A 57,671-nucleotide genomic window follows, 5' to 3' on the forward strand; every position below is an offset into this window, starting at 1 on the left:
ATGGCAGCCGAGTACGAATCCGACGAAGCCGCCGCCGAGGAGATCTCGCAACTCCTGTACCACCTGCAGGTCCTGATGCTGGCCAAGGGACTCAGCCTGGAAGACGTCTACAAGCATCTCTAGCCGCCTCTGCGTGGCCCCGCTTGCCTGACACAACCTTCCAAACCAGAAAGACCTCCTAATGCTGCGTGTAGCCGTACCCAACAAGGGATCCCTGTCCGAAGCCGCCTCCGCGATGCTGTCCGAGGCGGGCTACCGCCAGCGCCGGGACAGCCGTGAGCTGGTCATGGTGGACCCCGACAACGACATCGAGTTCTTCTTCCTCCGCCCCCGGGACATCGCCGTTTACGTCGGGCAGGGAACGCTCGACGTCGGGATCACCGGCCGTGACCTCCTGCTGGACGCGCAGGTGGAGGCTGAGGAACTGCTTCCTCTCGGCTTCGCCGCCTCAACGTTCCGCTTCGCCGGGCCGATCGGCGACTTCCGCACGGTAGATGAGCTCGAGGGCAAGCGCCTTGCCACGAGCTACGACGGGCTGCTGCGCGATTACCTGGCGGAGCGCGGCATCAAGGCGAAGGTGGTCCGGCTGGATGGCGCCGTGGAATCCTCCGTGCGTCTCGGCGTCGCGGATGCCATTGCCGACGTCGTGGAAACGGGCAACACCCTCAAGGCCGCCGGCATGGAAATCTTCGGGGATCCGATCCTGAAATCCGAGGCCGTCCTCATCCGCCGCGCCGGCGAAGGCGGGGCCGCCAACGGCACGGCCAAGGAGATCGAGGTCCTGATCCGCCGCCTGCAGGGTGTGCTGGTGGCGCGGCAGTACGTGCTCATGGACTACGACATCCGCAAGGAGCTCGTGGAGCAGGCCGCCGGCCTTACGCCCGGCCTGGAATCACCCACCGTCTCGCCGCTGCGCGATTCCGAGTGGGTGGCCGTCCGCTCCATGGTGCCCAAGAAGGAAACCAACCGGATCATGGACGAGCTGTACGACCTCGGGGCCCGCGCCATCCTGGTCAGCAGCATCCACGCCTGCCGGATCTGACCCGGTTTCCCCCAGACAGCACACCCCAGCAGCACAACAGGAGAAGTCATGGCTGTAGCCGTCCGCGTTATCCCCTGCCTGGATGTTGATGCCGGCCGCGTGGTCAAGGGCATCAATTTCGAAGGCCTTCGAGACGCAGGGGACCCCGTGGAACTGGCGCACCGTTACGACAACGCCGGCGCCGACGAGCTCACGTTCCTCGATGTGACCGCGTCCTCCGGCAACCGGGAGACCACGTTCGACGTCGTCCGCCGCACCGCGGAGGAAGTGTTCATCCCGCTCACCGTCGGCGGCGGCGTCCGCGGCGTTGCCGAGGTGGACAAGCTGCTGCGCTTCGGAGCCGACAAGGCCTCCATCAACACCGCCGCCGTGGCCCGCCCCGACGTCATCGACGAAATCACCCGGCACTTTGGTTCCCAGGTGCTGGTGCTGTCCGTGGACGCCCGGCGGGTCCGCGCCGGATCCCAGCCCACGCCGTCGGGCTTTGAAGTGACCACCCACGGTGGCCGGCAGGGCACAGGAATTGACGCCATTGCCTGGGCCAAGGAAGCGGCGGACCGCGGGGTCGGTGAGATCCTGTTGAACTCGATCGACGCCGACGGCACCAAGGACGGCTTTGACCTTGAGCTCATCCGGCTGGTCCGGTCCGCGGTCAAGGTTCCGATCATCGCCTCCGGCGGCGCCGGGGAACCTGCGCACTTTCCGCCCGCCGTCCAGGCCGGAGCGGACGCCGTCCTGGCCGCCTCGATCTTCCACTGGGGCCCGGACGACATGATGTCCCAGGTCAAGACCGCAATCCGCGACGCCGGCTTCGAGGTCCGCTAAGCGTTAAAGCCCTACTTCGGCTGACTGGAGGAGGGCGACAGCGTCCGGCTGGCCTTCGAAAGTCACCAGCGCATGGCGGGTGCGGCCGTGGGCGTGCATCAGCAGCTCACCGGGTTCCCCCACGATAGCCACGGACACAGGCGCGCGCTTGGCGACGTGCCTGGGGCCCGAGGGGCTGACCAGGACGATGCCGAGGTCCACGCCGCGATAGAGGATAGCTGCCCGCTTGACGAGCTCATCCCACAGTGCGTCCGAATATTCCTCGTCGAGGGCACGGGGGGCCCAGCGGTCAACCGCCCGCCGGATGTCCTCGGTGTGGACGAAGTATTCGATGAGGTTGGAGCTCTCATCCAGCGCCTTGATCTTCATGGGCGAGAATGCGGGCGGTCCGGCGCGGAAGGAGTTCACGAGCTTGGCATACTCGTCGGCGGTCCGGAGCTTTCCGGCGAGGCGGGCGGTTGCCTTATCCGAGGCCTTGGACAGGCTCTTGATGATCAGGCCCAGCCCGACGGCGGCTTTCCGCTCCCGCAGGTACAGGTGCGCTGCGAGGTCCCTGGTTTGCCAGCCCTTGCAGAGCGTGGGGGAGTCAGGGCCGGCCGCCAGCAGGGTCTCGGCCAGGACTTCTCGGGACGGATCGACGAAATGCATCACTTGGAAAACTAGCACGTCCCCGGGAGAGTTGCGCAGTCTGTTGATCCAGGTGAATTTGTGCCGTTCTACACAGGGGCGGGCAGGTGACAGGGGCCCTCGTGCCAGCGTCCCGGTGGGGGCACTAGACTTGACGTGATGTCTGAGCAGCCTGCCCCCAGCCCCGCCCCCGCCCCAACGGCCGGTGCCCCTTCGTCCAACGCCGGCGAAAGCCTCCTGCCCGGAAGCCCCCTTCCGGCCGGGATTGCCTCGGCACTGAAGCGCGATGGCGCCGGACTTGTGGCTGCCATCGTGCAGCAGTTCGATACCAATGAGGTCCTCATGCTGGGCTGGATGGACGACGAAGCCCTGAACCGGACCATGACCACCGGCCGCGTGACTTTCTACTCGCGCTCCCGCCAGGAGTATTGGCGCAAGGGTGACACGTCCGGCCACGTGCAGTGGGTCAAGTCGGTGGCCCTGGACTGCGACGGCGATGCCCTCCTCGTGCGGGTGGACCAGGTGGGCGCAGCATGCCACACCGGTACCCGGACCTGCTTCGACGGCCGGGCCTTCGACGTTGTGGCAGGTCCGGCCAGCTAGCGGCCGAAGCTCTTTCCCCAACGGCCCAACACTCAACAGGCACTATCCAAGAACAGACGGAGAACCAATAGCAATGCAGGACCTCGGAATCATCAGCCCTGGCCTCGAAGAATTCCGGGAACTCGCCGCCCACAGCCGCGTCATCCCTGTCCGGCTGAAGGTGCTGGCGGATGCCGAAACGCCGATCGGGCTGTACCGGAAACTTGCGCAGGGCCAGCCGGGCACGTTCCTTATGGAGTCGGCGGCTGTCGGCGGTGCCTGGTCCCGTTATTCCTTCATTGGTTCCCGGTCCCGCGCCACGCTGACCACCAAGGACGGGCAGGCGCACTGGCTGGGCGAGCCGCCGGCCGGGGTGCCCGTGGACGGAAATCCCGTTGATGCCATCCGCGACACCATCGAGGCGCTGCGCACTGACCGGTTCGAAGGGCTTCCTCCGTTCACCTCCGGGCTGGTGGGCTTCCTGGGCTGGGAGACGGTCCGCCACTGGGAAAAGCTGACGAGCCCGCCCGAGGACGACCTGCAGCTTCCGGAGCTGGCCCTGAACCTCGTCACCGACATGGCTGTCCACGACAACATGGACGGCACTGTGCTGCTGATCGCCAACGCCATCAACTTCGACAACAGCTCCGAGCGCGTGGACGAGGCATGGCATGACGCTGTCGCCCGGGTGAAGGAACTGCTGGCAGGCATCAGCACCCCGGTGGTCCAGCCGGTGTCCGTGCTGGAGCCGGCGGCCCTCGATTTTGCCGCGAGCGTCCAGGAGCGCTGGCACGAGCCCGACTACCTCGCCGCCCTCGACCGCGGCAAGGAGGCGATCGTGGACGGCGAAGTCTTCCAGGTGGTCATTTCCCGCCGCTTCGAGATGGAGTGCGGGGCGTCGCCGCTGGACGTCTACCGGGTGCTGCGCAACACCAACCCGAGCCCGTACATGTACATCTTCAGCCTCGAGGACGCCGCCGGCCGCCAGTATTCGATCGTCGGCTCGTCGCCGGAGGCGCTGGTGACCGTCACCGGCGAGGACGTCATCACCCACCCGATTGCGGGGTCCCGCCCGCGCGGCAAGACCGTGGACGCGGACAAGGCGATGGCGGAGGAACTCCTCGCGGACCAGAAGGAGCGGGCGGAGCACCTCATGCTGGTGGACCTGTCCCGGAACGACCTGTCGAAGGTCTGCGTGGCGGGTTCCGTGGACGTCACCCAGTTCATGGAGGTGGAGCGTTTCAGCCACATCATGCACCTGGTCTCCACCGTCGTCGGACGCCTGGCTCCCACCGCCAAGGCCTATGACGTCCTGAAGGCCACCTTCCCGGCCGGAACCCTCTCCGGCGCCCCGAAGCCCCGCGCCCTGCGCCTCCTGGACGAACTCGAGCCCCACCGGCGCGGCATCTACGGGGGAGTCGTGGGCTACCTGGACTTTGCCGGCGACATGGACATGGCCATCGCCATCCGCTCCGCGCTTCTGCGCGAGGGACGCGCCTACGTCCAGGCCGGCGGCGGCATCGTGGCGGATTCGAGCAACCCGGCCGAGGCGCAGGAAACCGTCAACAAGGCGGCGGCCCCGCTGCGGGCTGTGCACACGGCGGGTTCGCTGCACAACATCACTTCGGATTCCGTCACCGAGGCAAACTCCTGATGGCGGTACCCGCAGGATCCGCCACCCCGGCCATAGCGCGCGGCGCGGTGCCGGGCTGGGCCCGCAAGTCCACGGTGGTGCTGCTGATCGCGGCCCTGGCGCTGGCGGTCTTCGGCACCACCACGCAGACCTGGCTGACGGTCCATCTCGACCCCCAGCAGCTGGGCCAGGCCGCCGGAAGCGAAGGCGGCCTCCAGGTCCAGGGCAGCAAAGCCGCCACCACGGTCACGGCCCTGGCCCTCGTCGCACTGGCGGGCGGACTGGCGGCTTCCATCGCCGGGAAAATCGCACGCTGGGTCACCACGGCCATCATCGTGCTGGCGGCCGCCGGCATCATCGCCGCTGCCGCCACGGTCCTCGCTGATCCCCTCGCCGCAGCCCAGGGATCCATCGCCGCGGCCACCGGCGTTTCGGGTGGCAGCGCGGACGTGAGCGTCAGTGCCTTCCCGGTGCTGGCCGTCGTCGCAGGTTCCCTGCTGGCCGCCGCCGGCCTGCTGGTGGTTCCGGCGGGGCGGTACTGGAAGTCCCGCACCAAGTACGACGCCGCCGCGGCGGGTCCCGCAGCCAGCCAGAGCGGGCCGGTGGACGAGATCGACAGCTGGGACAGGCTCTCCCGGGGCGACGACCCCACCTGAGCGGCGGGTCACGCAGCCACGCGCCCCGGCCGCGATGCCGAAGGCCGCGGCAAAAAATGGCAGAATGTAAGCAGTATTGATCCTGAGGAGATTCACATGAGCAAAGCCACTGTTTCCGGTACCAAGCCCGCTGCCCCCAAGGAGCACCACGGCATCGACCACAGCATCGACCTGGGCCACGGCAACAGCCCGGCCGCCTGGACCTGCGTGATCGTCATGCTCATCGGCGCCCTCATCGCCTCCATCGCGTTCGTCATTGCCAGCAGCCCGATCTTCTGGGCCGGCATCGCCGTCATGATTCTCGGCCTGCTGGCCGGCTTCATCATGCGCAAGGCCGGCTACGGCGTCGGCGGCAGCAAGATCAAGAACAGCCACTAACGGTGACGGTTCTCGACGACATCAACGCCGGTGTCAGGGAGGACATGGAGGATCGGAAGCGCCTCGTGTCCCTCGCGGAGCTGAAGGACCGCGCCCTGGCGGCGGCTCCTGCCCGGGACGCCTGGGCTGCCCTCGGCGGCACGTCCGCGGACCGCGGCGAGCTCAAGGTCATCGCCGAGATCAAGCGCCGCAGCCCTTCCAAGGGCGACCTCGCCAGCATCGCGGACCCCGCGTCGCTGGCCGTACAGTACGCCGACGGCGGAGCCGCGGTGATCAGCGTGCTCACCGAGCAGCGACGTTTCAACGGTTCGTTGGCTGACCTGGATGCCGTGCGCGCCCGGGTGGACGTCCCGCTGCTGCGCAAGGACTTCACCCTGGACGAGTACCAGATCTGGGAAGCCCGTGCCCACGGCGCGGACCTCATCCTCCTGATCGTGGCAGCCCTGTCCGACCAGCAGCTGCGTGAATTCAGCGCCCTGAGCCGTGAGCTCGGCATGAACGTGCTGGTGGAAACGCACACGCCGGAGGAAGTCGAGCGCGCCGTGGCTGCCGACGCCCGGATCATCGGCGTCAACGTGCGCAACCTCAAGACGCTCGACGTCGACCGCTCCCTTTTCGCCTCGCTCGCCGGCAGCATTCCGGTCGGTGCCGTGGTGGTGGCGGAGTCGGGCGTTCGGAACGCCGACGACGTCGCGCACTACGCGGCGCACGGCGCCAACGCCATCCTCGTGGGGGAGGCGCTCGTCAGCGACGCCACCCCGCGTGAACGCATCGCGGAGTTCACGGCGGCCGGGGCCGCGGCCATCGCCGCCCGGGCCTGAGCTCCCACCCAACCGTGGCGCCATCCGTCCGCACGACATGCGGGCAGATGGCGCCTGACATCAATAAGAAAAAGTGAACAGGATGGTGAGACTGATGGCCGACGCGCCAACAGCCGGCTCTGACGAGGGCACGGTGGATGCATTCCTGCAGGGAGGCACCTCGCTGCGCCACGCCCCGGGACCCTACTTCGGCGCCTACGGCGGCCGCTGGATGCCTGAGTCACTGATCGCCGCCCTGGACGAGCTCGAGGACACGTTCGAGAAGGCCAAGGCCGATCCCGAGTTCATCGCGCAGATCGCGGACCTGAACAAGAACTACTCCGGCCGTCCCTCACTGCTGACCGAGGCCAAGCGCTTTGCGGAGCACGCCGGCGGCGTCCGGATCTTCCTCAAGCGCGAGGACCTGAACCACACCGGCTCGCACAAGATCAACAACGTGCTGGGCCAGGCGCTCCTTGCCAAGCGGATGGGCAAGACCCGCGTCATCGCCGAAACCGGCGCCGGCCAGCACGGCGTGGCCAGCGCCACCGCCGCCGCCCTCCTGGGCCTGGAATGCGTCGTCTACATGGGCGCCGAAGACTGCCGCCGGCAGGCGCTGAACGTGGCCCGGATGGAACTCCTGGGCGCCACGGTCATCCCCGTCACCAACGGTTCGCAGACCCTCAAGGACGCCATCAACGAAGCCCTCCGGGACTGGGTAGCCAACGTCGGCAACACCCACTACCTGCTGGGCACGGCAGCGGGCGCCCACCCGTTCCCGGCCCTGGTCCGCTACTTCCACGAAGTCATCGGCGAAGAGGCCCGCGCCCAGATCCTCGAGCAGGCCGGCCGCCTGCCGGACGCCGTCTGCGCCTGCATCGGCGGCGGCTCCAACGCCATCGGCATCTTCCACGGTTTCCTCGATGACCCGTCGGTGAAGATCTACGGCTTCGAGGCCGGCGGCGACGGTGTCGAGACCGGCCGCCACGCGGCCACCATCACGCTCGGCCGGCCCGGCGTGCTCCACGGCGCCCGGTCCTACCTCATGCAGGACGACGACGGCCAGACTATCGAGTCGCACTCCATTTCGGCCGGTCTGGACTACCCCGGCGTTGGACCGGAGCACTCCTACCTCGCCGACATCGGACGCGTCAGCTACGAGCCGATTACGGACAGTGAAGCTATGGAAGCCTTCAAGCTCCTGTGCCGCACCGAGGGCATCATCCCCGCGATCGAGTCCTCCCACGCCCTCGCCGGCGCCATCAAGGTGGGGCAGCGGCTGGCAGCCGAGGGCGGCGCCGCCGGCGCGTCAGACAAGATCGTGGTGGTGAACCTGTCCGGCAGGGGAGACAAGGACGTGGCCACCGCCGCGGAGTGGTTCGACCTCCTGGACAAGGACTCGGCCGAAGCAGTCATCGGCAAGGAAGGGGAGCAGCTGTGACCACGGAGCGAAACACCGGTAAGCCGGCCACCAGCAAGTCGGCCATCGCCATCGACAAGGCCCGCGCGGAAGGCCGCGCGGCCCTGATCGGCTACCTGCCCGCCGGGTACCCCAGCGTCGAGGAAACCATCGCCGCCGGCATCGCCCTGGCGCGCAACGGCGCCGACCTGATCGAAATCGGCATTCCGTACTCCGACCCGGTCATGGACGGCCCGGTCATCCAGGCGGCCACCACCGAGGCCCTGGCGAAGGGGTTCTCCGTCCGCCAGGTCTTTGACGTCGTCGCCGGCATCACCAGCCAGACGGACGCCGCGGTCCTGGTCATGACGTACTGGAACCCTGTGGTCCGAATGGGCGTGGACGAGTTCTCGCGCCGCCTGGCCGAGGCCGGGGGAGCGGGGCTCATCACCCCGGACCTGATCCCGGATGAGGCAGCCGAGTGGATGGACGCGTCGGAGAAGTACGGCCTGGACCGTGTCTTCCTGGTGGCGCCCTCCTCCACGCCCGAGCGCATGCGCCGGACCGTCGACGCGAGCCGCGGCTTCGTCTACGCCGTCTCCATCATGGGCGTCACCGGCGCCCGCTCGTCCGTTAGCTCGGCGGCCGAGGACGTTGTGGCCGCGGCCAGGGCCGCCGGCGCTGAACGCGTGTGCGTGGGTCTCGGCGTCTCCACCGCTGAGCAGGTCTCGGAAATCGCGGCCTACGCGGACGGTGTGATCGTCGGCTCGGCGCTCGTTGCGGCCGTGCGCGACGGCGGCGTGGACGCCGTTGCGCAGCTCACCAAAGACCTCAGTACCGGACTGACCAGGAAGTAACGCAACCATGCAGACGCTCCTCACCGCAGCCGCGCTGGTTCCAGCCGGCCTGGTGCCCGCAAGCATCCCGAGCCCGGACTGGTCCGGGTTCGATATTCCGCTGCCGTGGGGATCGCTCCGCATCCATGCCTACGCCCTGTGCATCCTGGCGGGCATCGTCGTCGGCCTCTGGCTGACATCCGTCCGCTGGGCCAGGCGCGGAGCGCCTGAAGGCAGTGTCTGGGACATCGCCATCTGGGCCATCCCCTTCGGCATCATCGGCGGCCGGCTCTACCACGTGTTCTCGTCCCCGGACGCGTACTTCGGTCCGGGCTTCGACGGCACCGGCGACCTGTCCCTGATCCCGCAGATCCAGCGCGGCGGCCTTGGAATCTGGGGCGCCGTGGTGCTGGGTGCCTTCGGCGCCTGGATCGGCTGCCGCCGTGCAGGGGTCAAGCTCACGGCGTTCCTCGATGCCGCGGCTCCGGGGCTTCTGCTGGCGCAGGCCCTGGGCCGGTGGGGAAACTACTTCAACCAGGAGCTGTTCGGCGGCCCCACCACGCTGCCGTGGGGACTCCAGGTGGACGCGGACAACGCCAATTTCCCGGCCGGCTACCCGGCGGACACCCTGTTCCACCCCACGTTCCTCTATGAATCGCTCTGGAACATCGCGGGCGTGCTGATCCTGCTGGCTTTGGACCGCCGGTTCCACTTCCGCCGCGGCAGGCTCTTCTGGCTGTATGCCATGTACTACACGCTGGGCCGCGTCTGGATCGAGGCCATGCGCATCGACGACGCCGAGCAGATCAGCCTGTTCGGCATCACTACCCGGCTGAACGTCTGGACCAGCATCTTCGTGTTCCTCGCCGCCCTGGCCGTGTTCATCTGGCTGGGCCGGCACAAGGACGGCGACGCGGACAGTGTTTACCTGCCGGGGCGGGAGCCAGCCCCCGCTGCGGCTGCCACGGCCGACGGCGGGACGCCGGCCGGTGCTGGAACCGCCGGTTCGTGGGTGCACGGGGAAGGTTCAAAGGACTCCGCTTCCGCTCCGAATGTGACCGGCAATCCAGTCCGTGATACGGACCGTGTTGTCTCAGATAGTGAATCGCGTGGTAATCTCCCTGATAACCAAAACGGTTCCGGGCTAACTTCTGCCCAAACGGAAGCAGTCCCGGCATCCACCGGCGGAACCCCAACCGCCGCGGAGTCGCGGAACACCGGAAAGTCCGGTGGCACAGACACCGGAACCGCGCCGGAGGCCGACAGCTCACGCTAGAAGGCACCGGCACCCAGGGCAGCAGAGAGTTACCGCTCGGAGCGCCCGACACCCACAGCGTCGTGGCAGAGGCCAACTCCGGTCAGCATAGAGCTGCTGGCCGGTCAAGCCCCGGGGCAGAAGCCTGCGTAACTGTTAGTTCAGCACGCATGCCTGCCCTACAATTTCCAGTAAGCAGTAACACTTTGTTGTGCCCATCACAGAGGCGCTCTGAGTGGGGCCAACGTTGTCCCTTCCATACGCACGATCAGGAGGAAGGACGTCTCCCATGACCCAAACTCTTTCAAGCCCCAGCTGGTCCGAACCGAACCAGCCGGACGCCGCCATGTCGCCGTTCAAGCGGTTCGCGGCGCTCCCCGAGGCAGCCGGGCTCTACAACCCGGAGCAGGAGAAGGACGCCTGCGGTCTTGCGATTATCGCCACCCTGCGCGGCGAGCCCGGCTACGACATCGTCGATGCCGCCCTTACTGCCCTGCGCAACCTCGAGCACCGCGGTGCCGTCGGCGCAGATGAGGGCACGGGGGACGGCGCCGGTCTCCTGATGCAGGTGCCGGACGAGTTCTTCCGTGCCGTCACAGAATTCGAACTTCCGGCCCCCGGCCAGTACGTGGTGGGCACCGCCTTCCTGCCTGCTGAGCAGCGCGAGGCCGACGCCGCCAAGGCCGGCATCGAGGGCCTGGCCGCCGACGAGGGACTCACTGTCCTGGGCTGGCGCGAGGTTCCCGTCGTCGCCGATCTTGTCGGTGCCATGGCGCGTGCCTGCATGCCGTACTTCTCCCAGCCTTTCTTCGCCTCGGCAACCGGCGAGCAGCTGGACCGCAACGACCTGGACGGCCGCGCCTGGCGTATCCGCAAGCGCGCCCAGAACAAGTTCGGCGTCTACTTCCCGTCGCTGTCCTCGCGGACCATCGTCTACAAGGGCATGCTGACCACGGCCCAGCTGGAGCCGTTCTACCCGGACCTTTCGGACAAGCGCTTCAAGACCAAGCTGGCGATCGTCCACTCGCGCTTCTCCACCAACACCTTCCCGTCCTGGCCGCTGGCCCAGCCGTTCCGCACCATCGCCCACAACGGTGAAATCAACACCGTCAAGGGCAACCGGAACTGGATGCGCGCCCGCCAGTCCCAGCTCGCCAACCCGCTGCTGGGCGACTCGCCGGAAGAGCTGTTCCCGATCTGCACCCCGGGCGCCTCCGATTCCGCGTCCTTCGATGAAGTGGCCGAACTGTTGTGGCTGTCCGGCCGCCCCATCACCCACGCGATCATGATGATGATCCCCGAGGCGTGGGAAAACCACGCCACGATGGATCCGGCGCGCAAGGCGTTCTACGAGTACCACTCCCTCCTGATGGAGCCGTGGGACGGCCCCGCCGCTGTCTCGTTCACCGACGGCGCCCTCGTGGGAGCCACCCTGGACCGCAACGGCCTGCGCCCCGGCCGCTACTGGATCACCGAGGACGGCCTGGTGGTCTTCGCCTCCGAGGTGGGTGTGATCGACGTCGAACCCTCCAAGGTGGTCAAGAAGGGCCGCGTCTCGCCCGGCAAGATGTTCCTGGTGGACACCGAGGCCGGCCGGATCATCGGCGATGACGAGGTCAAGGCCGAGGTCGCCGCCGCGAACCCCTGGGCTGAGTGGGTCAAGGACAACCTGATCGACCTCAACGAGCTGCCGGAACGCGAGCACGTGGTGCACACCGCGGCTTCCGTGAACATCCGCCAGCGGACCTTCGGCTACACCACCGAAGAGCTCAAGATCCTGCTGGGCCCGATGGCCCGCACCGGCGCCGAACCGCTGGGCGCCATGGGCTCCGACACCCCGGTGGCTGTACTGTCAAAGCGCCCCCGCCTGCTCTTCGACTACTTCGTGCAGTCCTTTGCGCAGGTCACGAATCCCCCGCTGGACGCCATCCGTGAGGAACTGGTCACCTCCCTGACCTGCGCCATCGGCCCCAACGGCAACCTCCTGGACACCAAGCAGGTGCGCCAGCCGCAGGTCTCCCTGCCGTTCCCGGTGATCAACAACGACCAGCTCGCCAAGATCGCCAACATCGAGGACGCCGAGGGCAACCGCGTCGCCATGAAGGTCCGCGGCCTCTACCGCCCCGAGGGCGGCGAGAACGCGCTGCGGGCCCGGCTCACCGAAATCTGCGAGCAGGTGTCCGGCGCCATCAACCGCGGCGTGCAGTACGTGGTCCTCTCGGACCGCGACTCGAACGCGCAGTGGGCCCCGATCCCGTCCCTGCTGCTGGTCAGCGCCGTGCACCACCACCTGCTGCGCAGTGCCAACCGCACCAAGACCGCCCTGGTGGTCGAGGCCGGCGACGTCCGCGAGACCCACCACGTGGCAGTCCTCGTGGGCTACGGCGCGTCCGCCGTGAACCCGTATCTGGCCATGGAATCCGTTGAGCAGCTCATTGCTGCCGGCGACGTGGTGGGTGTGACCCCGCAGGACGGCGTTTACAACCTGATCAAGGGCCTCGGCAAGGGTGTCCTGAAGATCATGTCCAAGATGGGCATTTCCACTGTGGCGTCCTACACCGGCGCCCAGACGTTCGAGGCGCTAGGCCTCGGCCAGGAACTGGTGGACGAATTCTTCGCCGGCACGCATTCCCAGCTGGGCGGCGTGGGCCTGGACGTCATCGCGGCCGAGGTTTCCGCGCGGCACCAGATGGCCTACCCGGAGGGTGGCATCGAACAGCCGCACCGGCCCCTGCTGGGCGGCGGCGAGTACCAGTGGCGCCGCGACGGCGAACCGCACCTCTTCAACCCGGAGACGGTCTTCCGGCTGCAGCACGCCACGCGTGAGCGCCGCTACGACATCTTCAAGGCCTACACCAAGGGCGTGGATGACCAGTCCGAGAACCTGATGACCCTCCGCGGTCTGCTCAAGTTCAAGGACGGCGCGCGCCCCGCTGTGCCGCTCGAGGAAGTCGAGCCGGTCTCCAGCATCGTCAAGCGCTTCTCCACGGGTGCCATGAGCTACGGCTCCATCTCCAAGGAAGCCCACGAGACCCTCGCGATTGCCATGAACCGGCTGGGCGGCAAGTCCAACACCGGTGAAGGCGGCGAGGACGTGGATCGCCTGCTCGATCCCGAGCGCCGTTCCGCCGTCAAGCAGATTGCCTCGGGCCGCTTCGGTGTCACGAGCCTCTACCTGACCAACGCGGACGACATCCAGATCAAGATGGCCCAGGGCGCCAAGCCCGGCGAAGGCGGCCAGCTGATGGCCCAGAAGGTCTACCCCTGGGTTGCCCGGACGCGCCACTCGACGCCCGGCGTCGGACTCATCTCCCCGCCCCCGCACCACGACATCTACTCGATCGAGGACCTCGCGCAGCTCATCTACGATGCCAAGCGCGCGAACCCCTCCGCCCGGGTGCACGTCAAGCTCGTCTCCGAGGTGGGAATCGGCACAGTTGCCGCCGGTGTCACCAAGGCGAAGGCCGACGTCGTGCTTGTTTCCGGGCACGACGGCGGTACCGGCGCCTCGCCGCTGAACTCGCTCAAGCATGCTGGCGTGCCGTGGGAACTGGGTCTCGCAGAGACCCAGCAGACCCTCATGCTCAACGGCCTGCGCGACCGCGTGGTGGTGCAGGTGGACGGCCAGCTCAAGACCGGCCGCGACGTCGTTATCGCCGCGCTGCTCGGCGGCGAGGAATTCGGCTTCGCCACGGCACCGCTGGTGGTTGAGGGCTGCATCATGATGCGCGTCTGCCACCTGGACACCTGCCCGGTGGGCGTTGCCACGCAGAACCCCGAGCTGCGCGCCCGCTTCAGCGGCAAGCCGGAGTTCGTGGTCAATTTCTTCGAATTCCTCGCCGAGGAAGTCCGCGAGATCCTCGCGGAGCTCGGTTTCCGGAGCATCGAGGAAGCGATCGGCCACGCGGAAATGCTGGACACCCAGGACGCCATCAGCCACTGGAAGGCCGAGGGCCTGGACCTGGATCCGATCCTGCACGGCCTCGAGTTCGACGACGACGCCCCGCTGCGGAACCTGACCGGCCAGAACCACGAGCTGGACAAGCACTTCGACCAGCGGCTCATCACCATGGCCGCCGAGGCGCTGACCGACCGTGCCCCGGTGAAGATCACGGTGGACGTCATCAACACCGACCGTTCGGTGGGCACCATGCTGGGCCACGTCGTGACCAAGACGTTCGGCACGGACGTGCTGGCCACGGACACGATTGACATCACGCTGAACGGCACCGCCGGGCAGTCGCTGGGCGCCTTCCTGCCTGCCGGCATCACGCTGCGCATGTACGGCGACTCCAACGACTACGTGGGCAAGGGACTCTCCGGCGGCCGGATCATCGTCCGCCCGGACCGCACCAACGTGTTCCAGGCTGAACGCAACGTTGTTGCCGGCAACGTGATCGGCTACGGCGCCACGAGCGGCGAGCTGTTCCTGCGCGGCCAGGTGGGAGAACGCTTCCTGGTCCGCAACTCGGGCGCCACCGCGGTTGTCGAAGGCATCGGCGACCACGGCTGCGAGTACATGACCGGCGGCCAGACGCTGATCATCGGCCGCACCGGCCGCAACTTCGGCGCCGGCATGTCCGGCGGTACGGCCTACGTGCTGGACCTGCGGACCGAACGCGTCAACAAGCAGGCCCTCGAGTCCGGCGAACTCCAGCTCCTTGAACTGGACGCCGAGGACCGCGACATCGTCCACGGCCTGCTGGTCAAGCACGTGGAGGAAACCGAATCCCAGCTGGCCGCGCGTCTGCTCGACAACTTCGACGACACCGCTGCCCGCATAACCAAGGTGCTGCCGCGCGACTACGCCGCAGTGCTGCAAACCCGTCTCGACGCCATCGAAGAGGGCCTTGACCCCGATGGCGAAGAAGTTTGGTCTCGAATCCTGGAGGTGACCGGTGGCTGATCCACGCGGATTTCTGAAAGTACGTCAGCGTGAAACCCAGCCGCGCCGTCCCGTTCCCGTCCGCATCATGGACTGGAAGGAAGTTTACGAGGCCCAGGAAAAGGGTGTCCTGAAGAGCCAGGCCGGCCGCTGCATGGACTGCGGCGTGCCGTTCTGCCACCAGGGCTGCCCCCTGGGGAACCTGATTCCCGAGTGGAACGACCTCATGTGGCGGGACAAGGGCGAGGAAGCGATTGAGCGGCTGCACGCCACCAACAACTTCCCCGAATGGACCGGCCGGCTCTGCCCCGCCCCGTGCGAGGCGTCCTGCGTGCTGGGCATCAACCAGCCCGCGGTGACCATCAAGCAGGTCGAGGTGTCCATCATCGATGAGGCCTTCGACAACGGCTGGGTCAACCCGCTGCCGCCGCACCGCCTCACCGGCAAGACGGTCGCCGTCGTCGGTTCCGGACCTGCCGGCCTGGCGGCTGCACAGCAGCTGACCCGTGTGGGCCACACCGTGGCCGTCTACGAACGGGACGACAAGATCGGCGGCCTGCTGCGCTACGGCATCCCCGACTTCAAGATGGAAAAAGAGCAGGTGGACCGCCGGCTCGAGCAGATGAAGGCCGAAGGCACCCGTTTCCGCACCGGCGTCGCCGTGGGTACTGACGTCACTTGGGAGCAGCTGCGCCGCCGCTACGACGCCGTGGTGATCGCCACCGGCGCCACCGTGCCGCGGGACCTTCCCATCCCGGGCCGTGACCTCGACGGCGTGCACTTCGCCATGGATTACCTCGTCCCCTCAAACCGCAAGGTGGCAGGGGAGTCCCCGGAGAACCACATCGACGCCCGCGGCAAGCACGTGGTCATCCTCGGCGGCGGCGACACCGGTGCGGACTGCATCGGCACGGCACACCGCCACCAGGCAGCGTCGGTGACCACGCTGGCCATCGGCAAGCAGCCGCCGCTGGAACGCGCCGGCCACCAGCCGTGGCCGACGTTCCCCACCCTCTTCGAGGTGGCCAGCGCCCACGAGGAAGGCGGTGACCGCACGTACCTCGCCTCCACCGTGGAGTTCGTGGGCGAAAACGGCCAGCTGACCGGCGTCAAGGTCGCAGAGACCGAATTCGTGGACGGCAAGCGCCTCCCCAAGGCCGGCACCGAACGGATCATTCCTGCCGACCTGGTGTTCCTTTCCCTAGGCTTCACCGGAGCGGAGCCGGCCGGCATCACCGAGCAGGTCAGTGCCGAGTTCGACGGCCGCGGCAACGTGGCCCGCGACGGCTACTACATGACCAACACCGAGGGTGTCTTCGTGGCAGGCGATGCCGGCCGCGGACAGTCCCTGATCGTGTGGGCCATCGCCGAAGGCCGTGCCGCCGCGGCGGCGGTGGACAAATACCTGATGGGAAGCACCATCCTTCCTGCGCCTGTGGCTCCGACGGACCGCGCCATAGCCGTCCTGTAGCGCCGACCCGGGGAATTCATCTCCGCGACAACTTAACCAATGCAAGTGACAAATAGGGTAGGTATATGAGACGCGCAAAAATTGTGGCCACCTTCGGACCGGCCATTGCCAGCTATGAAAACACCCTCGCGGTGCTGGAAGCCGGCGTTGATGTAGCCCGTATGAACATGAGCCACGGCGACTACTCCGTGCATGACAACACCTATGAAAACGTCCGCAAGGCCGCGTCCGATCTGGGCAAGGCCGTGGCCATCATGGCCGACCTGCAGGGCCCGAAGATCCGCCTGGGCCGCTTCGTCGACGGTCCCCACGAGCTGGCCGTGGGGGACATCTTCACGATCACCACTGAGGACGTTCCCGGCACCAAGGACATCTGCTCCACCACACTCAAGAGCCTCACCGAGGACGTCAACCCGGGCGATGCCCTGCTGATCGACGACGGCAAGGTTGCCCTGCGCGCCATCGAGGTCGACGACGTCAAGGTTGTGGCCAAGGTGACCGTGGGCGGCTTCGTGTCCAACAACAAGGGCATCAACCTCCCTGGCGTTGCCGTCAACGTCCCCGCACTGAGCGAAAAGGACGAGGACGATCTCCGCTGGGCCATGCGCCGCGGCGTGGACCTCGTTGCCCTGTCCTTCGTCCGTGACGCCTCGGACATCAAGCGCGTGCACGAGATCATGGACGAAGAAGGCCGCCGCGTGCCGGTGATCGCCAAGATCGAAAAGCCCCAGGCCGTGGACCAGCTCCACGAGATCATTGACGCGTTCGACGCGATCATGGTGGCCCGTGGCGACCTCGGCGTGGAGCTTCCGCTGGAGGAAGTGCCGATCGTGCAGAAGCGCGCCATCGAACTGGCACGCCGCTGGGCCAAGCCGGTCATCGTGGCCACCCAAGTGCTGGAGTCCATGATCGACAACCCGCGCCCGACCCGTGCGGAGGCCTCCGACTGCGCCAACGCCGTGCTCGACGGCGCCGACGCGGTCATGCTGTCCGGCGAGACCAGCGTGGGCAAGTACCCGATCGAGACGGTCAAGACCATGGCCCGGATCATCGAGTCCACCGAGGAGCACGGCCTGGAGCGCGTCCCCCCGCTGGGCACCAAGCCCAAGACCCGTGGTGGCGCCATCACCCGTGCCGCCGTCGAAATCGCGGACCAGCTGGACGCCAAATACATCTGTACGTTCACGCAGTCCGGTGACTCGGCACGCCGCCTGTCCCGCCTCCGCCCGATCAAGCCGGTCTTCGCGTTTACTCCGGTGGAGCACGTGTGGAACCAGCTGGCGCTGACCTGGGGCATCCAGCCGCAGCTGGTTGCCATGGTGGGCCACACGGATGAGATGACCGCACAGGTGGACCGCAGCCTGCTGGACATGGGACTGGTGGAAGACGGCGACCTCGTGGTCATCGCTGCCGGTTCCCCTCCCGGAAAGGCCGGTTCCACCAACTCCCTGAAGGTCCACAAGGTGGGCGACCTCGCCGACACCCCGCGCCTCGGCGAAGCAGCCGAGAAGAAGGAAAAGCTCGGTCCGTGGCCGGAAAAGAAGAAGAAGAACAGGGCTGCAGCCGCTCCGGCCGAGTAGCTAGCTCTTGAAGGGGAGGGTCCCCGCCACCAGTTCATTGGTGGCGGGGTCCTCCCTTTTTGTTTTCCCGGGCTCCGTCCCTGGTTGCGGGGAAAGCAGAAAGACCCCGGCGCATTGCCGGGGTCCTTCCGCTTTGGTGTGGCTTGCTGTCTAGTTGACCTGGTTGATGATAGTCTCGGCCACTTCGCGCATGCTGAGGCGGCGGTCCATGGAGGTCTTCTGGATCCAGCGGAACGCTTCCGGCTCCGTCAGGCCCATCTTGGTGGTCAGCAGGCTCTTGGCGCGTTCCACGAGCTTGCGGGTGGCGAACTGCTCCTGCAGGTCGGTGACCTCGGATTCCAGCGCCTTGATCTCCTCGTGGCGGGAGAGCGCGATCTCCAGGGCGGGGATCAGGTCGGCAGGGGTGAACGGCTTCACCACGTAGGCCATGGCGCCAGCGTCGCGGGCGCGCTCCACGAGTTCCTTCTGGCTGAAGGCAGTCAGGAGGACCACAGGGGCGATGCGTGCCTTGACGATCTTCTCCGCTGCGGAGATGCCGTCCATGACGGGCATCTTGACGTCCATGAGGACCAGGTCCGGCTTGAGCTCCTCGGCCAGCTGCACGGCCTTCTCACCGTTGTCGGCCTCGCCGATGACGTCGTAGCCTTCGCCCCGCAGGATTTCGATGATGTCCAGGCGGATGAGGGTTTCGTCTTCGGCCACAATTACGCGGCGCGCCGGCTGGGACGTTTTGTTTGACTCCGTCGGTTCTGACACGGGATCTCCTTGAAAAGGTACGGCGGGACTATGACTATCTTAGTTGGGCCCCGCAGTTGTACTTGGATCGGCATGGCTTGTTGCGACGGCGGTGGCGCGATTCTGGGTTTTAGCCTATCTGCATGTAGAGTAAATCCGCGCACTGGTAGTGGCTGCGTTGATCACACTTCGCTGTGAGCCTACGATTGTTACTCCGTGTACTCCGCGCCCGAGTGGCGGAATTGGCAGACGCGCCGCACTCAAAATGCGGTATCGAAAGGTGTGTGGGTTCGAGTCCCACCTCGGGCACAGTGTTTCCGCAGGTCAAGGGCCTGTTTCCTCTTTGGGTGTTGACAAAACCGCCCAAGGTGTTGACAGCGGCGTACCGTTTTTGGTGTGGCAAGCATTCGGAAACGCACCAAAAAGGACGGCTCGTCGTCCTACATGGTCTTGTGGCGGGACCCGAAGAGCCGCGAGCAGCAGGGCCTGACAGTTGCCACGATCGTCGAAGCTGAAACCCTGAAGAGGCTTCTCGACGCCAACGGCCAGTCGTTCGAAATCGCGCAGCATGCCATGCTCTCCAACGAGAAGCGCACACCTACCGTTGCTGAAGTCATTCAGGAGCACATCGACCTGCTGATCCGCCCGTCGAGCGGAACCACGAAGACGTACCAGACGATGCTGGACCTGCATATCCGGAACGTCATCGGCCACGTGCCCGTGGACAAACTCGATTACCGGCTGATCGCGCACTGGGTGAAGTCGATGATGGCGAAGGGCAAGGCCCCGAAGACTATTCACAACGTGCATGGCCTGATCTCGGCAGCCATGAATACGGCGGAGATGCTCGGCTACATCACGCGGAACCCCTGCCGTGGGGTGCAGCTACCGGGCGTTGAGAAGGCCGAGGACGAGGCGATGTTCCTTACCCATGCGGAGTTCAGCCTCATCATGGAGGGGATGGGGGAGCGGTACAAGGCCTTCACCAACTTCCTGGTCATGACCGGTACCCGTTTCGGGGAGGCCACCGCCCTATCTGTCGCTGACGTCGACCTGCTCTCGAAACCGCCTACGGCCCGGATCAACAAGGCCTGGAAACGGGACGGCCAGAACCAGTTTTACATTGGGGCGACGAAGACAGGTGCCGGTAAACGGACCATCGGGCTGAACCCCGCGCTTGTGGAATTGCTGATCCCGTTGGTGGCGAGCAGGCCCGGGAAGGAACTTGTGTTCACGACGCCCAAGGGCGAGCGCATCATCCACAAGCTCTACTGGCACCACTACTGGGTGCCTGCCGTTCGCACCGCCCAAGCAATTGGCCTGACCAAGAACCCCCGCATCCACGACCTCCGCCACACCCACGCGTCCTGGCTGATCCAGGACGGGGTGCCCTTGTTCACTATCTCGCGCCGACTCGGGCATGCCTCCACTCGGACTACAGAGCAGGTGTACGGGCACTTGATGCCGGAGGCCCTGCAGGCTGGTGCTGACGCGACTGAGCGGTCGATAACGGCCTTTCTCCGCTGACTGCGTCTACAGTGCGTCGGCCTGGATGCACGGGCAAAAATGCGAGGGTTTGCTCCAGCACGTCTTCGGTCATGTCGCTAAATCCCCCGGAGTGCATGAATCTGAGAAACATGCACCATTCCTTGGGAGTTGTCGTGGACATCGAATTCTTTGAGCCCGCAGAAGCCGCGGCGCTGATGCGCTGCACAGAGTCCTGGTTGCGTGATGGCGCAACTAGTGGACGCTTCCCTCACGCTTGCTGGGGAAAGGGCAAGATCATCTTCACCTCGGAACACATCCTGGAAATCGCCAAGTTGAGTGAGATCCTCCCCGGCAGCACGGGTTCCTCGCTCTCCGGCACTGGGCCCGTGACGAAGGAAAGGCTCATCGGTACTCGGTCCAGAGTCAGACTGGCTACGGCGCGTTGAGCAAACGTGACGTTTCCCGTGAGGGCGATGGTTCGAACAGTTGAGGCAACCAATGGCACCCGTAGCGGACCCCGGAGAGTACTAATGGCGCGGACGTGTGGCAGGCGCCACGGACCCGGTTACCTGCGGCAGGTGGTGGTCAAAGCTAGCGTGGAACAACGCCCTGTAACCAAAAGGACCATTAAGACCACCTGTTCTCCCGCCGAAGCCCTGGCCGCTGTCATCGCAATGATGCTGGCTGGGTCATTAGTAGGTTGTGACGCCGCAGCCAACGCTTACGAAATCATCGAGGCTGCTCCAGGCGCCGCCGCCGCTGCGCCGGCCGCTGTAAGTGACGCCGTCAAGGCCCTTGTACAACTGGAGAGCATGCGGGTGAAGGGGCGCGCTCCGAAGACCGGCTACACCCGCGATGAGTTTGGGCCGGCGTGGGCTGACGTTGACCGCAACGGCTGCGATACCCGCAATGACATTCTCGCCCGCGACATGACGAACGAGACGTTCAAGTCAGGCACCAACAACTGCGTGGTCGTGACAGGAAGGCTGGCGGACAAGTACACCGGCACCACCATTAACTTCACCCGCGGACAAGACACCAGCTCCGATGTCCAGATCGACCACATCGTCGCTCTCAGCGACGCCTGGCAGAAGGGCGCACAGCAGCTCAATGAGGTCCGGCGCAAGGAACTTGCCAATGATCCGCTGAACCTTATGGCCGTCGACGGTCCAACCAACAGCGCCAAAGGCGACAAAGACGCTGCCACGTGGCTGCCTCCGAACGAGGCTTTCCGGTGCGAGTACGTCACCCGCCAAACTGCTATCAAAGCGAAATACAGTCTTTGGCTCACGCAGGCCGAGTGGGACGCAATCGTGAGGACACTGAAAGGCTGCATTGGATGAGGGCACGAAGCGCCACCTAGTTGATGACTACGTTCATAGGCCGTTAAGGAGATCTACGGCGTACAGCATGAGCTCAGCCGCATTGGTTTCGTTGAAGAGGTGCTCCTCGACACCTTCGTGTCTCGGACGACAGCACATAGGCACACCCGCGTCACATAGGCATGGTCTCCGATCCTGGTTGTAATCTTCGACTAGACATCTAATTGGGGGAATCATGCAGTTCAAACCTGCCGCCGGGATCTTCGTAGGCGGCGTCACAATGTCTATCTGTGCGCCGCTCCTCAGCAGCGCATCGGGTTTCTTCGCGACCATGGCATTCGCTCCGGGCGATCAGTCCCTGGCAAGCATCTTTACCGCCATTGCCGTGCTCGGTGGCATCCTGGCCCTGATCGGGTTCATCATGGTCGTAGTTGCTACCTACCGAGCCTTGGTGAAGATCGACGCACTCCCGATTGCCCCCACAGCACGTCCCCGAGAGCCCTGGCCAACAGATCGTTAGCCCTGGCGAACGGGCTTGAGGTCAGCTCGTATAGTCACGAGCTCCACGAACCATGTGCACGTTGTTCGGCGATAAAGGCTCCGAGGGTCGGTTCGTAGGGCTGCTGCATCGAAGGCCGCACATTCCTTGCTCATACGCTCCTAAACTTCCCCAGCGAGCGTCCCAGCCAGGCAGATAGCCGCTTTGTTCGTGGCTTGATCCCGGCCGGCAATTTCCGGTTCAGGTCCCAGGACTTCACTTCTTCAGCCTCCCAAATTTCGAACTGATCGTCGGCACGGTTGCCGTGCCTGTACTCTGCTTCCTCCCAGAAGACGGGCAGCGCGTCCAGGAACACCACGTGCCGGCCATCGGGCAGGTCCAGTTGAGGAATCAGGTCATCGGGGCGCTCGGTCAGGACCCAGCCGGTGAAGTCCCGGCCCTTGATGACCTTCCAGCCACCGGCAACGAACACGCCATGCCGCGGCACTGTTCCGCTTTTCAAGACGCTGAGGGCCATGTCGGCGAAGCCTTCCAGGACAGCTTCGTCTCCGGCCTCCACACCCACGAAAAGTTCGACGGCGTGGTGGCGGGCGTCCGGGCCGTACGGGCTGGCGCCCGCGGAGGCGTAGAAGTGGACGCCCCGGCGGCTGGTGCCGGCGGGCCATTCGAAGACTCCCAGCTGCTGACGATGAAAGAGTGCAGCAGCCGGTCCGGGTTTTCGTCGAGGAACATACCTTGACATCGGGCTACTAGTTCGTGGATATGGGTCACTTGAACCCTCGCGGACGCAATGACGGAAAGGCTTCACCTTCACCGGCCCGTGTTTCTGACGTTCAGTCTTGACGGAACGTCGACGTCTGCTGGTTCGAGCTCGGGACGGACCCTGCGGAACCTCAGGGAATGCCGGAACGATTGGCCGGACCAAGCCGCGTCGGCAAGGACCTCAACGACGACGGGATCAACGAGCGTCAGCTCGGTCGGTGACGCGTCACGATTGAAGCGGTCCAGGGTTGTGCCCTTCACCACCGATGGCCAGGGGTGGATTCCCGCGGGCGGCCGCAACCAGGGGGCAAGTGCCCTGCTGTCAGCAGGTTTCAACGTGGAGCTGCGGCCGACGATTCGCAGCTCGCCATCGATAGGCAGCCCGGCCACGATCTCGGTCGGTCGCTCCATGGGTCCGATGACGGCAGCGCAAATGACGTCCACCTCTGAGACGTGCTTGGCCTTAAGCCAGATTCGTTTCCCGCCCATGTAGGCCTGACGGCTGCTCTTGGCCATCAGTCCTTCCATGCCAGCCCCGGCAAGACCTTCGAACCACTGGTGTGCGAGGTCCCGTTCAGTCGTTTGAGGGGATAGCGAGAGCGGGGGAGCCCAGACCGTTGCCAGCTCCTCCAGCAGGGTGCGACGATCCGCCAGCGTCAGGTCCCTGGCGTCGTGTCCGGCTACACCGAGAATGTCGAAGCAGACAAAATGGACCGGGCTCTCTGCAGCCATAGATTGCAGTCTCTCCCTTCCTGCGGACAACCTGCGCTGGAGGGCTTCAAAGTTCAACCTCCCCTCTGACCACACCACAGCTTCGCCATCGACTACGCAACCAGGCAGAACCATGGACGCTGCCGCCTCTGCCAGGTCCGGAAAATACCGTGTCAGCTCTTTGCCCTGGCGCGACCATATGCCCACCCGGTCGCGGTCCCGAAAAATTAGGACCCGGTAGCCGTCGAACTTCGGCTCGAAAAGCATCTGACCAGGCAACGCTGCAGGCGGAGGAACGCCCTTCACAGCCTTCGCCAACACCACCTCCAGCGGCGGGTGAAGCGACGGAGGAATTACCTGACCAGGCTCTGCCATGCCCTCAGAATAGGCCTTTCTGTGAGGATGCAATATTTAAAAGGGTGCGCTGATGAATCTGAGCGCTGGTCGATTTGTCGCTACCCGTATTTGCACGACGTGTGAAGGGCGAATGGTCTTCGGAACTCAATATGCCCCTGCGGAGCGTGACATACAACGTGGTGGCTCAAGTGGATGGCGGCCTGCAGAACGCAATCAACTTGATAAGGGACAACAACTGACACTTGGCCGCAGTGAAGGGCCACACCACGTCCACGCTCGCTGGAGCGCGCCGGGCTTTTTCCGCAGAACGAGTGGCAGAACCGGTACAGGGGAACGGATAAGAAGCGACTCAAGAACCGATAGAAAGACCCCCGTGAAGCAGAGTATATTCACCCGCGTGCCCCAGCTCGCCAAGGCCAACCTGAACGCCCTCGTGGACTCCGCGGAAGACCCGCAGAAGATGCTGGACCAGATGGTCCGCGAATACTCGAACAACATCCGCGAGGCCGAGGCCCCCGTCGGCCAGACCATCGGCAACCTCCAGATGGCCGAGGACGACCACGCCCGGGCCGTGAACGACGCCAACACCTGGGGCAACAAGGCGATCGCGCCTCCCGGAAGGCCGACGAGTTCCGCGCCGCCGGGAAAAGTGTCGACGCCCACAAGTTCGATGCCCTCGCCAAGGTCGCCCTCGGCCAGTAGATGACCGCCGAATCCACCGCCAAGGCCCAGGAGCCGAACCTGGCAGCGCAGAATCAGGTCCTCGACAAGCTCAAGGGGGCACGACCAGATGCGGGACAAGCTGCCGAGCTGACCGCAAAGCGCAACCAACTGGTCAACTCGCTCGCTCCCGCGTCGCCGCCCCACAGTCCCAGGTCCACGATGCGCTCAAAGCCCTGGACGCCGGATGCCCGACCTCTGCCGTCGGCCGGTACGAGGAGAACATCCGCCGCCAGAAAGGCACCTCCTGGGCCAGCAGGAACTCGCCACCTCATCCCTGGAGGCGCAGTTGGCCTCCCTGGAAGACCTCGGCGAGCAGACCGAAGTGGAAGCACGGCTCGCAGCTCTCAAGTCCATCGACCGGAAGGCCATCGACTACTAGGACGCACCGCCTTCTTCTGATTTTGTTGTGCTGCTTGGTGCCTTAGGCATCTTCACGTTCCGGATTTTCCAGTCGGAAAAAGTTGGACTGGTTTCCGTCGCTTCGCTGCTCTTGATAGATGAAATTGAGTCGGCGGGCATCAAATGTGTTGAACCATTCCTCCCAGCTGACGCGGCGCAGGTTCTTGTCCTCGCCGCCAAAATCGATGCGCAGAACGCCCAGGTGGTCACCATGCTCCGTGCCCTCAACGGTTGCCGGAGTGCCACCGCGTTCTTCAGCCCACTGCCTGATGACCTCGCGATGAGTGGTCGCTAAGCTGCGGCCTTCGCGTTCAGCCTCATCCTCCGTCGAAGTAATTTCCTGCGAATACTTCAGTGACTTGGAGGAGGCTTCGCCATGCCGGATCTTGCCGCCTTCCGGACCGGCGCCCAAGTCCTCCGGATCAGTATCCTCACCTTTGCCTCTGCTGGCTCCGCCTGCCTTCGATCGGGCGTTGACCACTTCCTTCACCAGGTCTTCCTTGCGCATCCCGGATGCGCCGGCAATGTTTTCCTCCCTGGCCTCCTGGCGGAGTTCGTCCACCTTCATCTTGCGCAGCTCGGTTTCGCTCACATCCGGGGTGTTCGGAGTATCGTTGCCCGGTGTATCAGCGCCATGCTGCTTGCTGCCGCCTTTCCGACCGGTGCTCACGTCGTCCGTATCCGAACCGTCACCTTGGTCTTCGTCCCCATTGCCCTTCGATCGGGCGTTGGCGACTTTCTTCACCAGCTCTTCCTTGCGCATCCCGGATGCGCCGGCAATATTTTCGTCCCTGGCCTCCTGGCGGAGTTCGTCCACCTTCATCTTGCGCAGTTCTGTTTCGCTCACATCCGGGGTGTTGGGCGTCTGATTACCAGGCTTGTCGCTCATAGCATTCCTCCTCTGACGGGACCAGCAAAATAATAAGGCTGCTTACTGTCTAGTCCGTGTCGGGAACGCCGTCAAGCTTGCATCTAGTGTGAAAGCCGTCGACCATACTGATGTAGCTCTGGACATGTCCAGAGCGGAGGCGTTCAATTGAAGCTGGGGCGTCTGCGGTGCTCCGGTGGCAGCTGTCGATGGCAGCCACGCTTGCTGTCCGCTGCGAGGAGGGGGCGGTATGGACCAGCAAAAATCGGATGAACAGGGGCCAGCGCAGGTTGCGGCTGCGGCGTTCGTATCACTGCGGCTACCCAGCCACCTGACGCTGGAGAGGCTCATCGTAATCGTGGCTGTCCGACGACGGCGTCGAATCGAGATCGAAGCCACGACGATCCTCAACGGCACGTCCGTCTGCGGTCTCTGGTTGTCGACGGATACTCGGGAAATCATTTTGCACGCCGTCACGGACTCAGCGCTCCATAGGCAGCAGTTCATCCTTCATGAACTTGGACACATGATCCTGCGCCACGATGAGCTGGGAATTTCCTCCGACTATGCAGCCAGCCTCTTTCCCAATCTTGACGGAGAGATGGTGTCGCGAGCTTTGGCACGGAGCAGCTTCGTCGACGATCTGGAGGCCGCAGCTGAGACTCTCGCTGATCTTCTTGCCGGCGCTATCCGCGACAGCACCATGGAGCCAAGGTCATTTGAACAGGTCTTCGGGTGATCCAGGCAGTCGCGGCCACGGTCATCTGGGGCCTCGTCCTGTGCTTGCTGCCCGGCGCGCGCACGAGGAAAGACCACAGCATCCTCGTTGCCGCCCTCGCGATCGCAACCGCGCTCACCCTGAACGTCGATCCAATCTATCTCGCGGGTGATCGAGCCCTCGGCGGCCACAACCTCCTGGATCTCCTCGCGAACATTTTGATGGTCGTGGGAATCTACTTCCTTTCCCAGGCGATCCTCCGGGCCGCAGAGCTTAATGATGCACCTGTGTGCAGAGACCGTCGCGGCCTCCTAATTTTGGGTTTAGTCTCCGTGGGGCTGGTCCTTGCATTCCTCTGCATTGAAGCACCGGCGTCCTCAACAAAATTCATGTTGGATTACGGGGACCAGCCTGCTGCCGCCCTCTATTCGGCGATCCAGTTTGTCTACATCGGGGTGGTCGTCGGCGTGACCGGATACGTGTGCTTCAGATTCCGACGGCGGATGGCCGCTTCCTACTTTCGCGTCGCCTTCACCCTCATTGGCATTGGCTGCTTCCTCGCTCTCGTCGTAGTGTTCTCAGTCTTGGGAATGGACCTAGCCCATCTTCTCGGAGACCACTCGACCATGCAGCAGTTGGCTGCCATCTACGACACCAGTTTTGTCGGGGCGATGTTGTTCCTGTGTGCTGGACTGGCCCTGCCGCCAGTAGCACGCCGGATCGTCCAGCGAACGCAACAGAGGACTCAAGCTGACTTACTCGAAGACCTCTCATCCACTTGGGAGAAAGCAACAGCTACCCGCAAAGATGGACGCTTGGTGACGCCCGTTGGAGTCATTGAGCGGGGGGACCCAGAGACGCGGCGGCTTCATCGGATGCTCGTCGAGATCGAGGATGCTCTCCTGATGGATCCCGCGGCTGCTAAGTTGCTGGATGAAGCTGATTTTCAAACATTAACTCGCACAGAGAATTACCTCGCTTCCCATAGGGACACGCAGGGTGGTCGATTGGACACGACGCGACGGGGGAGGGGAAAGAACCCAAGTGGCAGATGATGCCGTAGAACCCCTGGAGCCGCCGCAGGCCAGGCTCGCTCGCAAGATCAATCTCTTGCTGGATTTGTATGAGTCCCGAGGAGCAGGGCCCTTGTCCTACAGGGAAGTCAGCGAAGCTATGTCCCAACATGGCACGCCGTTGTCGCGGTCAAGATGGGCCTACATGCGGAGCGGTGACAGCTCCCTGGCTATGGACAAGGGTCTGCTGCAGAACCTTGCGGCATTCTTCGGCGTGGATCGCCGATACCTTCTTGATGACTCAACAGAGATACCGGAACTCGTGGAAGCCCAACTCAACCTCCTTAGGTCGATGCGGGAGGCTCGCGTGAAAAATTTCGCAGCAAGGCAATTGCAGGATTTGTCTCCCGAGACGCTGGCGCGACTTAGGGAGGTCATTGACAAGCATGTCAGGAGCGCAGATGAAGACTCCTAAGATGCTGCGCCTTCTCACCATTGCAGCCGTATGCGCATCTTCAGTGACGTTCTTGGGAGCTGCCTACTTTGCGCGCAGGGTGGTCGTGCCGAGCACTTCACGACGGGAGGATCTTTCCATCAGGAAAGTCTTCTCCGGCGAGGATGGATCCCTGAGGATTGAACTGCCAGCGACCCCATTAACCAGAGCACCAGGCCGCTACAGCTTGTGGTTCGGCAACGGCAAGGGCCATGCCTGCATTGGTGCTGTCGTAGACGAAGGCACGAATGCGGGAACAGTGACTCGGCTCGTGGAGCGAGTCGACTCCGGTGACATACACGCTGCTACCGCCGGCATTTGGAGCGGGTACGCATACTCCAAACCAGAGCAACTGGGCCTGCCTTTTGAGGACGTGGAGATTCCGGTCGACGGCGGTATGGCACCAGCATGGAAATTCGCGCCCACGGTCGCCGGTCCAGTGTCTTCGACGTGGGCCATCCACGCGCATGGAATGGGTGGAAAACGAGCCGGCGCCCTTCGCGGTGTTCCTGTTGCGAGCAGACTCGGCATCACATCGCTGGTCGTGTCGTTCCGGAACGACGGCGAAGCGCCGCCGTCGAAAGATTCCCGGTACTCCTTGGGCCAGAACGAGTGGTTGGATGTCGAAGCGGCTATTAGGTACGCCGTGGACCACGGCGCAGAGCGGCTCGTATTCTTTGGATGGTCTCTTGGCGGTTCCATGGCTCTGCGTGCAGCAAACCTCTCAGCCCATTCTGATCGGATCATCGGCCTGGTGCTGGTGGCTCCCGTCCTGGATTGGACTGAGACCCTAACGTCTAACGGGAGCGCCAGTGGATTGCCGAAAGTTATTGCCAAGGCTGGGCTGAGCATGTTGGGTTCGAAAGCAGGCCGCTGGGTCACGGGCCTCAAGCAATCCATTGACCTCTCCGCGCTGAACTGGGTAACCCGCGCCGGTGACCTCAAGACGCCGACCCTCATATTGCATGGGATCGACGATAAATCGACACCGGTCACAGTCTCTGAGCGATTCGCTGAGCTACGACCCGACCTCGTTCAGTTGGTTCGGTTCAAGGTTCCGGGACATTCACTCGAGTGGAATGCCGACACCGAGAGGTGGGAGTCATCCGTTACGCGGTTCCTGAAGTCGCTGCCCGCGGATTGAAACGAAGCCGCAAGGTCTGCAAGTTCCCTTTCGACCTCATCCGGCCGCGCTGTGTACGTTCCCGACCCGAGGATGACTACGCCTGCTTCGCATAAAAGACTCAGATGCTTGCGTATGGAGGAAACAGACACGTCGAGGGCTGCAGCGACTTCGCGGCAGGTCGCCGGGCCATGGGTGAGCAAATAGCGAATGAGGCGGCTTCGCGTCCGGTTCATCAGGATGTTCGCCATGAAGACCACAATCAAGTGACGAGGGAATCGCTTGTAGCCCGCTGTAGACGGGTCTACAGCAAAACGATACGCTCATGCACATACGGATGGAAGGACGAAGCCCCGCTTATTGCATGTGGGGTTGGCCAAGGCAATACTGGGCACAATTAGTGACTCACTGACGATAGTCATGTCTGGTCTGGGAGGTGAAGCGTGTCTGGAGACGACAAAGGTCTCAAAGGCGCGGAACTGTCTCCCCAAGCCGAACTTGCACGCCGCCTAAACTTGCTGCTCGACGTCGTCGTTGCAGAGCGAGGACAACCCGTCACATTCCGCGAAGTCCAGCAAAAGCTGGCGGAGAAGGGCATCAAGCTTTCCAGGGCCCGCTGGTTCTACATGAAGGACGGCACAGGCAGGCTGGTGAGCGACCCGGCGCTACTGGGCGCCTTGTGCGACATCTTCAATGTGGATCCGGCATATCTGATGGGCAGCGACGCCGCAGATCTTCCCGAGCGCATCGATTCCCAGCTTGAGTTTGTGAAATCTCTCCGCGCTGCGAGAGTGAAGACGTTCGCGGCCCGCACCCTTGGCGACGTATCACCAGAGACACTTCGGGCGATCACGGAGTATCTGAACAAGGACATCAGCCGCCGGCCAGAAGGGGAGAGGGCCGAGGCCGGTCCGCGGTTAGACGCGGACGAGGCGCCGGAGCGCGCCGACTAAACGTCGGGCTCATCTTTCCAGCCCACTGCGGCTACTTTTCCATCAAGTACTTGAGGTGGGCGTCGAGGAGTTCCTTGATCCGGATAGGGTTCGCCGAATACCGCGGTGACCGTCCCTGCCTACGCCCAGGCTCGACGTCGACCATGACCACACCGGCCTCTTCGAGTGCGGTCAGATGCTTGGCCACGCTGGGATCGCCCGCGCTGACAGCAGCGACGATGTCTCCGCGCGTCGCCGGCCCGCTGGCCGTGAGGAATCGAAGAATTTCGTTTCGCGCCCGGTTGCCGAAGGTTGCGACGGCAGCTTCGACGTCGGCCGACCAGGCGGCATCGTGAGGCTGCGTAATTCTCGGCATAAAGTCATTCTTCCCGAAGGCAGCGCAAAAAGTAAGAACAGCACTCTTGACGATACTTTAGCTATCGTCGACAATAATTCTTGTAGCTTCTTCTGATCGTTGTTGGATCTTCGCATCCACTAACTGGGGTGGCCGTTTGCGCGACTCTGCGAACTACTCGATCTGAACAGTCAAAGCGGTGAAGCCATGGAGATTGAGGCCAAGGCGTATCAATCTACAGAAGGACCAGAGACGGTCGCTGACGTTGATGTCTCATTGCGAAGCGCACCTCCGCCGGGAGAACCCGTCATCCAGATCGACCAGATCATGGTCGCGGTCGATGGGGTGCACCGTTACGTCACTTCTCGGCTCGCGCGTATCGGGCGATCCTGCGATGTGGACGATGTCATGCAGGACATCCGGGTCGCCGTTTGGGACGGGGTTGCGCGTGGACGCTACCGGGAGCTGCCCGGTATCCCGTTTGAAGCGTGGGTCCAAGGTGTCTGCAATAAGATCTGCGCTGCCCACATCCGGCGCGAGCTTAGCCATCAAACGTTGCCCTTGCTTGTTGACTTCACGACGACGGAAAGCTCTCCGGAGCTTCTTGCTGTCGTCCATGCCGGTGCAGCAGGAAACGACGTCGAGAACTATGTTGATCAGGCCTGGGCACACGCCATGCTCGGCCTGGTCCAGCGCAGCGTAAGCGAGGAAACCTGGAGGCTTGCCGTATCCAGCCTCACAGGGCCGAGACATTACGGACCTCCGTCTCCCAAGGACCGGCGTCGCTGGCATGCCGTAACCGTCGTTCGTCAGACCGCTAAGACAATCAACACGGCATTGAACTGCCACCCCGAACCCGGACTAGGCGTCGACGATCTCTGCCGGTGCGCTGCCAACTGCCTTCCCACAAACATTCTTCGAAGCGTCGCGGAGACTATCGTCCGTCCGGGCCTGCGGGGACTGGATAGGTCCGTTCAGATGGCCGCTCTGGCTTGTGAACTCGGCGTCACTGAGAGGTACATCGCGGTGAATATCGGATTTGCCCGGCAGCTGTACCAGGCAGCTTGGCGCGTGCTTCAGCACGAAGTTCATAGACCGGCTCTGTAGGTCGTGGGTTCGGACATCGGTTTGGACGATGAATTGGTTCCGTAGAGTTAGCCGCCGGGAGTGGCTGGCGGCAGGGCTGGTTGCCCTGCTCATGATTAGTGCGGTCTTCCTACTTTGGCCTGCCAATAGCCCCAGCGAACCGGTCCCTCCGACCACGTCCGCAACCGCGCCTTCAGGGGCTAAGCCATCAGGCACTGCCACTGCACCAGGCGATACGTCCGGTGTTCCTAACGAGGCGCTCGCTACGGCGGAGGCAACGCCGGATGCTTTGCCACGTACCCGCGATTACCGGGCGCTCGCTGTAGCGGCAGCAAAGGGAGTCTATAGCTGGGACAGCCGTTCGTCGTCGTACTCGGATATATATGCCAGGGTGCGGTCCTGGTGGGAGTTGCTGCCTGATGGATCCAATCCCTTATCTGTGCTGGTTCGAGAGTTTGAAGGGACAGGCGTGACAGCGGGGACGTTCACCACCCTGGCAGACCGGTCCGCTCGCCGAAGCGGCACCGCTGAATTCCTGCGCTGCGATCTCGAGTTGGCCAAAGTTCAGGAGTATCCGGCCCCGTGGGAGGGCCTTCACGTGTGCACGGTGACGGTGCAAGTTGTGGACGAGTCCAGCAACGGCAAAAGTGCCTATGCGGCACCCGTTACGGTGATGGTCAACTGTCCTCCTGCCACCACCGCTCCATCTGGACGCTGCGCCATGGTTGCCTTCTACGCAACCGCAGAGAGAATCGTTTACTAGTGGCTGGACTGGTGGCCGTCGCAGGCTTCATGCGGCGCCGGGCATTGGTGAAGGCCGTATCGGCTGCCGCTTTCCTCGCTCTGATAGTTGGCGCCATGGCATTTGCCGGAGGCGTGGCGGCGCTAACGGGTATGGCGCGCCAATCCGCAGTCGCCTGTACACCAGTGGGATCCGAGGTGGCCACTGCCCCTAACGTCACTGGTGCCGGTTTGGAAGTTCGGAACGCCGGACGCTTGCTCTACGAGCTGACGCCTCGTCAGGAGAGCGTTGCACGGACATACATCGCGGTCGGCAAGCAGCTTGGAATACCGCGCTCCGGGCAGATCATCGCCATCATGATGGCGCTGCAGGAGTCAAGCCTGCGTATGCTCGCGAACCCCAGCGTGCCAGCTTCCCTACATTTCCCCAATGACGGCCTCGGACGTGACCACGACTCGATCGGTTCGGCCCAACAACGTCCGGCGGCAGGCTGGGGGACCGTTGAGCAACTGATGGATGCCTCCTATAACGCGCGTGCCTTCTTCGGCGGGCCGTCGGGACCGAATCAGGGCAGTCCTCGAGGACTGCTGGATATTCCCGGTTGGCAGACAATGGACAAAGGTCTGGCGGCCCAAGCCGTCCAGGTGTCTGCTTTTCCTGAACTGTATGCACGTTGGGAGCCGGCGGCCACGGCAATCGTGGCTGCGCTTGAGGGCGGCACTGCTCCTGCCTCTTGTGCAGATTCCTCGCCAGCGCCTCGGCCTACGGGATCTTCAGGTAACTTGAGCCAGCTACGGCAGGACATTCTGAAGTTCACCAAAGAAGGTTTGGGCGGAAGATATGTGTGGGGAGGGACTGCCTTCAAAGCCTGGGATTGCTCCGGCTATGTGCAGTGGATATACAGGCAAGCCGGAATCGAGCTGCCCCGAGTAGAACAGTGGCGCGTTGGTGTCCGAACAGAGGATCCCCAACCAGGGGACCTCGTGGTTCAAAACCCGCAGGGGCCGGATAACTGGGGTCACGTCGGCATCTACGCGGGTGACGGCCTGATGTGGAGTGCCCTCAACCCGGCGGTAGGGACACTGCTGCACCCCGTCAATTGGAATCCTGGCGCGGCCTACTTCGACCTGCTAAGGCGCTGAGTACATCTAGCCTGAACGTTCGGCCACAGGTAGCCCTTGTGCTGACCCTCTCACGGGAGTCTTGCTTGCGACCGCCGGAAGGCTAGCTAGCCTTTCGGAGCTACTAATTCACCACCTGCAGCGCATGAACGATGATGGCACTTGCTTCGCCAACTGCTGGAGGGCAACCGGCGCCCGCATCGCTGCAGCGGGTGCACAGGAAGCGTCTCGAGCTCGGGCGGCGGTGCAAGGGCACGACCTGGTGTATCTGCTCGACGCGAATAAGAAGCTCAGTAAGCATGCGGCACGCTAAAGAATCCTCTTGCCGGCCAAGGGCGCCCCAATGCCGTTATTTATGTCTGATAGTCCTGGGCCAGGACAATCCCTAGGAGCACATTCGAGCGGCATGTTGCTACGTTGAATATGAAACCTACAATCGTATTCACCCGCTAGGAGTCTGTTCGCCTGAGTCTTCTTGCGCTTCTTTTCGAAGTGCTTCAATCAGTTCTTCGATTTCGTCCACTGGAATGTCGCCGACCCCCAAGAAGTTGAACAGCAATTGCCCACCGTTGCCCAGTTCGAAGTCCGCTAGATCCATATTGAACAGCCCGAGTCCCAGCCGGGGTGTCTTCTTTGCCGGTGCACCCATGATGCTGAGTCCGAACGGCCCCATTGCCCTAAGCTCCTCGTGGACGGCCCATCCTTTCCACGAATTGATACCTTGACCGACTTCGATGCCGCCGAGGTCGAATTCTTCCTTCCGCCCAATCATGGAAATTAGGCTGTACTGCGTCCACGTAAGTCGCTCAGCGGTGTTGATCATCCAAACGGCCGTTTCCAGAGGGATCTCGTCGTGATAAGCAATCTGCGCGAGAAGACAGCCCAAATACTCAAGTTTCCTCTCCTGCGGCTCACGTTGGGCGGCGATGAGGACTGCCTCCACGACTTCTTCTCCTGGGCTTGGAAACCCCTTGCTACTTGACCAAAAGCCATCGTTTCGCACTCGGCCGCCATCATCTTGAATCTGCTTCATAGATTCCATGGCGAAGATCATCACAGCCCCAAGCCGATGCTCTTCCTTGCGACTCATTATTCGATTCGCGAGATCGTGCGCGACGCCAGCGACTACAGGGCCGGCGGCAGCACCGATATACGCAGCTTCCGGTCCGGCGGCACTAAGCAACATACCGATGCCTACTGCACTGACATCCCCAAGCGAGTCGGTCGCGCGAGCGATTATTTTTTCAAGTCTTCCATCCGGCATATCCAAGATATACATCACGTGTTCGGAAATCGCCGGGAGACGTAGTGGGCAAGTGTCATCTCCACTTCACACACCTGAGAACCCATCGCTACTAGAATCGAGCGACTAAAACTTCTGCGGCAAGAAAGTGAGACGAAAGGTTTAGTCGAACTGTTCTGGCGACGGAATGAAAGTCATGTCGCTCCGCACCGCGGCCTCCATGAACCCGTGAGCTCATCTGCTCACTCCATGGAATACAACGGACGGAGCACCAATGTTTTTCGCAGCGGTGGACCCGGGGATCACCCCGAACGCGAGCTTTCCCTTTCTGGAATCGCTCAAACAGATAGGCGGCGGCATCCTCGTCGGCGCCTTCATCATCATTGCCATCGTGGCGATCATCGGTGCCGCGATGCTGCTGGCCGGCAAGCTTAGCCAGTCGTCGCGCCTTGCCTCCGGTGGGGGAGTGATCCTCCTGTGGACAGGTCCGGTGGCTGCCATTCTCGGCGGCATCAACGGCTACATCCTCTGGTCGCAGACCGCCTTCCCACTCGGGTTCTAAGTCATGCCCGTTGAGTGCGACCTCAATGGATGGTGGCCGCCCGGCTGCGGTTTGGTCTCACAAACGAACGACAACGCCATGGGCGCAGTCACGTCCCTCTTCGCCAACATCCTCCAAAACATGGCCTCCTGGCTTTGGGCCTTTATTACCGGCGCCTTCTCTGTATCGAACGTCGACGACTCCCAGTGGCTCTCCATCGAGGGTCTGACGAGCTGGTGGGTCGTCGTCATGATGACGCCCCTCGTCGTCGTGATGATCCTCCAGGTCCTGTCGGGCCTGATCAGCCAGCAGCCGAGACGGATCGGCCGCGCGATGCTCGGCGGCGCAGCCGCCATTCCACTCGTCGGGGCTGCCGTCTATCTTGTTCGGCAACTCACGCGGGCGAGTGACTTAGCCTCAGCCGCCTTGCTCGAATCGATTGGCTCGGACCCATACCTCGTGTTCATGAGGCTTTTTGGATTCGAACGGGCACCAGAAGGAAGTGGTCGAGAATGGAACTTGGTCTCGCTGGCACCTGGGACGACAGGGGGCCCAGTCGGAGCCGTCGTCGTCACAGTGATGGCAGTTATTGTCGTGTGGATCCTTGCCTTCATCCTGATGTGCTCAATGATCTTCCGTTCCTTTGCGCTCGTCGTGTTAGCGGCCGTCGCGCCGGTGGCCCTGATGCTGCTGCCCTGGGACAAGACAAAATCCTGGGCACGCCGCTGGTGCGAGGTGGTCATTGCCCTGGTGTTGGCGAAACCCTTAGCAGGAACGGTCTTGGCCGTTGCGGTGAAGCTCTTTGCAGAGTCCAAGTCCTTTGCCGGATTGGCAGCCGGAACGGTGGGTATGGCGCTTGCCTGCGGCGCCCCTTTGATGGCCCTGCGCTTGGTTAGCTTCGCGGGCGGGGAACTCGCGGCAGCGGCCCAAACGGCCGGCGGGGGCCATGTTCTGTCCCGCAGCAGTAGTGTGGCGGCTCGGCAGATCAGTAGGCAGACAGGGGGCCGCCTTACACTCGCGAGCCTGGTAAGTCGTTCTGCAATGACTCGCCCCATCAGCTCAAGCCGCAGTATTTTCCCGACTCAAGCGCTGGCACCCGCTGTCCGGTCCGGGATGCCGTCGAACCAAGGCGACGGGGGCCAATTGTCCCTGAGAAGCGGGCCCTCGACAGGAGCTCCGAACACCCTGCACTCACCAGGGTCGCAGCAGGGGTTGGTGCGCGTAGATCCTCACGAAAAAGGCGGGACTGCCCCAGCAAACGCGCGGCAGGCCTCAGTCGGAGGCGCCGAACCGCGAGCGCATCCCAACGAAAGCGCACCGGACCCTTCGAGGGCGCGGCCTCCGAAACCCCAATCACCAAGAATCAACCCTCCGAACGGAGGTACCCCACATGTCTGAGGACGCGCGTGCCCTTGAGGCCGTCAAATTCCCGAGGTACGAGCGCCGCGGCTTCTTCCTTGGCCTCAAGTGGTATCAGTTGCTGATCGTCGCAGGGGGAGGGGCGGTTGCCATCGTGGCTTCTGCGAGCAGTGGGCCGGTCGGTCTGTTCTCCTCCGGGCCCCTATGGCTTGGGCTTATGCTGCTCGGGCTCCTCCAGTATTCCCGAATCCCTTATCCGGTATGGGCGAAACAGCTCGCTTTGTTCTTCTACAGGGCCGCGGTGGGACAAACCCGGTTCCTTGCAAGACCCACGGCTCCACAGCTTGCTGGTCGGCTCGCTCTGCCCGGCGGCCTCGGCAACCTGGAGATCAGAACAACGGCCGGTGGAGAATGCTTCGTGGTCGATCGCCACGGCAGGGAGGCTATCGCGGTGCTGCGCTGCAGCACGCGGTCCTTTGCACTCCTGGATGCGGATGACAAAGCCTGGGCGGTCCAGGCCTGGTCGCGTGTGCAAGCGGGCATGGCCCAGCGGCCAGGCGTAGCAAGAATCGCGGTCCAGGATTACACGTTGCCCTACCCGTCGTCGGCGCTCTGGGAGTTCTACAAAGACAACGCCCCGCCGGCACAAGCCGACGAGAAGGCTGCGTGGGGACAACGCGCGTATGAGGACTTGCTCGGTGCAGCCGGATCAACCATGAGCCACGAACTCCTCGTGGCGGTAGTCCTGGACACAAGCAAGGCTCGACGGCGGATCAAGGAGTCCGGCGGAGGGCTGGTAGGCCTGGAACGCGTCCTGCGGCTGGAAGTCGAGGCGATGAAAACGTCGCTGGGTACCCACAGCGTGAAGGTGGACGAGTGGATTGGCGAACCCGGACTGCTAACCATCATCGGTGCCGCATTCGATCCCGCTGCTTTGCCGGCTGCTAAAGCGCCGGCGGCGGAAGCCCCGCCGTCGGACGAGCCGGCAAGTAAGGCGATGGATACCCTCCACCGCCACGGCCCGATGGCAGTTGAGGAACACTGGACCTACCTGCGGACCGACACCGGGTTCCACCAGACTTTCTGGATCGCTGAATGGCCGCGCCAGAAGGTCTTCCCGGGCTTCCTGCACCCCTTGATCTATGTGGGAGAATTCCGCCACACGTTCACGGAAGTTATACGGGCAGTGCCTACCGCGGAAGCCCTCCGTGACATCCGCTCCGCCCAGGAGGCGCATGAAACCCGTCGCCGTATTAATGCCCGCTTCGATAGGCCTCTCACCCGTGAGCAAAAGGCCGAGGAAGAAGAAGTGATCCAGAGGGAGGAAGAGATCGTCGCCGGCCATGGTGACGTCCGCCCGGCTGCCTACATTACGGTTACCGCGACTTCGCTCGAGGACTTGGCACGGCATCGCCAGGAACTTGAGTCCGCTGCCGCAGGAGCATTCGTTGAGCTTCGGCTTCTCTACGGACAGCAATGGGCCGCGTTTGTCGCCGGCAGCCTGCCGCTTGGGAGGGGACTGCGTTGAAACAAGCATTGAAAAGCTTCGAGTATCTACCGTCGGGAAAGAACCGACCGCAAGGGAAAGCACGACGGCGGCCCGCGCCACCTGCCGCAGGGTGGGCGAGTGCCGGGGAAGGCAAGAAGCAGCGCGACCCCCAGGGGCTTCGCCTCGCGGGTGACTGGGGGAGTAACGAGCCAAACTCGCTGCGGGGTCCGCATCGGTTACGGCCCGCGCCCCACCGTGCATCGACCATGACGTTTGCGGCCGCCTACCCGTTCCTTACAGAGTCGGGGCTTGGACACGAGGGAACCTACATCGGCACCGACGTGTTCGGGTCGGGGGCCTTCTCCTACGATCCATGGATCCTGTACGACAAGGGGGTCATCAGCGGCCCCTCCATTGTTGTGATCGGGACGGTTGGCACCGGCAAGTCAATGTGCGGCAAGTCGTTGGTAACGCGGTCAATCACCCTAGGACGAAAGGCAGCTGTCGCGTCTGACCCCAAGGGCGAGTGGGTTGCGGTAGCGGAGGCTGTTGGCGGCAAAGTCATATCCATTGGCCCGGGCCGCCCTGCAAGGGTGAATCCCCTCGACGCCGGTCCCCGCTCCACTGCCCTTACAGAGGCTCAGTGGCAAGCGGTGGTGAGGCAACGCCGTCGCTATCTCCTGGGGGCCTTGGTTTCACTCATGCGGCAGGGCACGCCCCTTCGGCCTGTGGAGCACACGGCCTTGGACATCGCACTCATGGAAACCATGAGAGAGAACTCAAACCCAACCCTGCCCATGGTGCTGGACCACCTCCTCAAGCCGTCGAAGGAGATGACCGCCCTGGTCGGCTCAGACGGAGCAACCGCCGTCAGCCATTCCCTGCGACGTACAGTGTCCGGTGATCTCGAAGGGATGTTCGACGCACCATCCACGGTGGCCTTCGACGCAGACGCTCCCATGATGGTGATGGATACGTCAGCACTGATCGGCGCATCCGAGCAGGCGCTTTCGCTGGCCGCAGCGTGCGGCGCCACGTGGTTGGAAGCGGCCATCACCAATCCCGACGGCGGGAAGCGGCTTGTGGTGTACGACGAGGGTTGGCGGATGCTCGCAGATCCGTACATGTTGGCAAAGATGAGCGAGCAGTGGCGACTCGCCAGAACCTACGGGATCGCGAACCTGCTCATCATGCACAAGGTCGCGGACCTGAACGAGATCGGTGACAGCACGAGTGGACACAGGCAGAAAGCCCTGGGCCTGCTGACTGAGGCTGACACCAGGGTCATTTACCGGCAGAAGCACGATGCGATGCGCCTGACCAAGGAAGCGCTCGGCCTGACCGAAGCTGAATGCGAGCATGTTGAGAACCTTCCGAAGGGTGTCGGGCTCTGGAAAGTGGGCAACCGCTCCTTCATCGTTGCCAATCGAGTGACCACTGACGAGCTTGCCGTTTTCGGGACAGATGACAGGATGCTGTGAGACGGCCAGCGAGCTCGCGGGCGGCAAGCGACAACCCTTTGGTCACGGCTGGGCTTTTCGCCGCCGCAGCCTACGTAAGTCTCTGCGCAGTGGTGCAGGCAGCAGCGCACGTGGCCGGCTCTTGGCAGTGCGGCACCATGCCGCCGTCGCCCTTCAACCCTGCCGCCGCCGTCGGACTCATCGCCAACAGAGTGGAATGGATCATTGTTCGCCGGGCTGATTGTGTGCTTGGCACAGACAGCGTCTGGTGGGTTCTCACCCCGGCTCTACTGCTGGTTGGTGCGCTCGCCGTCGGTGCGGTGGTCCTTTGGCGGCGATGGAAGCAATCGGGTGGTTGGCTGCGCCAAGACATCTTGAACCGCGACGGCGTTGCCCGCCGTGCGGAGATTCTTCACGATTTTGGCGCGAGGGCCGTGCGGAAAAGAGGAAAGTTCACGCGTCCAGGACTCGCGAATCCTTCAGTGCAGGACGTGTCATGGATGCTGGGCCGCTCCCGCGGTGTCACCGTCCACGTCTCCACGGAAGAGTCGTTGGTGATTCAAGGTGCTCCGCGATCAGGCAAGGGGCTTTATGTCGTCATCAACGCCATCCTTGACGCGCCGGGTGCTGTGGTCACGACGTCAACGCGCGCGGACAACCTCGTGGTGACGATGAAGGCACGGACATCCGGAGGCCGACCCGTCACCGTTTTTGATCCGCAGGGCATGTCAGGACTTCCATCGTCCCTTCGCTGGTCGCCCGTACGTGGGTGCGAGGACCCTGACATTGCTACCCGGCGGGCGCTAGTTATCACGGCGGACACCGAGATGAAGGGCGAGAACGCTGCCTGGCAAAAGCGCTCGCTGATAGTTCTTCAGTGCCTGCTCCATGCTGCGGCGCTGTCTGGCGAGGGAGTGACGGCTTTCCGACGCTGGTCTTCCAGTCCTGTACTGGCGCGGGAAGCACTGGAGGTGCTGAGTCGGCCGGGTGCTGCACTGGGCTGGCAGGCCGACCTGATGGGCATCCTGGAAGATGATCCGCGGAACACGTCCAACTCATGGATTGGGGTTTCGGCGGCGGTGGCACCACTGTCATCGCCCAAAGTGCTCGCCGCACTGAATCCGCAGGACGAGTCGGAAGAGTTCGATCCCAAGGCCTTCATACGGGATCGGGGGACTCTCTATCTCATTGGTACACGAGCCGGTGCAGCTGCTGCAGGACCGTACCTATCCGCACTGATCGATGACATCGACAATGCAGCACGGGAAATGGCCTTCGTATCCCCAGGGGGCCGGCTGGATCCGCCGCTTTCCCTGATCCTCGACGAGATCGCCAACCTTGCCCCGTGGCCTGGGCTCCCGGTTGCACTGTCCGACGGCGGCGGCATTGGGATCTCAACGCTGGTGGTTCTGCAGTCCCTATCCCAGGCCCGTTCGGGCTGGTCCATTGACGAGGCATCGACCATTTGGGATTCGGCCATCATCAAGGTGATCTTTGGGGGTGGATCCGACGAACGGGACCTGCGCTCACTCGCTGCCTTGCTGGGGGAGCGGAGCCTCACACTCACCACCCGGTCCTGGTCCTCGCAGGGGCGGCAGGACGGTGAGCAGATACGCGAAAGTCCAGTAATCGCCCTGGACGAGATTCGACGCCTGCCTGTGGGCACGGCACTCATGCTCGGCAGGCGGACCCGGCCCATCCTGTTGGACCTGCTTGAGTGGCACAAACGAAAGGATGCGGGGGAGCTCCGCCGCCTGAAAGGCGAAATGGAACGTGTATTGGCCGACGGGCACAGGGACCGCCAGCAGAAGAGCGAAGGGGCGCCGGATGCGCAGCCATAACGACACTGACGAGTTCGACGTGCCGTCCTCGGGTTCCTTCGGGGACGACGAGATCACCGCGCAACTGTTCAGATCGGCTTTTGCTCCACCTGGCGGCTCCAAGACCGTAACCCGACGCTGGCGGGAGATGACGCCAGAGCAGTCGCAGGACGCCTGGCGATCTCTGTTCTCTTGGGTGAGATGGCTTGTCGCCACGTACCAACTGACGACGTCGGTCGTTCCAGACTGCTGGTGGCGTCACCCCGAGACGGTGGCCGAGCTATATGCGCTGCAGCGCGCGGAGCTTGCCTCCTACACACCAGATGACCCGGGCTTCGGCCCGCTCGCCTTTCACGAAAGGCTCCCGCACGCCGTCGAACGCCTGAGGACGCATACCAGGACTGCAGGATGCGTCGGGCTGCAGCTGCACAAGGAACCCGCACCGAGGATTCTGGCCAACAACGACCCTGCCTTTCTCGAGTGGTGTAAGGCCGCCCATCAGCTGGTTCCTGACTTCTGAGTCATGTCGCTCGTGCGGCACCCAACCATGAACCGATGTCTGCGCAGCAATGCTGCGGTCCAAGAAGCATGAAGGGTGGCTGTCGTGGCCGCTAGATCTGAAGCACCTTCCACTATCCCCTCTGGCCAGACTCCCGATCAGGACGGACTGGGCGCTCGCCGTATGGCGCCGGAGGAACGCATTACGGCCTTGATGGATGGCCTGCATTCAATTCTGGAGCAGGCCGTTGACTCGCCATCGCATTGGCAGGTTTTGCTCGACGCGTCCGCCACCCTGTGGCGCTACTCCGGCGGCAATGTTGCCTTGCTAATGATGCAGATGGCACAGCGAGGGACCGATGAGCCGACGCTGGTCGCGGGGTACAAGGAATGGGAGCGGCACGGCCGCACTGTCCTGCGGGGTGAGCATGCGTTATGGGTTATCGCACCCAGGACCGCCCGGGTTCAACAGATGCTTCTGCCCGACGGTACGCGTCAGCGCGTCCCCCTGGGCGATAAGCTGCCCAGCGGCGCAGTCGACGAGGGGAAGAAGACCCTCATCACCGGTTGGCGCGGTCAGGCAGTATTCGACGTTTCCCAGACCCAGGGCGCACCGCTGCTGGTTCCGAGACCAGCTAATCATTCGTCTGTGGAGGCGCCTCAGCTGTGGGAAGCATTGGCTGGAGTCGCCCGCGCGCGTGGTTTCTCAATCCACGTCACTGACGCGCAGTACGGACTAACGAGCGGCTTCACCGACTTCGCTCAGCGCCAGGTTCAGGTGGGCGGGTGGCTAAACGCTGAGGAACGAATTGCCGTGCTGGCCCATGAGCTTGGGCATGTTCTGCTGCATGGTCCGAACGACAATGTGGGCAAGCTGTATGGGAGCAGCGTGGACCACCGCGGATTGGCTGAAGTCGAAGCTGAGTCAGTTGCGTACACCGTCCTGAAAGCGCACGGAATTGACCGGGGTCCCCAGTCAGCAAGCTACCTATCCGGCTGGGCTGACGCAGTGATTGAGGCGGAGCATTCAGCCGCGGGTAACGACTCCTCCCGCAGCCAACCTCCTTCCCGCGTGGAGATAGCGAAGTCAGTCCTGGGGCGGGTCACGGCAGCCGCAAAGCAAATCCTTGAAGTAACTGATCCTCCGGGTACCGGTGGAAAAGTTCCGGTGGCTGAAGCCGGTCCTAAGCTCCAGAGCCAGGAAACCTATGCGGGCTTGCAGCAGCCGGACGGGCCCTCGCGAGGGTTGGAGATCTCGGGCCCCTAGCCGACCAAAAGCGTTGGACGGGACCGCCCCGTCCGCGAAGGAAAGGACAGAAGATATGAGCACAAAGATTCCGGTCAACATCGTCGGCAATCTCGTTGCCGACCCCGAGCTCACCTACGGGGAGTCGGGTGTGGCGCACGCCAAACTCCGGGTCGCTGTGAACCAGCGGATTCAAGGAGCAGACGGATCCTGGCAGGACGGAGAGCCTGTTTTCCACAACGTCTCGGCTTTCCGCGCGCTCGCAGAGAATGCTTCGAACTCCTTGAAGAAGGGTGACCCCGTTACGGTGTCCGGCGAACTTGAGTTCCGTGCCTTCGAAAAGGACGGGGAGAAACGTGAAGCCCGGCGCATTGTGGCTGAAACCATCGGTCCTGACCTCCGCTTTGGCACGGCCGCGTACCACCGTTCTCCACGTGCCGCGGCTGGTCCAGAAGCTGCAATGGGAGCTGGTCTGCAGGCAGCCCCAGAAGCAGCCCAACCCGCCTACAGCATCGCTACGAAGGGTCCCGTGGCGGTGCCCCCTTTAGGCGGGCAGGAGCGAGCTGACATAAGCATGTAGCTGATTGCTGCTGGCAGTGTGATGGCCTGATCCTCATTGGACCAGGTCATCACCTTGTCAACGCTCCACGTGACGCTCAGACGCTTTCGGCCGCCGCTCTAAGACAGTCGGCGAAATTGTCCAGGCTTCAGCTGCACCAGGATCGGCAGCGCGAGCTGGACCGGTGCGGCGCCGACCGGTTTGTCGAGAAGATCGTTGATCGACGTCTGTCCTCTCAGCTCCCCTGAGGGATCTCTTTCCATGCCCACGACCCTAGGCACGACCGCGAGCCTTGCGTTTCTTCGACACGCATGGCGCTACTCGATAATTACCTGAGCGTCGCCGGAATGGCTGCCAACTACAGCGCACTACTGCCCTTCCACTCATCAGGCTTTACACGCCTGATGCTCGAGGAATGCGCCCAACCCATGCGGTATTTGCCGGAAGTATCCAGCCACTCGATGAGGCCGTACTTGTGGGTCCACCCGACGGCTTTGCCGTAAATTCCGCTGACGTACACGAGCGGACGCCCATACTTCGGGAAATCTCGGATGGGTGCGGGGTCATCTATTGGCCGGCTTGCTTCGGCGTCCATGCGCATCATCATTCGCTCAACATCTTCAGGGGAGCCGGACTTGATCATGAAGCTATTTTAGAACATACGTTCGAATGTTTGTATCGACCGGAGCGTCGTGACAGTAAATGCGACTAGGGGTTCCGGCCTTCGGCGGGTGCCCAAGCCAAGCAGTCGGCGGCTCGAATGAAATATGTCTCTGGCCAGGGTGTGCTGGGCATTACTTGAGTGGGGTCGGGGGCGATGAGCAGGACGGATCCTGGCCATAGTGGTTCGGGTAGTGCTTCTATCCAGGCACGTTGAACGTGGTTAAAGCGGTTCCACAGGATGGTGACCCACGCGCCGGTGGGTTGCACCGCGTCGACGCTGAGGAGGGTAACCTCTGTCGTGGTCCCGCCGGCCAGCTTAGCGCTGTCGAAGGATCGCCATCTGTTTGCTGCGTTTGCCAGCCAGGTCCGCCGTTGGGCAGATCTTTTCCCCCACAGCAGCGCCAGCACTAGAAGAGTTGCCAGCAACAAGCTGCCAACGATGACCTTCATGACGAAAGGAAGTTCCGTGGCGGCCAAGGCTATGAATGAGAGGGCAAAGACTATGAAGACAACCGAGCTGGCTATCACTAGTCCGGTTGTCGCTACCTTGGGTCTTACCGCCGGATTGACGACCATTCGCATTACCTCCTTACCAGATTAGAGCTGCCAGCCGGCACTTGTAAGGACGACTTGCTGAGAAAGGGCTGAATCCACAGGTGAGTCATCTAGCTGAGCGGTGCCACGGCGATGAGCATTTCTAATTGCTGCGTTGATTCGTTCACGCTGGCCCCCTTGTTCCCATTCGTAATCCGCAGGAGACGGGCCCAGGGGGAGGGGAGAGTCCGGCAGCGCCCACCTGTCGCGAAAGACGGCAACGTCATGGACCAGCTGCCAGGTTTCGCCGCTGGTGCTATCTCCGACGGCCTCGAGCAAAGCACATTTCCACTCAGGATCGGTTGTCAGCGCTGCCATGCTCACGGCCTCCGTTCTTTGGGAGATCCGTTCCCTGACTTGCTGAATCATCGACGCTAAGTCAGGGCGCGGAATGGTGAGGTTTTCAACCAGAGGTTCCTCAACCGCCGTCGTCCTTCCTTTCATGAATCGGCGTAAGCGCACGCTGAGGACAGCGCAGCGATCGTTGGCACTGCTAGTTTCCTGGCAGAACCGGCTCAGTATGCGCTCGGTACCCTGCCGGCTGGTGGCTGTTGCCTTCCGCCACGCCGCGACAGCTGCGCCCCACGATGGAGATTGTTCGAATTCCTGGGAGGCTCCAGGGGCAAGATCGTCTAACTGCTGCCTGAGGTCCAGTTCCGCCGCGATCTGCGCGAGATAGTCATACTCCGCGTAGAGCCGCTCAAGGCTGTCAGCCTTCCTCCGCTCCGCGTCGCGCACCTCGTGGGCGGTACGCTCAGCGCCCTCAGCCGCCAGCACCTCGCCAAGAATGCCCTGCCATGAGAGCTGCATGGATGGATCGACAGCAGGATGGTCGGCGTCGTCACCTTCGCTGACGTAGGCATAGTTACCGGAACGGCCACGAGTCATGCTTACATACAGCAACTCGCGCGTGAGCCGGCCCTGAGTGACCACGGTGTGGCCGGTGTCCACCGTGATGCCTTGGGAACGGTGTGCTGTGGTGGCATAGCCCAGCTCGACGGACGCCCCCAGATAGGCTCCGGGGAGTAGGACACTCGCGCCTGTGTCCCGCCGTCGTGCCAGCAGGGAGCCGTCACGCCGACTGATGCCTTCGACGTCGAACAGCGTTCCATTCCGCACGAAAGCACCGCTGCTGTCCACGAGCTTCCGGTCATTTCCCCGGGCGATGATGGCGTCACCGGAACCCGCACGTAAGCCATCGCTGAGCAACACCGTCTGATCGGGATCAACCTCACCCCGCGCCACTCGATCCGCCTGCGCCCGTTCATTGAGCATGCTGACCGTTTCGTTGTCGGCGGCGATGAGGATGGACGACTTTCCTGCCCGGGTATCGGCCTGCCACGCGAGGTACGCCTTGTCAGCCATATCCAGGTAGCTACCGTGCTGGATCCTTCCATGGTGTGCGTAGTCGGATATAGCTGCGTAGTCACCCTTCCGAAGCTTCAGCGATGCTGTGCGCTCCCACTCCTCATGGAATCTCCAGATCGTGCTCAGCCGTGTTGCCTTCCATTGCCGGTCCAGCCAGCCAAGAACGCCGCCGGCGTCGATGGCGTCCAGCTGCCCGGGGTCGCCGACCAGGAGGATCTTCGCGCCGGCTTCCTGGGCTTGCTGTACGAGAGCTGCGAGTTGGAATGTCGAGACCATTGACGCTTCATCAACGATGATGAGTTGATTCGCATGGAAGCACCAGCGTTGCTGGGTGGCAGCGAGCTGCGCAGCCTCCTGCGCTAATGCGATGCTCCAGTCCTCGCCGACGTGCGCATTGGCCAGTTGCGTCTGGACGCTGAAGAAGCGTCCGGCCCTTGAGTTTGCGCCTTGACCCGCCGATTCATGCAGCCACTTGGTGACATTCTCGGTTGCCATGGCGAGTTCCCGGCCCAGCACTTCGGCGCTGGCAGCTGCCGGGGCGAGGCCAACAACGCTGCCGGCGCCGTACTCCGCTTCCCATACTGCCTTCACTGCACTGAGCGTGGTCGTCTTTCCCGTGCCCGCTGGTCCCACGATGGCGTCGAGCCTGTGGCCGCTCAGGACTACGTCGGCAACGGCGGCACGCTGGTCAAAGTGAAGCACTCGGCTCTCTGGCTGTTGGACTTGGTCAAGGAGATCCATGATGACGTGTGCGCGGACTGCCGGGCCGCCGTCGTCGTTCCTTGCTGCCATGACCGCGTCCTCACAGGCGAGCGTGGACGTATCGGTGTAGAGGCGCGATCCGTGGAAGTCGAAGACGCTTCGTGGTCCATACAGGACATCTGCCTCGGCATGGGCGGGGACGGTGTACCGGTAGTCATTCAGCGGCACGGACTGCTGCTCGGCCGCGGTGGCGACGGCGTGCATGAGCGTGCTCCTGTCCGCCGCCGTCCGGCAACGCACCTGCGCGCAGACGCGTTCCGCTTCAGCAACAAGATTCCAGCGGTTCCAAGTGGAGCGTTTGTGGGCCACCCGCTCACGGGTCAGGGTTGCGACGGCGCATATCCAGTCAGAGGTGAAGTCAGTGAAGCTAAATGGGGCAATTCTGGAGCGGTTGATCGTTGCCGCGATAACGTCGTTCGGTGGGAATCCTTTTGCGGCGGCGCGTGCCTTCCATTCTCTGGATAGCTCGTGTAGGGGCGTGGGGAGCTCGGACTTGGGGACACGTGTCGCCAGGGTCGCTTGCTGCCGCAGCTTGATGACCGTTGCTGTGCTTGGCGTATGGCCGTGTTCCGTTGTCCACTTCGCGACGAGGCGGTCTGTTTCCACATTGATCAGACGCGACCGGTTCGAGAACTCGCGGATGAGGTCCTCATCGACCCCGGTGAGCTGTTGGCTGGGATTGCCCGTATTGACGACAGGGAAGCGGATGTCCGTGACGCTGCCAAGGTGGCAGTGGAGGGCGTCGAACAAGAGACCGTTGTAGTGTTCGCTAGCAGCAACGGCAGCCTTGTAGAGCGTCCGGGAGTCAAGGGTCACCCAGGCGCCATCGGTGATGCGCTGGATGCGGTTGGCGATGACAAGATGTGTATGAAGTTGCGGGTCGCCGGTGCGTGATTCCCAATGGTCGAAGGCGGCGGCGATGGCGCCCATCGTCCCGACGTGGGCGACGCCGTTTCGGCCGGCACGTGTATGGATGACCTGCTCTTCCAACCAGGCAAGGGTTGCTTCCACTGCCTGGTGATGGGTGCGCAGGATTTGCTCTTGCATGCTGTGAGGGCTGAGTGCCCAGAGGACTGACATTGACTTCGGCACGCTGAAGGTGAGGTCGAAACCTACGACGGCGTGCCTTACAGTGGGCGGGCCGGTTTTGTTTTCGACGGCGGTGGGTGGGCTGTGCGGGCGGCCCAGCGGTGTGCTGGTGTCCGGATGTACGGCTAAGTCGAACAGTGCTCTCGCGTCTGTTTCGGTGACGACGTCGCCGGCACTTCTGTTGATGCCTGGTAGTCCGCTGCCGATCCATCGGCCTTCGGGCGTCCCGGCTTTCATGTAGTAAGTGGTGGCGTCTGGGGGAGCGGCGGTGAGGTCATCCATCATCGTGGTCTTGAACAGGTAGCGCAGCCCTGATTGTGCCGAGAGGCGCGCGATGGACATCGTCATGGCCGCGCCGCTCTTGCCTGGCGCTTGGATGGATGCCATCCGCGGCGGTTGAGGATGTCCAGCGTTGCGGGGTCCAGGGCAACGCCTTTTGCGTTCGCAAGCGAGACCAGCCATGCTGCGAGATGCGCGAGGTCCTGCACGTTGGTCCGTTGCGCACGCTTCAGCCTGGCTACTTCGAGCTGGAGGACATTGTTGTTTTGGCGCTGCTCGGAGTTTTCGGCCTCAAGCCGATCAATCTCACAGGACTGGGAGCGGAGCTTGGACTGGAGAATCTCGCCACGGCGCTGGCAGATTTTTGTCCTAGTTGCCAGCTGGCGCTGCAAAGCCTTCAGCTCGTCCTTGGGAACTACGGCTCCGGTGGCAGCCTCTACCGCCACTGCGGGACGGCGCGCTGTTCGACGTATACGATCACGTTTCCTGTTGCCGCAACGGATTGAACAGAAGCGCTGACTTTTGCGGGAAGGCTCGAAGCCGTCCGCACACTCTTCGCAAATCTTGACGGTCACGATGGTTCATCAGTCCGTGGCCCAGTTTCGACATGACCAGACGTGAGTTGTCCTCACGCTGATGACCTTGGATGCCAGAGGTGTGAGGAGTTGATCCGTTATGAGAAGGTGGGGGGCCAGGGACAACTGTGGCATCGGTATCGAGGCTGGGCGTGTGGAGGATGAGGCGGACCGCTGAATAGTGCCACAGCTTGTGGCACTATTGCCGCAGATTCGAAGACAGGCAAAGGCTCGGACAGGTAGAGACCCATGTAGTTCGGATTCTCAATTGTCCAGATGGCATCTGGACAATTGCGCAACACGTTGTTGCACAATTGCCAGGCACCCGCCGACACAAGCTCAACAACAGGGGCGGCAGTCAGGTTTGAATCTAAGACTTTCACTGGGCAGGTGCAGAAACCGCCTTTTGGACCCTGTCCTGACGGTCTTTTCAGCGTTTCCTGACGTCAGGTTGAGGTGTCCCTCTCCCTTGTACAGTCTGATCGCATTCTGGCAGGCACGCGGGAAACGAGTTGATGGCCGCGGAGGCGACAAAGCTGGGCCCCAGTACGGCTGGAAGGAACAGCTCCATGCCTCAGCACAGTGTGTTCTTGTACCGGGGCGCTGACGCCTCTGCAGGCTGGATGCGCCTTCGGCTCAGATTGCCGCAATTTGTCGCGTCGATGGGTAAAATCTCTTCCCCTTGGCGTTTCTGCTGCCTACCGTTCGTGTCGCCAGGGTGTCACTTAGGGACTAACGTCGGCAAGAGCGTGGTGGTAGGACAGTGTCTGGGGCTCCCCGACAGATTTCGAAACCGATGGGTTGAGGCACGTTATCGGCCGCATTGGTATGCCAGGGGGCAGCCCGGCAGCGGATCAATGCGCGACCGGCCGCTTGGCCATTCCTGTCTACCGACCACATAGGCGGGTGTTTAATAGATGCTCCGCTTGCGGAGCAAGAGGAGCACGGCGCCCGGCAACAGCATTGCGAACGGTACTGTGAGGTGTCAACGCTGGTGTTGGCCAGAACGCTGCCATTGCCGGTTGTGATGCTGCGGTAAGAGTCGGTAGCAATCACGCCGCCGACGGTGGTGGATCTCTCGGGGCAGCTGCCGTGGCGAGCACGTAGGACGCAGGTAGTAGACGGCGCTGCCAGTCAGGGTCTCAGCGGTGTGGAAGAATCGGTCCCACCAGTCCCGGGGCCTGGAAGTCCCCACGAGTTCGCTGCCTTCCTTCTGTTGAGAGTCGGAGACTGCCATGGCTCAGTCTTACCGTGCCTGCTGGCTGTCGGCAGGCAGACAACTTTCGTCCGCTTCCCGTTTTGTTTTTGAGCAGCAACAAGTAGCCTCACTGGCCGGCCAAGATACAGCTTGGCACCGGGTTGTTCACGTGGCGGCTGTTTGCTGCGTCATTTACCCGCTGAGGACCAAGTCATCTTCATAGACCAGTGGTGTTGCGGCACCGGCGGTTCCGACGCCGCTTGATACTCGTTCCCAGCAGCGTCTTCAGCCGGCACCGTTGGCCGACATCCACAACGGACTCAGCTCTCGAGAAGTATGCGAGGCTGCTTCGAGCAACCCGGTATGAACATGGTGCAGCATAGGGTTCCCTGTGAGGGTGATGCGGCCCCTCGGAAAGACTCCCTGCCGCGTCTGGCGGACGTTCATTCCACTGACTGCCGCTGGCTGCGGAGCCAAACCCGCTCCCCACTCCCTGTGAAGTCCGAATACCCGCCGTCTTAGCCGGCTGGTATGCAGGGTTGGACTGCGCGAAGGAGGCGACTGGTTACGTCGTCAATTGTGCCGAGCCCGTTTACCCTGGCCACGATTCCCCGTCTCGAGTACTTGGCGACAACCGCCTCCGTCTGCTCGTGATAAAGCTTGAGACGACGCCGGATGACGGCCTCGTTGTCATCGCTGCGCCCAGTCGCCTTGGCGCGGCCCAGCAGGCGTGCTGCGAGTTCCTCGTCGTCAGCGGTTAATTGCAGCACGACGTTCAGTTTGTGGTTGCCCTCGGCCAGGACATCGTCCAAGTAGTCAACCTGCGACACAGTGCGCGGATAGCCATCGAGCAGGAACCCGTCCTCTACGTCCCTCGCACGAAGGCGTCCACGGACCATCAGGTTGGTCACACTGTCCGGCACGAAGTCACCGGCATCCATGTACTTCTCAGCTTCGACGCCCAAGGGCGTCTTATCCTTGACGTTCGCACGGAAGATGTCCCCCGTGGAGATCGCGACAACCCCGAGGCACTCCGAAATGCGTTCAGCTTGCGTGCCCTTTCCCGAACCGGGAGGTCCTATAATCAACATTCTGGCCACTGCGTGATCCTTTCTCTTGCTTAGTTGCAGTTCCGCATTTTCTATTGCAGTTCGAGTCCGCGAGTCACGGTGGCGCCGCATCTGCCCGCCAAAATTGGGGATCGATGTCCGTGGCCGTCGAGGACGCGCTGTCCACTATGCCGTGGGTGTTCGTGGCCGAATGCCTCGGACGGAGAAGGGGCGGTGCATCCCAGGGGAAGCGCGCATAGACTTCGCTACCGTTGGCCCTTCCACCATTTGGCGCCGGTTAACGCCATTGGCCGAAATCCAAAGTATTGAGTTGTCGGGCATCGCGTCCTCAACTGTTCCTGTTCGCAGTCTCGCCGTCACTGCGTACTTCGTCGTGCTGCCCCAACACCCACTGCCAATTCGGTTGTTCATCCGTTGTGAGCGGTGACGATGAGGCGCCGATGCAAAGCACGGACGAGGGCGCGGGAGTCAGGTCAGTCGGAGAAAGCCGCCTGATAAAGGCTGGCTGTGCTGGCCCCCAATTGCAGGCTCAGCATGCGCAGAATCGACGACTTGCCGACATCGTCTGGCCTGTTTTGTAGTCATATCCGACATAGATGATGAGAATGATCATGTCATTTTCCTGGATCAGGTGCCCAGCAGGTCCGTTGATGCCGATTACACCGGTGCCACGGTCGCCGGCGATAGTCGAGGTCTCCAGACGGACATCGTTGGTTACGTCGACGATCGCGACGAACTCGCCCGGCAGGTTGTCGGCTGCCTCCAGCGGGTCCAGATCCACCGTTACCGAACCAACATAGTGCAGGTCTGCATGCGTGACTATGGCCCGTGAATTTTTGATTTGAACATCATGCGAGTCGTCAGATGCATCGAGATTACCCTGAACAGACAGAACGCAGGCCGCGTCGTGTTGCTTGGCGAACAGACGGTGAGGTGCCGTAATCGTTGCGATATTTTGATGATCCGGGTGATCATCGGACACCTCACCGCTGGAATCGAGAGGCAATAAGATTGCCAGCTACATGGATCGCTGCTCTACCCCGTTGTAGGCGCTTAGAGGGCGGATAAGGGAGTTGGATGCGGACTGTTCCATGATGTGTGCCGTCCAGCCGGTGATGCGGCTGGCCACGAAGATGGGCGTGAATGTCGGCGTATCGAAGCCCATGAGGTGGTACGTGGGTCCAGCGGGGTAGTCGAGGTTGGGTTTGATGGCTTTGGCTTCGTCCATGGCCTGTTCCAGGCCGTTGTAAAGTCCGAGGAGTTCAGGCCGACCGTAGTGGGCGATCATCTTGTCCAGTGCGGCTTTCATGGTGGGCACACGGGAGTCGCCGTGTTTGTAGACGCGGTGGCCGAACCCCATGACTTTCTTCTTCTGGGCCAGGGCGTCTTCCATCCAGGCCTTGGCCCTTGCCGCGGCGTCCTCGAGGGACTCGTCGTTGCGGATGCCGATCTCGTCGAAGGTATGCATGACGGCTTCGTTGGCACCGCCGTGTAGAGGGCCCTTGAGAGCGCCGATGGCAGCGGTCACAGCAGAGTGCAGGTCCGAGAGGGTGGAGGTGACAACCCGGGCGGTGAATGTCGAGGCGTTGAAGGAGTGTTCTGCATACAGGATCATCGAGACGTTGAAGGCGTCCACCACCTCCGGGACCTGCTCTTCGCCGAAGGTCATCCAGAGGAAGTTGGCGGAGTAGCCAAGATCGTCGCGTGGTTCGACGATGTGCTGTCCGTGGCGGCGGCGCTGGTCGTAGGCCACGACGGCGGGCATCGCCGAGAAAAGGTCGATGGCCTTGTTCATATTGGCCTCGGGCGACGAATTTTCTGCCAGTTCATGCCGTGCTCCCAGCACCGAGGCTGCCGTACGGCAGATATCCATGGGGTGGGCATTCTTGGGCAAGGCGTCGATAATGGCCTTGAGTGCAGGGTCGAGTGCACGACCGGCCCGTTCCCGGGCTGTGAATTCCGCGAGCTGGTCCGGGGTGGGAAGTTCACCGTTCCAGAGCAGGTAGGCCACCTCTTCGAAGCTGCATTTAGCGGCGAGCTCCTGGACCGGGTACCCGCGGTAGAGCAGTGAGTTGGTGTCGGGGTTGACCTTGGAGACGGCGGTGTAGTCCACGACAACACCGGCGAGGCCCTTTTTGATCTCTGTGTCAGTCACGCTGAACTCCTTCGTTGCAGTTCTTGGTATTAGCGGGTGTGGGGGATCTGGAAGTTGAAGATGCCGGAGTCGAATTTGTTGTAGGCCTCGTAGTCCACGAGGTCATAGAGGCGTGCCCTGGTGAGCATTTCAGGAACACGTACTTCTTGGGTTCCCAGACTCTTGAGCGTGTCCAAAACCCGTTCAGCTGCCCCCATGGCGCTTCGGAGCAGGGTGACGGGGTAGATGACCATGTTGACGCCCACGGCCTGCAGCTCTCTCGTCGAGAAGAGGTCGCTTTTGCCGAACTCGGTCATGTTGGCCAGGATGGGCACGTCCACAGCGTCGCGGATGGCCTGGAATTCGGCGAGGTCGCGCATGGCTTCAGGGAAGATTGCGTCAGCGCCTGCGTCCACCAGTGCTTTGGCGCGGTCTTTGGCAGCTTGCAGTCCGTCGGTGGCGCGGATGTCGGTGCGGGCCATGATGAGGAAGTTCGGGTCGCGGCGGGCGTCCGCGGCGGCGCGGATGCGTTTGGTGGCGGTATCGAGGTCCACGACGTTTTTGCCGTCGAGGTGGCCGCAGCGTTTGGGGTTGAACTGGTCCTCGATGTGCAGGCCGGCCAGGCCGGCGTTTTCGATTTCCTGGACGGTGCGGGCCACGTTCATCGGTTCGCCGAAGCCGGTGTCGGCGTCCACGATGGCGGGCAGGTCGGTCATCCGCGCGATCTGCCCGGCCCGGGTGGCGACTTCAGTGAGCGTGGTCAGCCCGATGTCCGGCAGGCCAAGATCGTTGGCGAGGACCGCGCCGGAGATATAGACACCGGCGAAGCCCTTCTCCTCGATCAGCCGGGCCGAGAGCGGGTTGAACGCGCCCGGGAACTGCGCGATGGTGCCGGCGGCGAGGAGCTCGCGGAACCGGATCCTTTTCTGCTCGGGTGTGACTTTGGAATACAGCATTAGAAGAGTCCCTTGGGTGCGGCGTTGGGGTCGATGATGCCGGGGGCGGCGGTGATGTTCAGCTGGTCCAGTTCCCCGGAGCCGAGTTCGGGGAGGCGTTCGACGGCGGCGAGGAACCGTTCGATTTCGGCTTCCTCCACGAGGCCGGCGGCGAGGGTGCGGAACTTGTGAATGTACTGTTCCCGGCCGAAGGGGCGGGCACCGAGCGGGTGCGCGTCGGCGACGGCGATCTCGTCCTTGATGACGGTGCCGTCGGTGAGGGTGATCTCCACGGACCCGCCGAAGGCCTTCTCGTTGATGTCCAGGGAGTGGTAGCGGCGGGTCCATTCCGGGTCTTCCTCGGTGGACACTTTCTGCCACAGCTCCACCGTGTCCGGTCGGGCTGCACGGGTGGGGGAGTAGGAGTCCACGTGGTGCCAGGCCCCGTCCTGCAGGGCCACCGTGAAGATGTAGGGGATCGAGTGGTCCAGCGTCTCACGGGAGGCGGTGGGGGAGTACTTCTGCGGATCGTTCGCGCCTGAGCCGATGACGTAGTGCGTGTGGTGGCTGGTTTTGATCAGCACGGATTTCACGTTGGCCGGGTCGGCGGCTTCGGGGTGCTCCTTATGCAGCTTGCGGGCGAGGTCGATCCAGGCCTGGGCCTGGTATTCGGCGGAGTGTTCCTTGGTGTAGGTGTCCAGGATGGCGCGCTTGGCTTCCCCGGGAGTGGGGAGCGGGACCTGGTAGGAGGCGTCCGGGCCGTCGAGGAGCCAGGCGATGACACCATCTTCGCCTTCATAGATCGGCACCGGGGATGTCTGGCCGCGCATCGCCCGGTCCGCCGCCTCGACCGCCATCTTCCCGGCAAACGCGGGAGCGTGGGCCTTCCATGTGGAGATCTCACCCTTGCGCGACTGCCGCGTCGCCGTCGTGGTGTGCAGCGCCTGGCCCACGGACTGGAAGATCGTCTCGACGTCGAGCCCCAACAAGGTGCCGATGCCCGCCGCGGCGGACGGGCCCAAGTGGGCCACGTGGTCGATCTTGTGCTTGTGCAGGCAGATCGCCTTGACCAGGTTCACCTGAATCTCATACCCCGTGGCGATACCGCGGATAAGGTCAGCCCCGCTGGAACCCACATGCTGTGCCACGGCCAGAATCGGCGGGATGTTGTCACCAGGGTGGGAATACTCCGCCGCCAGGAAAGTATCGTGGTAATCCAATTCGCGGACAGCTACCCCGTTGGCCCAGGCCGCCCACTCCGGCGAAACGTTGTCGCCGATGCCAAAGACCTTCGACCCCTTGCCATTGGTGGAGGGGCCGTGAGTGAGGGCCTGAGCCCGCGCGGCCACGATCGGGGCACGGTTCAGCGAAGCGATCGCCACCGACGCGTTATCGATGATCCGGTTGATCACCATCTCCGTGACGTCGTCAGTGACCTCTACGGGGTCGGCGGCGACCAAAGCGATCTTGTGCGCCAGCTGTTCCTTGCGGGGAAGGCTTTCTTCGCTCTTATAGACACGGACGTGGTTGTTCTTGACCATGGTGCTCCTTATTGAGGCGTGTGGGTGGCCTTGAGATGGGTAAGACTGCGGTGCAGATGAAGCGTGGTGGCTGCTTCGGCAAGTCGGGCATTGCCGGCGGCAATGGCTTCGGCAATGGCTGCGTGTTCCGCGGCTGCGGCTGTAAGCCGGGTGGCGTCATCGGCGGCCAGCCGCCGGACCCGAACAAGGTGCACCCGAAGGCCGCGCATGGTTTGGGCCAAGTAAGAGTTAGAGATGGCCGCCTCAATGGCCTCATCCAGCCGGCCAACCAGCCCGTAGTAATCATGACGGGCAGGATCGCCATCATTGATGAGCCCAGGCGCGGCCAGCAGCTCTTCCTGCAGCTCCCGGAAAACTGTTGAGTCTCCCCGTTCCGCCGCCAAGGCAGCCGCCTTGCCTTCAAGTGTCTCGCGTAGCTCGAACAGTTCGTCAACGTCCTCCAGCGAGACGTCACTGACGACGACTCCGCGACCCCGGGCAGTCCGGGTCAAACCTTCGGCGCCCAACCTTCCCAGAGCCTCCCGAAGAGGAGTTCGGGACACTCCGAGCCGTTCCGATTGTTCGACTTCGGCCAGAACCGTTCCCGGAAGGAGACTCCAATCCAGGATCTCTTCTCGGAGAGTTTGGTAAGCCCGTTCGCTTGCACGCATGGAGATAATGTATACAAGGAACCCGCCAGATGCAAGAATAGGTCCAGGAAAGGCACTTCATGTATACATTCGAGCGATGGAAAGATACGTGGGCGGTTGGCAGCCAACTACCGAAGGACGCACCACCCATGTCGTCGCCGAAAAAACCTCATACGTGTTGAGTATGGCGGGCATGTAAGTCATCAAGGTTGGGGGCAAGAAGCGCGTAAAGCCAGGTCATAACGTGCGACGAATTTTATGAGTGTTCCCAACAGGCTGAGCAGAGCGCTGTCGTCCAAAGCTGTCGTTAGAACGAAGTACTCGATTGGCATCCCTATGACTAAAGGACCTGTGGCCGATCCCAGTCCGAAACCTGTCTGCTGGACATCTGTTGCCAACGCTGGGTAGTCGGTGTTTTGCCGGACAACCACGAGCTGGGCGAGGCCAGTCCCACTTCAGCCGATTGCGACTGCAAAGAACGCACCGACGAACATCCGTCACCGCCGAACGCGAGGGCAGTGAAACCTGCACCTCCTAGTGATATGAGCACCAAGATCAATGTGGGTGCAGATTTATCGTGAAGGTGGCAGGGCAGACTCACAGAAGGATGCCGGCCAATTGGGTACCACAGAGCAAAGAATTGCGACGCTGCCAGCTGAGGAGAATTGCCCCGGCTGTGGGCGGGCTGACCGGACTTCTCTTCGAAGGCATATCAATCCCGGTTGTTCTGAGGACCAGGCGGGGGACCATGTGTCAGCTTTGGGTGTACTTCAGTGACGGGACGAATGACGTCCTTGAACGGATCCGGCACATACATGGGTAACTCCCGGGGGAGGTGTTAACTCACTGGGCTGCTGGCCAAACCAGCGCGAATTGAATGTAACCGGGTACCACTTCCTACAGGAAGATTCACCGCACGAGATCGGGGAGGCGCTCTCCGTCTTCGTCCGTGAACCAAGGTCCAGGGCTTAGTCGGACAGTCGAACCCTTGTGCTGCTTGCACGTGGATGTTGGTATCGGGCAAGCCCAGGTCAGTGAGGCGGACTATGAGGGTGATCCCAACAGGCCCTTCCTCGACAAGCGTCTGGTCACTCGGCTGCCTACCTCGGTGCCCTAACCTGCTTCGGTGGAGATTCTTGCCAACGCAGCTCTTCAAGTCATCCCGCCGCTCGACCGGGACTACGAGCTGTACCAGTTTGCCGT

At 62.9% G+C, this 57,671-nt stretch carries 50 protein-coding genes, 1 tRNA gene and 3 pseudogenes (1 of these 54 cut by a window edge); 35 read left to right on the forward strand and 19 right to left on the reverse strand.

Annotation, left to right across the window (positions count from 1 at the left end; genetic code table 11):
- The 3 genes in view from CXZ05_RS13430 to hisF are tightly spaced (at most 58 nt apart) and all read left to right on the forward strand, a layout consistent with a single transcriptional unit that may run on beyond the window.
- On the forward strand, positions 1-123 hold the end of the coding sequence (locus tag CXZ05_RS13430) for a phosphoribosyl-ATP diphosphatase (protein ID WP_003801526.1). Its footprint begins 141 nt before the window's first position; the window shows 123 of its 264 coding nt (coding positions 142-264); the start codon falls outside the window, past its left edge; its stop codon occupies positions 121-123.
- 58 nt (positions 124-181) lie between these two features.
- Positions 182-1,042, forward strand: a complete 861-nt coding sequence (gene hisG, locus CXZ05_RS13435; protein ID WP_102973088.1) for an ATP phosphoribosyltransferase — start codon at positions 182-184, stop codon at positions 1,040-1,042.
- A gap of 48 nt (positions 1,043-1,090) precedes the next feature.
- Complete coding sequence (gene hisF / locus CXZ05_RS13440; protein ID WP_102973089.1) at positions 1,091-1,867, forward strand: imidazole glycerol phosphate synthase subunit HisF; 777 nt, start codon at positions 1,091-1,093, stop codon at positions 1,865-1,867.
- A gap of 3 nt (positions 1,868-1,870) precedes the next feature.
- Here hisF and CXZ05_RS13445 read toward each other — a convergent pair whose 3' ends face one another.
- Entirely contained in the window at positions 1,871-2,515 is a 645-nt protein-coding gene (locus CXZ05_RS13445; protein ID WP_102973121.1) for a TIGR03085 family metal-binding protein, read from the reverse strand.
- A 138-nt stretch (positions 2,516-2,653) separates the two neighbouring features.
- Between CXZ05_RS13445 and hisI the strand changes: the two genes are divergently transcribed.
- The 11 genes from hisI (at position 2,654) to pyk (ending at position 17,969) form a co-directional block, all read left to right on the forward strand.
- Complete coding sequence (gene hisI / locus CXZ05_RS13450; RefSeq protein ID WP_102973090.1) at positions 2,654-3,097, forward strand: phosphoribosyl-AMP cyclohydrolase; 444 nt, start codon at positions 2,654-2,656, stop codon at positions 3,095-3,097.
- Between the two features lie 73 nt (positions 3,098-3,170).
- Positions 3,171-4,730, forward strand: a complete 1,560-nt coding sequence (locus CXZ05_RS13455; RefSeq protein WP_102973091.1) for an anthranilate synthase component I — start codon at positions 3,171-3,173, stop codon at positions 4,728-4,730.
- Positions 4,730-5,365, forward strand: a complete 636-nt coding sequence (locus CXZ05_RS13460; RefSeq protein ID WP_102973092.1) for a Trp biosynthesis-associated membrane protein — start codon at positions 4,730-4,732, stop codon at positions 5,363-5,365. Before CXZ05_RS13455 ends, CXZ05_RS13460 begins: the two co-directional genes overlap by 1 nt.
- A 96-nt stretch (positions 5,366-5,461) precedes the next feature.
- Positions 5,462-5,743: an HGxxPAAW family protein gene (locus CXZ05_RS13465; RefSeq protein ID WP_102973093.1), complete on the forward strand. Its 282-nt coding sequence runs from the start codon at positions 5,462-5,464 to the stop codon at positions 5,741-5,743.
- Positions 5,744-5,745: 2 nt separating this feature from the next.
- Entirely contained in the window at positions 5,746-6,564 is an 819-nt protein-coding gene (gene trpC, locus CXZ05_RS13470) for an indole-3-glycerol phosphate synthase TrpC (protein ID WP_102973094.1), read from the forward strand.
- Between the two features lie 94 nt (positions 6,565-6,658).
- Entirely contained in the window at positions 6,659-7,984 is a 1,326-nt protein-coding gene (trpB, locus tag CXZ05_RS13475; protein ID WP_102973095.1) for a tryptophan synthase subunit beta, read from the forward strand.
- Positions 7,981-8,799: a tryptophan synthase subunit alpha gene (gene trpA / locus CXZ05_RS13480; protein WP_102973096.1), complete on the forward strand. Its 819-nt coding sequence runs from the start codon at positions 7,981-7,983 to the stop codon at positions 8,797-8,799. The genes trpB and trpA overlap by 4 nt, the downstream gene beginning before the upstream one ends.
- Positions 8,800-8,806: 7 nt before the next feature.
- On the forward strand, positions 8,807-10,054 hold the full coding sequence (gene lgt / locus CXZ05_RS13485) for a prolipoprotein diacylglyceryl transferase (protein ID WP_102973097.1): 1,248 nt from the start codon (positions 8,807-8,809) through the stop codon (positions 10,052-10,054).
- 268 nt (positions 10,055-10,322) lie between these two features.
- Positions 10,323-14,939, forward strand: coding sequence for a glutamate synthase large subunit (gene gltB, locus CXZ05_RS13490; protein ID WP_102973098.1), 4,617 nt, complete (start codon positions 10,323-10,325; stop codon positions 14,937-14,939).
- The gene (locus CXZ05_RS13495; protein WP_102973099.1) at positions 14,932-16,389 is read left to right on the forward strand and encodes a glutamate synthase subunit beta; all 1,458 of its coding nucleotides are present in this window, start codon (positions 14,932-14,934) and stop codon (positions 16,387-16,389) included. Before gltB ends, CXZ05_RS13495 begins: the two co-directional genes overlap by 8 nt.
- A 65-nt stretch (positions 16,390-16,454) precedes the next feature.
- The gene (gene pyk / locus CXZ05_RS13500) at positions 16,455-17,969 is read left to right on the forward strand and encodes a pyruvate kinase (protein ID WP_102973100.1); all 1,515 of its coding nucleotides are present in this window, start codon (positions 16,455-16,457) and stop codon (positions 17,967-17,969) included.
- Between the two features lie 150 nt (positions 17,970-18,119).
- On the opposite strand, the gene CXZ05_RS13505 is transcribed toward pyk, so the two are convergent.
- On the reverse strand, positions 18,120-18,725 hold the full coding sequence (locus tag CXZ05_RS13505; RefSeq protein ID WP_102973101.1) for an ANTAR domain-containing response regulator: 606 nt from the start codon (positions 18,723-18,725) through the stop codon (positions 18,120-18,122).
- 206 nt (positions 18,726-18,931) lie between these two features.
- Between CXZ05_RS13505 and CXZ05_RS13510 the strand changes: the two genes are divergently transcribed.
- The 5 genes from CXZ05_RS13510 to CXZ05_RS13530 all read left to right on the forward strand — a co-directional run bounded on the left by CXZ05_RS13510 (position 18,932) and on the right by CXZ05_RS13530 (position 22,034).
- Positions 18,932-19,013: transfer RNA gene (locus tag CXZ05_RS13510), tRNA-Leu, on the forward strand.
- 87 nt (positions 19,014-19,100) lie between these two features.
- The gene (locus CXZ05_RS13515; protein ID WP_079597060.1) at positions 19,101-20,231 is read left to right on the forward strand and encodes a site-specific integrase; all 1,131 of its coding nucleotides are present in this window, start codon (positions 19,101-19,103) and stop codon (positions 20,229-20,231) included.
- A 134-nt stretch (positions 20,232-20,365) separates the two neighbouring features.
- Complete coding sequence (locus CXZ05_RS13520; RefSeq protein ID WP_139386240.1) at positions 20,366-20,638, forward strand: hypothetical protein; 273 nt, start codon at positions 20,366-20,368, stop codon at positions 20,636-20,638.
- A 150-nt stretch (positions 20,639-20,788) separates the two neighbouring features.
- On the forward strand, positions 20,789-21,535 hold the full coding sequence (locus CXZ05_RS13525) for an HNH endonuclease family protein (protein WP_254865547.1): 747 nt from the start codon (positions 20,789-20,791) through the stop codon (positions 21,533-21,535).
- Positions 21,536-21,749: 214 nt separating this feature from the next.
- Positions 21,750-22,034, forward strand: a complete 285-nt coding sequence (locus CXZ05_RS13530) for a hypothetical protein (protein WP_079597058.1) — start codon at positions 21,750-21,752, stop codon at positions 22,032-22,034.
- A 130-nt stretch (positions 22,035-22,164) separates the two neighbouring features.
- Here the strand turns inward: CXZ05_RS13530 and CXZ05_RS13535 are convergent, their stop codons facing one another.
- Both CXZ05_RS13535 and CXZ05_RS13540 read right to left on the reverse strand, forming a co-directional pair.
- Positions 22,165-22,755: a suppressor of fused domain protein gene (locus tag CXZ05_RS13535; protein ID WP_079597057.1), complete on the reverse strand. Its 591-nt coding sequence runs from the start codon at positions 22,753-22,755 to the stop codon at positions 22,165-22,167.
- 68 nt (positions 22,756-22,823) lie between these two features.
- A complete protein-coding gene (locus CXZ05_RS13540; RefSeq protein WP_079597056.1) occupies positions 22,824-23,861 on the reverse strand; it encodes an ATP-dependent DNA ligase in 1,038 nt (345 codons plus the stop codon).
- Between the two features lie 355 nt (positions 23,862-24,216).
- Here CXZ05_RS13540 and CXZ05_RS13545 point away from each other — a divergent pair.
- Positions 24,217-24,945: pseudogene (locus CXZ05_RS13545) on the forward strand (PspA/IM30 family protein).
- Between the two features lie 42 nt (positions 24,946-24,987).
- Here CXZ05_RS13545 and CXZ05_RS13550 read toward each other — a convergent pair.
- Entirely contained in the window at positions 24,988-25,854 is an 867-nt protein-coding gene (locus CXZ05_RS13550) for a Rho termination factor N-terminal domain-containing protein (protein WP_079597055.1), read from the reverse strand.
- Positions 25,855-26,083: 229 nt separating this feature from the next.
- Between CXZ05_RS13550 and CXZ05_RS13555 the strand changes: the two genes are divergently transcribed.
- From CXZ05_RS13555 to CXZ05_RS13570, 4 genes are read left to right on the forward strand one after another with little or no spacing between them, the layout of a single operon-like run.
- Positions 26,084-26,572, forward strand: a complete 489-nt coding sequence (locus tag CXZ05_RS13555) for a hypothetical protein (protein ID WP_079597054.1) — start codon at positions 26,084-26,086, stop codon at positions 26,570-26,572.
- Positions 26,569-27,606 (forward strand): hypothetical protein, encoded by a 1,038-nt coding sequence (locus CXZ05_RS13560; RefSeq protein ID WP_079597053.1) that lies wholly within the window; start codon positions 26,569-26,571, stop codon positions 27,604-27,606. Before CXZ05_RS13555 ends, CXZ05_RS13560 begins: the two co-directional genes overlap by 4 nt.
- Positions 27,596-28,039 (forward strand): hypothetical protein, encoded by a 444-nt coding sequence (locus CXZ05_RS13565; RefSeq protein ID WP_254865546.1) that lies wholly within the window; start codon positions 27,596-27,598, stop codon positions 28,037-28,039. Before CXZ05_RS13560 ends, CXZ05_RS13565 begins: the two co-directional genes overlap by 11 nt.
- A complete protein-coding gene (locus CXZ05_RS13570) occupies positions 28,026-29,201 on the forward strand; it encodes a S9 family peptidase (RefSeq protein WP_176156840.1) in 1,176 nt (391 codons plus the stop codon). The genes CXZ05_RS13565 and CXZ05_RS13570 overlap by 14 nt, the downstream gene beginning before the upstream one ends.
- On the opposite strand, the gene CXZ05_RS23700 is transcribed toward CXZ05_RS13570, so the two are convergent.
- Positions 29,093-29,431, reverse strand: a complete 339-nt coding sequence (locus CXZ05_RS23700) for a helix-turn-helix domain-containing protein (RefSeq protein WP_079597051.1) — start codon at positions 29,429-29,431, stop codon at positions 29,093-29,095. The genes CXZ05_RS13570 and CXZ05_RS23700 overlap by 109 nt on opposite strands.
- A 192-nt stretch (positions 29,432-29,623) precedes the next feature.
- Between CXZ05_RS23700 and CXZ05_RS13580 the strand changes: the two genes are divergently transcribed.
- Positions 29,624-30,133 carry a hypothetical protein gene (locus CXZ05_RS13580; RefSeq protein ID WP_231454644.1) on the forward strand — a complete coding sequence of 170 codons (510 nt, stop codon included), beginning with the start codon at positions 29,624-29,626 and terminating at the stop codon, positions 30,131-30,133.
- Positions 30,134-30,164: 31 nt separating this feature from the next.
- On the opposite strand, the gene CXZ05_RS13585 is transcribed toward CXZ05_RS13580, so the two are convergent.
- Positions 30,165-30,488, reverse strand: coding sequence for a helix-turn-helix transcriptional regulator (locus CXZ05_RS13585; RefSeq protein WP_079597050.1), 324 nt, complete (start codon positions 30,486-30,488; stop codon positions 30,165-30,167).
- Between the two features lie 186 nt (positions 30,489-30,674).
- On the opposite strand from CXZ05_RS13585, the gene CXZ05_RS22855 reads away from it, so the two are divergent.
- Both CXZ05_RS22855 and CXZ05_RS23430 read left to right on the forward strand, forming a co-directional pair.
- A complete protein-coding gene (locus CXZ05_RS22855; protein ID WP_079597049.1) occupies positions 30,675-31,574 on the forward strand; it encodes a sigma factor in 900 nt (299 codons plus the stop codon).
- 741 nt (positions 31,575-32,315) lie between these two features.
- Entirely contained in the window at positions 32,316-33,437 is a 1,122-nt protein-coding gene (locus CXZ05_RS23430; RefSeq protein ID WP_079597047.1) for a C40 family peptidase, read from the forward strand.
- 421 nt (positions 33,438-33,858) lie between these two features.
- Here the strand turns inward: CXZ05_RS23430 and CXZ05_RS13610 are convergent, their stop codons facing one another.
- Complete coding sequence (locus CXZ05_RS13610) at positions 33,859-34,695, reverse strand: hypothetical protein (protein WP_139386238.1); 837 nt, start codon at positions 34,693-34,695, stop codon at positions 33,859-33,861.
- Between the two features lie 238 nt (positions 34,696-34,933).
- On the opposite strand from CXZ05_RS13610, the gene CXZ05_RS13620 reads away from it, so the two are divergent.
- The 8 genes from CXZ05_RS13620 to CXZ05_RS13655 all read left to right on the forward strand — a co-directional run bounded on the left by CXZ05_RS13620 (position 34,934) and on the right by CXZ05_RS13655 (position 43,652).
- The gene (locus CXZ05_RS13620) at positions 34,934-35,221 is read left to right on the forward strand and encodes a hypothetical protein (protein WP_056084497.1); all 288 of its coding nucleotides are present in this window, start codon (positions 34,934-34,936) and stop codon (positions 35,219-35,221) included.
- A 78-nt stretch (positions 35,222-35,299) separates the two neighbouring features.
- Positions 35,300-36,598, forward strand: a complete 1,299-nt coding sequence (locus CXZ05_RS13625; protein WP_176156839.1) for a type IV secretion system protein — start codon at positions 35,300-35,302, stop codon at positions 36,596-36,598.
- On the forward strand, positions 36,591-38,087 hold the full coding sequence (locus CXZ05_RS13630; protein ID WP_079597042.1) for an SCO6880 family protein: 1,497 nt from the start codon (positions 36,591-36,593) through the stop codon (positions 38,085-38,087). Before CXZ05_RS13625 ends, CXZ05_RS13630 begins: the two co-directional genes overlap by 8 nt.
- 227 nt (positions 38,088-38,314) lie before the next feature.
- Positions 38,315-39,529, forward strand: coding sequence for a hypothetical protein (locus tag CXZ05_RS13635; protein ID WP_079597041.1), 1,215 nt, complete (start codon positions 38,315-38,317; stop codon positions 39,527-39,529).
- An 89-nt stretch (positions 39,530-39,618) separates the two neighbouring features.
- Complete coding sequence (locus CXZ05_RS13640) at positions 39,619-41,349, forward strand: type IV secretory system conjugative DNA transfer family protein (protein ID WP_139386236.1); 1,731 nt, start codon at positions 39,619-39,621, stop codon at positions 41,347-41,349.
- A complete protein-coding gene (locus CXZ05_RS13645; RefSeq protein WP_079597039.1) occupies positions 41,336-41,848 on the forward strand; it encodes a hypothetical protein in 513 nt (170 codons plus the stop codon). The genes CXZ05_RS13640 and CXZ05_RS13645 overlap by 14 nt, the downstream gene beginning before the upstream one ends.
- A gap of 162 nt (positions 41,849-42,010) precedes the next feature.
- Positions 42,011-43,093, forward strand: coding sequence for an ArdC-like ssDNA-binding domain-containing protein (locus CXZ05_RS13650; RefSeq protein ID WP_079597038.1), 1,083 nt, complete (start codon positions 42,011-42,013; stop codon positions 43,091-43,093).
- A 55-nt stretch (positions 43,094-43,148) separates the two neighbouring features.
- A complete protein-coding gene (locus CXZ05_RS13655; protein WP_176156838.1) occupies positions 43,149-43,652 on the forward strand; it encodes a single-stranded DNA-binding protein in 504 nt (167 codons plus the stop codon).
- 98 nt (positions 43,653-43,750) lie between these two features.
- Here the strand turns inward: CXZ05_RS13655 and CXZ05_RS23120 are convergent, their stop codons facing one another.
- From CXZ05_RS23120 to CXZ05_RS13705, 11 genes and pseudogenes are all read right to left on the reverse strand, one after another.
- Positions 43,751-43,894 carry a hypothetical protein gene (locus tag CXZ05_RS23120; protein ID WP_176156837.1) on the reverse strand — a complete coding sequence of 48 codons (144 nt, stop codon included), beginning with the start codon at positions 43,892-43,894 and terminating at the stop codon, positions 43,751-43,753.
- 95 nt (positions 43,895-43,989) lie between these two features.
- Positions 43,990-44,274 carry a hypothetical protein gene (locus CXZ05_RS13660; protein WP_139386235.1) on the reverse strand — a complete coding sequence of 95 codons (285 nt, stop codon included), beginning with the start codon at positions 44,272-44,274 and terminating at the stop codon, positions 43,990-43,992.
- A 65-nt stretch (positions 44,275-44,339) separates the two neighbouring features.
- On the reverse strand, positions 44,340-44,870 hold the full coding sequence (locus CXZ05_RS13665; RefSeq protein ID WP_079597035.1) for a hypothetical protein: 531 nt from the start codon (positions 44,868-44,870) through the stop codon (positions 44,340-44,342).
- 21 nt (positions 44,871-44,891) lie between these two features.
- Positions 44,892-48,455: a MobF family relaxase gene (gene mobF, locus CXZ05_RS13670; protein ID WP_180987383.1), complete on the reverse strand. Its 3,564-nt coding sequence runs from the start codon at positions 48,453-48,455 to the stop codon at positions 44,892-44,894.
- On the reverse strand, positions 48,452-48,961 hold the full coding sequence (locus CXZ05_RS23435) for a hypothetical protein (protein WP_258006583.1): 510 nt from the start codon (positions 48,959-48,961) through the stop codon (positions 48,452-48,454). The genes mobF and CXZ05_RS23435 overlap by 4 nt, the downstream gene beginning before the upstream one ends.
- A 1,716-nt stretch (positions 48,962-50,677) precedes the next feature.
- Entirely contained in the window at positions 50,678-51,250 is a 573-nt protein-coding gene (locus tag CXZ05_RS13680; RefSeq protein WP_079597224.1) for an adenylate kinase, read from the reverse strand.
- Between the two features lie 545 nt (positions 51,251-51,795).
- A pseudogene (locus tag CXZ05_RS13685) lies at positions 51,796-52,078 on the reverse strand (aspartate 1-decarboxylase); the annotation flags it as partial.
- Between the two features lie 169 nt (positions 52,079-52,247).
- A complete protein-coding gene (locus tag CXZ05_RS13690; RefSeq protein WP_079597033.1) occupies positions 52,248-53,384 on the reverse strand; it encodes a bifunctional 2-methylcitrate synthase/citrate synthase in 1,137 nt (378 codons plus the stop codon).
- A gap of 29 nt (positions 53,385-53,413) precedes the next feature.
- On the reverse strand, positions 53,414-54,319 hold the full coding sequence (prpB, locus tag CXZ05_RS13695) for a methylisocitrate lyase (RefSeq protein WP_079597032.1): 906 nt from the start codon (positions 54,317-54,319) through the stop codon (positions 53,414-53,416).
- Positions 54,319-55,839, reverse strand: a complete 1,521-nt coding sequence (locus CXZ05_RS13700) for an MmgE/PrpD family protein (protein ID WP_079597031.1) — start codon at positions 55,837-55,839, stop codon at positions 54,319-54,321. The genes prpB and CXZ05_RS13700 overlap by 1 nt, the downstream gene beginning before the upstream one ends.
- Positions 55,808-56,489 (reverse strand): annotated as a pseudogene (locus CXZ05_RS13705) (GntR family transcriptional regulator). The gene CXZ05_RS13700 and the pseudogene CXZ05_RS13705 overlap by 32 nt, the downstream one beginning before the upstream one ends.
- Positions 56,490-57,671: the final 1,182 nt, after the last annotated feature.

The organism is Arthrobacter sp. AFG20 (assembly GCF_002892795.1).
Lineage (GTDB): Bacteria > Actinomycetota > Actinomycetes > Actinomycetales > Micrococcaceae > Arthrobacter.

What these genes read in the sequence shown, in the direction of transcription:
- hisG (WP_102973088.1), top strand. Translation starts at nt 182, where the DNA reads ATGCTGCGTGTAGCCGTACCCAACAAGGGATCCCTGTCCGAAGCCGCC.
- hisF (WP_102973089.1), top strand. Translation starts at nt 1,091, where the DNA reads ATGGCTGTAGCCGTCCGCGTTATCCCCTGCCTGGATGTTGATGCCGGC.
- CXZ05_RS13445 (WP_102973121.1), bottom strand. Translation starts at nt 2,515, where the DNA reads ATGCATTTCGTCGATCCGTCCCGAGAAGTCCTGGCCGAGACCCTGCTG.
- hisI (WP_102973090.1), top strand. Translation starts at nt 2,654, where the DNA reads ATGTCTGAGCAGCCTGCCCCCAGCCCCGCCCCCGCCCCAACGGCCGGT.
- CXZ05_RS13455 (WP_102973091.1), top strand. Translation starts at nt 3,171, where the DNA reads ATGCAGGACCTCGGAATCATCAGCCCTGGCCTCGAAGAATTCCGGGAA.
- CXZ05_RS13460 (WP_102973092.1), top strand. Translation starts at nt 4,730, where the DNA reads ATGGCGGTACCCGCAGGATCCGCCACCCCGGCCATAGCGCGCGGCGCG.
- CXZ05_RS13465 (WP_102973093.1), top strand. Translation starts at nt 5,462, where the DNA reads ATGAGCAAAGCCACTGTTTCCGGTACCAAGCCCGCTGCCCCCAAGGAG.
- trpB (WP_102973095.1), top strand. Translation starts at nt 6,659, where the DNA reads ATGGCCGACGCGCCAACAGCCGGCTCTGACGAGGGCACGGTGGATGCA.
- lgt (WP_102973097.1), top strand. Translation starts at nt 8,807, where the DNA reads ATGCAGACGCTCCTCACCGCAGCCGCGCTGGTTCCAGCCGGCCTGGTG.
- gltB (WP_102973098.1), top strand. Translation starts at nt 10,323, where the DNA reads ATGACCCAAACTCTTTCAAGCCCCAGCTGGTCCGAACCGAACCAGCCG.
- pyk (WP_102973100.1), top strand. Translation starts at nt 16,455, where the DNA reads ATGAGACGCGCAAAAATTGTGGCCACCTTCGGACCGGCCATTGCCAGC.
- CXZ05_RS13530 (WP_079597058.1), top strand. Translation starts at nt 21,750, where the DNA reads ATGCAGTTCAAACCTGCCGCCGGGATCTTCGTAGGCGGCGTCACAATG.
- CXZ05_RS13535 (WP_079597057.1), bottom strand. Translation starts at nt 22,755, where the DNA reads ATGTCAAGGTATGTTCCTCGACGAAAACCCGGACCGGCTGCTGCACTC.
- CXZ05_RS13540 (WP_079597056.1), bottom strand. Translation starts at nt 23,861, where the DNA reads ATGGCAGAGCCTGGTCAGGTAATTCCTCCGTCGCTTCACCCGCCGCTG.
- CXZ05_RS13550 (WP_079597055.1), bottom strand. Translation starts at nt 25,854, where the DNA reads ATGAGCGACAAGCCTGGTAATCAGACGCCCAACACCCCGGATGTGAGC.
- CXZ05_RS13555 (WP_079597054.1), top strand. Translation starts at nt 26,084, where the DNA reads ATGGACCAGCAAAAATCGGATGAACAGGGGCCAGCGCAGGTTGCGGCT.
- CXZ05_RS13570 (WP_176156840.1), top strand. Translation starts at nt 28,026, where the DNA reads ATGAAGACTCCTAAGATGCTGCGCCTTCTCACCATTGCAGCCGTATGC.
- CXZ05_RS23700 (WP_079597051.1), bottom strand. Translation starts at nt 29,431, where the DNA reads ATGGCGAACATCCTGATGAACCGGACGCGAAGCCGCCTCATTCGCTAT.
- CXZ05_RS13585 (WP_079597050.1), bottom strand. Translation starts at nt 30,488, where the DNA reads ATGCCGAGAATTACGCAGCCTCACGATGCCGCCTGGTCGGCCGACGTC.
- CXZ05_RS22855 (WP_079597049.1), top strand. Translation starts at nt 30,675, where the DNA reads ATGGAGATTGAGGCCAAGGCGTATCAATCTACAGAAGGACCAGAGACG.
- CXZ05_RS13610 (WP_139386238.1), bottom strand. Translation starts at nt 34,695, where the DNA reads ATGTATATCTTGGATATGCCGGATGGAAGACTTGAAAAAATAATCGCT.
- CXZ05_RS13620 (WP_056084497.1), top strand. Translation starts at nt 34,934, where the DNA reads ATGTTTTTCGCAGCGGTGGACCCGGGGATCACCCCGAACGCGAGCTTT.
- CXZ05_RS13625 (WP_176156839.1), top strand. Translation starts at nt 35,300, where the DNA reads ATGGGCGCAGTCACGTCCCTCTTCGCCAACATCCTCCAAAACATGGCC.
- CXZ05_RS13630 (WP_079597042.1), top strand. Translation starts at nt 36,591, where the DNA reads ATGTCTGAGGACGCGCGTGCCCTTGAGGCCGTCAAATTCCCGAGGTAC.
- CXZ05_RS13635 (WP_079597041.1), top strand. Translation starts at nt 38,315, where the DNA reads ATGACGTTTGCGGCCGCCTACCCGTTCCTTACAGAGTCGGGGCTTGGA.
- CXZ05_RS13645 (WP_079597039.1), top strand. Translation starts at nt 41,336, where the DNA reads ATGCGCAGCCATAACGACACTGACGAGTTCGACGTGCCGTCCTCGGGT.
- CXZ05_RS13650 (WP_079597038.1), top strand. Translation starts at nt 42,011, where the DNA reads ATGGCGCCGGAGGAACGCATTACGGCCTTGATGGATGGCCTGCATTCA.
- CXZ05_RS13655 (WP_176156838.1), top strand. Translation starts at nt 43,149, where the DNA reads ATGAGCACAAAGATTCCGGTCAACATCGTCGGCAATCTCGTTGCCGAC.
- CXZ05_RS23120 (WP_176156837.1), bottom strand. Translation starts at nt 43,894, where the DNA reads ATGGAAAGAGATCCCTCAGGGGAGCTGAGAGGACAGACGTCGATCAAC.
- CXZ05_RS13660 (WP_139386235.1), bottom strand. Translation starts at nt 44,274, where the DNA reads ATGATCAAGTCCGGCTCCCCTGAAGATGTTGAGCGAATGATGATGCGC.
- CXZ05_RS13665 (WP_079597035.1), bottom strand. Translation starts at nt 44,870, where the DNA reads ATGGTCGTCAATCCGGCGGTAAGACCCAAGGTAGCGACAACCGGACTA.
- mobF (WP_180987383.1), bottom strand. Translation starts at nt 48,455, where the DNA reads ATGACGATGTCCATCGCGCGCCTCTCGGCACAATCAGGGCTGCGCTAC.
- CXZ05_RS13680 (WP_079597224.1), bottom strand. Translation starts at nt 51,250, where the DNA reads ATGTTGATTATAGGACCTCCCGGTTCGGGAAAGGGCACGCAAGCTGAA.
- prpB (WP_079597032.1), bottom strand. Translation starts at nt 54,319, where the DNA reads ATGCTGTATTCCAAAGTCACACCCGAGCAGAAAAGGATCCGGTTCCGC.
- CXZ05_RS13700 (WP_079597031.1), bottom strand. Translation starts at nt 55,839, where the DNA reads ATGGTCAAGAACAACCACGTCCGTGTCTATAAGAGCGAAGAAAGCCTT.